51 protein-coding genes, 2 tRNA genes and 1 other RNA gene (2 of these 54 running past the window's edge) are annotated in these 57,671 nt (G+C 57.9%); 23 read left to right on the forward strand and 31 right to left on the reverse strand.

The annotated features are described in order from the left end of the window. The 9 genes from KVY02_RS07650 to betI form a co-directional block, all read right to left on the reverse strand. On the reverse strand, positions 1–262 hold the 5' portion of the coding sequence (locus KVY02_RS07650; RefSeq protein WP_039178296.1) for a DUF2160 domain-containing protein. Its footprint begins 11 nt before the window's first position; the window shows 262 of its 273 coding nt (coding positions 1–262); it begins with the start codon at positions 260–262; its stop codon lies beyond the left edge, outside the window. A 13-nt stretch (positions 263–275) separates the two neighbouring features. Next, the gene (locus KVY02_RS07655; RefSeq protein WP_039178294.1) at positions 276–1,169 is read right to left on the reverse strand and encodes a carbohydrate ABC transporter permease; all 894 of its coding nucleotides are present in this window, start codon (positions 1,167–1,169) and stop codon (positions 276–278) included. 1 nt (position 1,170) lies between these two features. Beyond that, positions 1,171–2,058, reverse strand: a complete 888-nt coding sequence (locus KVY02_RS07660) for a carbohydrate ABC transporter permease (RefSeq protein WP_039178292.1) — start codon at positions 2,056–2,058, stop codon at positions 1,171–1,173. Next, the gene (locus KVY02_RS07665; protein WP_039178289.1) at positions 2,048–3,151 is read right to left on the reverse strand and encodes an ABC transporter ATP-binding protein; all 1,104 of its coding nucleotides are present in this window, start codon (positions 3,149–3,151) and stop codon (positions 2,048–2,050) included. Before KVY02_RS07665 ends, KVY02_RS07660 begins: the two co-directional genes overlap by 11 nt. Then, complete coding sequence (locus KVY02_RS07670) at positions 3,144–4,244, reverse strand: ABC transporter ATP-binding protein (protein WP_218314901.1); 1,101 nt, start codon at positions 4,242–4,244, stop codon at positions 3,144–3,146. The genes KVY02_RS07665 and KVY02_RS07670 overlap by 8 nt, the downstream gene beginning before the upstream one ends. Positions 4,245–4,694: 450 nt before the next feature. Further along, positions 4,695–7,181: an acyl-CoA dehydrogenase gene (locus KVY02_RS07675; protein ID WP_218314902.1), complete on the reverse strand. Its 2,487-nt coding sequence runs from the start codon at positions 7,179–7,181 to the stop codon at positions 4,695–4,697. Between the two features lie 196 nt (positions 7,182–7,377). Further along, the gene (gene betA, locus KVY02_RS07680) at positions 7,378–9,081 is read right to left on the reverse strand and encodes a choline dehydrogenase (RefSeq protein ID WP_218314903.1); all 1,704 of its coding nucleotides are present in this window, start codon (positions 9,079–9,081) and stop codon (positions 7,378–7,380) included. Positions 9,082–9,136: 55 nt separating this feature from the next. Next, positions 9,137–10,606, reverse strand: coding sequence for a betaine-aldehyde dehydrogenase (gene betB / locus KVY02_RS07685; RefSeq protein ID WP_218314904.1), 1,470 nt, complete (start codon positions 10,604–10,606; stop codon positions 9,137–9,139). Positions 10,607–10,616: 10 nt separating this feature from the next. Beyond that, entirely contained in the window at positions 10,617–11,240 is a 624-nt protein-coding gene (betI, locus tag KVY02_RS07690; RefSeq protein WP_198517409.1) for a transcriptional regulator BetI, read from the reverse strand. A 191-nt stretch (positions 11,241–11,431) separates the two neighbouring features. On the opposite strand from betI, the gene KVY02_RS07695 reads away from it, so the two are divergent. From KVY02_RS07695 to KVY02_RS07760, 14 genes are all read left to right on the forward strand, one after another. Further along, positions 11,432–11,505: transfer RNA gene (locus KVY02_RS07695), tRNA-Met, on the forward strand. 45 nt (positions 11,506–11,550) lie between these two features. Next, positions 11,551–11,647: signal recognition particle sRNA small type (gene ffs, locus KVY02_RS07700), an RNA gene on the forward strand. A 205-nt stretch (positions 11,648–11,852) separates the two neighbouring features. Continuing rightward, positions 11,853–12,455, forward strand: coding sequence for a DUF1819 family protein (locus KVY02_RS07705; protein WP_256357588.1), 603 nt, complete (start codon positions 11,853–11,855; stop codon positions 12,453–12,455). 94 nt (positions 12,456–12,549) lie between these two features. Further along, positions 12,550–13,242 (forward strand): DUF1788 domain-containing protein, encoded by a 693-nt coding sequence (locus tag KVY02_RS07710; RefSeq protein WP_256357589.1) that lies wholly within the window; start codon positions 12,550–12,552, stop codon positions 13,240–13,242. Between the two features lie 113 nt (positions 13,243–13,355). Beyond that, positions 13,356–17,039, forward strand: coding sequence for a BREX system P-loop protein BrxC (brxC, locus tag KVY02_RS07715; RefSeq protein WP_218314905.1), 3,684 nt, complete (start codon positions 13,356–13,358; stop codon positions 17,037–17,039). Positions 17,040–17,150: 111 nt separating this feature from the next. After that, a complete protein-coding gene (locus tag KVY02_RS07720) occupies positions 17,151–18,632 on the forward strand; it encodes an AlbA family DNA-binding domain-containing protein (protein ID WP_218314906.1) in 1,482 nt (493 codons plus the stop codon). After that, on the forward strand, positions 18,629–22,303 hold the full coding sequence (gene pglX, locus KVY02_RS07725; protein WP_218314907.1) for a BREX-1 system adenine-specific DNA-methyltransferase PglX: 3,675 nt from the start codon (positions 18,629–18,631) through the stop codon (positions 22,301–22,303). Before KVY02_RS07720 ends, pglX begins: the two co-directional genes overlap by 4 nt. A gap of 3 nt (positions 22,304–22,306) precedes the next feature. Beyond that, on the forward strand, positions 22,307–22,531 hold the full coding sequence (locus KVY02_RS07730) for a hypothetical protein (RefSeq protein ID WP_074210654.1): 225 nt from the start codon (positions 22,307–22,309) through the stop codon (positions 22,529–22,531). A gap of 21 nt (positions 22,532–22,552) precedes the next feature. Further along, positions 22,553–22,873, forward strand: coding sequence for a hypothetical protein (locus tag KVY02_RS07735; protein ID WP_218314908.1), 321 nt, complete (start codon positions 22,553–22,555; stop codon positions 22,871–22,873). A 40-nt stretch (positions 22,874–22,913) separates the two neighbouring features. Then, on the forward strand, positions 22,914–24,098 hold the full coding sequence (locus KVY02_RS07740) for an AAA family ATPase (RefSeq protein ID WP_218314909.1): 1,185 nt from the start codon (positions 22,914–22,916) through the stop codon (positions 24,096–24,098). 49 nt (positions 24,099–24,147) lie between these two features. Continuing rightward, the gene (locus tag KVY02_RS07745) at positions 24,148–24,822 is read left to right on the forward strand and encodes a hypothetical protein (RefSeq protein WP_218314910.1); all 675 of its coding nucleotides are present in this window, start codon (positions 24,148–24,150) and stop codon (positions 24,820–24,822) included. Further along, a complete protein-coding gene (pglZ, locus tag KVY02_RS07750; protein ID WP_218314911.1) occupies positions 24,823–27,453 on the forward strand; it encodes a BREX-1 system phosphatase PglZ type A in 2,631 nt (876 codons plus the stop codon). Between the two features lie 72 nt (positions 27,454–27,525). Next, the gene (gene brxL / locus KVY02_RS07755; protein WP_218314912.1) at positions 27,526–29,610 is read left to right on the forward strand and encodes a protease Lon-related BREX system protein BrxL; all 2,085 of its coding nucleotides are present in this window, start codon (positions 27,526–27,528) and stop codon (positions 29,608–29,610) included. A gap of 82 nt (positions 29,611–29,692) precedes the next feature. Beyond that, complete coding sequence (locus KVY02_RS07760) at positions 29,693–30,478, forward strand: DUF3750 domain-containing protein (RefSeq protein WP_218314913.1); 786 nt, start codon at positions 29,693–29,695, stop codon at positions 30,476–30,478. On the opposite strand, the gene KVY02_RS07765 is transcribed toward KVY02_RS07760, so the two are convergent. From KVY02_RS07765 to mntR, 6 genes are all read right to left on the reverse strand, one after another. Beyond that, positions 30,479–31,219, reverse strand: a complete 741-nt coding sequence (locus KVY02_RS07765; RefSeq protein WP_237718583.1) for an aspartate/glutamate racemase family protein — start codon at positions 31,217–31,219, stop codon at positions 30,479–30,481. A 4-nt stretch (positions 31,220–31,223) separates the two neighbouring features. Next, positions 31,224–32,528, reverse strand: a complete 1,305-nt coding sequence (locus tag KVY02_RS07770) for a TRAP transporter large permease (protein WP_016913684.1) — start codon at positions 32,526–32,528, stop codon at positions 31,224–31,226. Then, the gene (locus KVY02_RS07775; RefSeq protein ID WP_100730578.1) at positions 32,525–33,097 is read right to left on the reverse strand and encodes a TRAP transporter small permease subunit; all 573 of its coding nucleotides are present in this window, start codon (positions 33,095–33,097) and stop codon (positions 32,525–32,527) included. Before KVY02_RS07775 ends, KVY02_RS07770 begins: the two co-directional genes overlap by 4 nt. A gap of 18 nt (positions 33,098–33,115) precedes the next feature. Further along, positions 33,116–34,153: a TRAP transporter substrate-binding protein gene (locus KVY02_RS07780; RefSeq protein ID WP_218314914.1), complete on the reverse strand. Its 1,038-nt coding sequence runs from the start codon at positions 34,151–34,153 to the stop codon at positions 33,116–33,118. Positions 34,154–34,442: 289 nt separating this feature from the next. After that, on the reverse strand, positions 34,443–35,291 hold the full coding sequence (locus KVY02_RS07785) for a MurR/RpiR family transcriptional regulator (RefSeq protein WP_218314915.1): 849 nt from the start codon (positions 35,289–35,291) through the stop codon (positions 34,443–34,445). 75 nt (positions 35,292–35,366) lie between these two features. Continuing rightward, entirely contained in the window at positions 35,367–35,843 is a 477-nt protein-coding gene (mntR, locus tag KVY02_RS07790) for a manganese-binding transcriptional regulator MntR (RefSeq protein ID WP_100730581.1), read from the reverse strand. Between the two features lie 173 nt (positions 35,844–36,016). On the opposite strand from mntR, the gene KVY02_RS07795 reads away from it, so the two are divergent. The 3 genes from KVY02_RS07795 to KVY02_RS07805 are packed head-to-tail and all read left to right on the forward strand — an operon-like array spanning position 36,017 to position 38,691. Next, entirely contained in the window at positions 36,017–36,916 is a 900-nt protein-coding gene (locus tag KVY02_RS07795; RefSeq protein WP_256357605.1) for a metal ABC transporter substrate-binding protein, read from the forward strand. 6 nt (positions 36,917–36,922) lie between these two features. Beyond that, positions 36,923–37,747, forward strand: a complete 825-nt coding sequence (locus tag KVY02_RS07800) for a metal ABC transporter ATP-binding protein (RefSeq protein ID WP_218314917.1) — start codon at positions 36,923–36,925, stop codon at positions 37,745–37,747. 14 nt (positions 37,748–37,761) lie between these two features. After that, positions 37,762–38,691 carry a metal ABC transporter permease gene (locus tag KVY02_RS07805; protein WP_305729928.1) on the forward strand — a complete coding sequence of 310 codons (930 nt, stop codon included), beginning with the start codon at positions 37,762–37,764 and terminating at the stop codon, positions 38,689–38,691. On the opposite strand, the gene KVY02_RS07810 is transcribed toward KVY02_RS07805, so the two are convergent. The 7 genes from KVY02_RS07810 to KVY02_RS07835 all read right to left on the reverse strand — a co-directional run bounded on the left by KVY02_RS07810 (position 38,688) and on the right by KVY02_RS07835 (position 43,891). Then, a complete protein-coding gene (locus KVY02_RS07810) occupies positions 38,688–39,095 on the reverse strand; it encodes a CBS domain-containing protein (protein WP_016913693.1) in 408 nt (135 codons plus the stop codon). The two genes, KVY02_RS07805 and KVY02_RS07810, sit on opposite strands and share 4 nt — an antisense overlap. 2 nt (positions 39,096–39,097) lie before the next feature. After that, positions 39,098–39,457, reverse strand: a complete 360-nt coding sequence (locus tag KVY02_RS07815) for a P-II family nitrogen regulator (protein WP_016913694.1) — start codon at positions 39,455–39,457, stop codon at positions 39,098–39,100. Further along, the gene (umpB, locus tag KVY02_RS07820) at positions 39,447–40,235 is read right to left on the reverse strand and encodes a Na,Li,K/H(+) antiporter subunit UmpB (RefSeq protein ID WP_081193337.1); all 789 of its coding nucleotides are present in this window, start codon (positions 40,233–40,235) and stop codon (positions 39,447–39,449) included. Before umpB ends, KVY02_RS07815 begins: the two co-directional genes overlap by 11 nt. Further along, positions 40,232–40,999: a DUF1538 family protein gene (locus tag KVY02_RS07825; protein WP_218314918.1), complete on the reverse strand. Its 768-nt coding sequence runs from the start codon at positions 40,997–40,999 to the stop codon at positions 40,232–40,234. The genes umpB and KVY02_RS07825 overlap by 4 nt, the downstream gene beginning before the upstream one ends. Before the next feature lie 103 nt (positions 41,000–41,102). After that, positions 41,103–41,231 carry a hypothetical protein gene (locus KVY02_RS18310; protein ID WP_256357590.1) on the reverse strand — a complete coding sequence of 43 codons (129 nt, stop codon included), beginning with the start codon at positions 41,229–41,231 and terminating at the stop codon, positions 41,103–41,105. Continuing rightward, positions 41,228–42,436, reverse strand: coding sequence for an MFS transporter (locus KVY02_RS07830; protein WP_218314919.1), 1,209 nt, complete (start codon positions 42,434–42,436; stop codon positions 41,228–41,230). Before KVY02_RS07830 ends, KVY02_RS18310 begins: the two co-directional genes overlap by 4 nt. A 63-nt stretch (positions 42,437–42,499) precedes the next feature. After that, positions 42,500–43,891 carry a GntP family permease gene (locus KVY02_RS07835; protein WP_218314920.1) on the reverse strand — a complete coding sequence of 464 codons (1,392 nt, stop codon included), beginning with the start codon at positions 43,889–43,891 and terminating at the stop codon, positions 42,500–42,502. Between the two features lie 309 nt (positions 43,892–44,200). Between KVY02_RS07835 and KVY02_RS07840 the strand changes: the two genes are divergently transcribed. Continuing rightward, a complete protein-coding gene (locus tag KVY02_RS07840; protein WP_218314921.1) occupies positions 44,201–45,547 on the forward strand; it encodes a Na+/H+ antiporter family protein in 1,347 nt (448 codons plus the stop codon). A 71-nt stretch (positions 45,548–45,618) separates the two neighbouring features. Here the strand turns inward: KVY02_RS07840 and KVY02_RS07845 are convergent, their stop codons facing one another. From KVY02_RS07845 to KVY02_RS07860, 4 genes are all read right to left on the reverse strand, one after another. Next, on the reverse strand, positions 45,619–46,353 hold the full coding sequence (locus KVY02_RS07845; RefSeq protein ID WP_016913701.1) for an RNA methyltransferase: 735 nt from the start codon (positions 46,351–46,353) through the stop codon (positions 45,619–45,621). A gap of 110 nt (positions 46,354–46,463) precedes the next feature. Then, positions 46,464–48,107, reverse strand: coding sequence for a chaperonin GroEL (groL, locus tag KVY02_RS07850; protein WP_016913702.1), 1,644 nt, complete (start codon positions 48,105–48,107; stop codon positions 46,464–46,466). 58 nt (positions 48,108–48,165) lie between these two features. After that, positions 48,166–48,459 (reverse strand): co-chaperone GroES, encoded by a 294-nt coding sequence (locus tag KVY02_RS07855; RefSeq protein ID WP_016913703.1) that lies wholly within the window; start codon positions 48,457–48,459, stop codon positions 48,166–48,168. 228 nt (positions 48,460–48,687) lie between these two features. Then, positions 48,688–49,170: an FxsA family protein gene (locus KVY02_RS07860; RefSeq protein ID WP_096923073.1), complete on the reverse strand. Its 483-nt coding sequence runs from the start codon at positions 49,168–49,170 to the stop codon at positions 48,688–48,690. 160 nt (positions 49,171–49,330) lie between these two features. Between KVY02_RS07860 and KVY02_RS07865 the strand changes: the two genes are divergently transcribed. Further along, on the forward strand, positions 49,331–50,092 hold the full coding sequence (locus KVY02_RS07865; protein ID WP_218314922.1) for an SDR family oxidoreductase: 762 nt from the start codon (positions 49,331–49,333) through the stop codon (positions 50,090–50,092). 56 nt (positions 50,093–50,148) lie between these two features. Here KVY02_RS07865 and KVY02_RS07870 read toward each other — a convergent pair whose 3' ends face one another. The 3 genes from KVY02_RS07870 to KVY02_RS07880 all read right to left on the reverse strand — a co-directional run bounded on the left by KVY02_RS07870 (position 50,149) and on the right by KVY02_RS07880 (position 51,796). After that, positions 50,149–51,117: a hypothetical protein gene (locus KVY02_RS07870; RefSeq protein ID WP_371317420.1), complete on the reverse strand. Its 969-nt coding sequence runs from the start codon at positions 51,115–51,117 to the stop codon at positions 50,149–50,151. Positions 51,118–51,172: 55 nt separating this feature from the next. Next, on the reverse strand, positions 51,173–51,562 hold the full coding sequence (locus tag KVY02_RS07875; RefSeq protein ID WP_218314924.1) for a hypothetical protein: 390 nt from the start codon (positions 51,560–51,562) through the stop codon (positions 51,173–51,175). Between the two features lie 149 nt (positions 51,563–51,711). Beyond that, positions 51,712–51,796: transfer RNA gene (locus KVY02_RS07880), tRNA-Leu, on the reverse strand. Between the two features lie 84 nt (positions 51,797–51,880). Between KVY02_RS07880 and KVY02_RS07885 the strand changes: the two genes are divergently transcribed. After that, a complete protein-coding gene (locus tag KVY02_RS07885) occupies positions 51,881–52,579 on the forward strand; it encodes a ComF family protein (RefSeq protein ID WP_256357591.1) in 699 nt (232 codons plus the stop codon). A 32-nt stretch (positions 52,580–52,611) separates the two neighbouring features. Further along, complete coding sequence (locus KVY02_RS07890) at positions 52,612–53,598, forward strand: serine/threonine protein kinase (RefSeq protein WP_218314925.1); 987 nt, start codon at positions 52,612–52,614, stop codon at positions 53,596–53,598. Between the two features lie 52 nt (positions 53,599–53,650). Here the strand turns inward: KVY02_RS07890 and KVY02_RS07895 are convergent, their stop codons facing one another. Beyond that, entirely contained in the window at positions 53,651–54,226 is a 576-nt protein-coding gene (locus tag KVY02_RS07895; protein ID WP_218314926.1) for a hypothetical protein, read from the reverse strand. 325 nt (positions 54,227–54,551) lie between these two features. Between KVY02_RS07895 and folE the strand changes: the two genes are divergently transcribed. Next, the gene (folE, locus tag KVY02_RS07900; RefSeq protein ID WP_016913712.1) at positions 54,552–55,103 is read left to right on the forward strand and encodes a GTP cyclohydrolase I FolE; all 552 of its coding nucleotides are present in this window, start codon (positions 54,552–54,554) and stop codon (positions 55,101–55,103) included. Between the two features lie 132 nt (positions 55,104–55,235). Further along, entirely contained in the window at positions 55,236–56,693 is a 1,458-nt protein-coding gene (locus KVY02_RS07905; protein ID WP_218314927.1) for an NAD-dependent succinate-semialdehyde dehydrogenase, read from the forward strand. 49 nt (positions 56,694–56,742) lie between these two features. Here KVY02_RS07905 and purH read toward each other — a convergent pair whose 3' ends face one another. Continuing rightward, positions 56,743–57,671, reverse strand: partial view of a bifunctional phosphoribosylaminoimidazolecarboxamide formyltransferase/IMP cyclohydrolase gene (purH, locus tag KVY02_RS07910; RefSeq protein WP_218314928.1) — the 3' portion only. 652 nt of this gene lie beyond the right edge of the window; the window shows 929 of its 1,581 coding nt (coding positions 653–1,581); its start codon lies off the right edge, out of view; its stop codon occupies positions 56,743–56,745.

Raw genomic sequence — 57,671 nt, forward strand, 5'->3', positions numbered from 1 at the left:
GCATCAACACCAGCAGCCAAACCGCTGATAGTGCCAGTGCAATCCAGATCGAGAGCGTGGTGAAGCCAATCACGCCCAGGTGAATGAACGCTGCCGACAGCAGGCCGATGAACAGCCGGTCGCCCCGCGTGGTGCTGATGGGGAGAAAGCCCTTGCGTTCGATGGTGGGCGAGAGAATCTCCCACAGGGTCATCCCCGCCAGCATGGCAGCGATCGATGAAAAGAAAATGGCAGTAGGGGTGGTCCATACCATCCAGGACATGGCCGTTGCTCCTTCAGGTGCGACCCAGGGCAAAGCCCTTGGCGATATGTTTACGGACGAAATAGACCACCAGAATGCCTGGCACGATGGTCAGCACGCCGGCCGCGGCCAGGGTGCCCCAATCGATGCCCGATGCGGTGGACGTACGAGTCATGATCATGCCGATTGGCTGAGCATCCGTGGCGGTCAAGGTGCGGGCCAGCAGCAGCTCTACCCAGGAGAACATGAACAGGAAAAACAGCGTCACGCCGATGCCCGAACGAATCATCGGCAGGAAAATGGTCACGAAGAAGCGCGGAAAACTGTAGCCATCAATGTAGGCCGTTTCGTCGATCTCCTTGGGGACGCTGCTCATGAAGCCTTCCAGAATCCAGATGGCCAGCGGGATGTTGAACAGACAGTGGGCCAGCGCGACGGCAATGTGGGTGTCGAACAGGCCTACCGAGTAGTAGAGCTGAAAATAGGGCAGCAAAAACACCGCGGGTGGTGCCATCAGGTTGGTAAGCAGCCAGAAGAACAGGTGCTTGTCACCGATGAAACGATAGCGGCTGAACGCGTAGGCGGCCGGTAGTGCCACGCAGATGGTTATCAGCATGTTCAGCGACACATAGGCCATCGAATTGACGTAGCCCATGTACCAGCTGGGATTGTTGAAAATCCGCAGGTAGTTATCGAACGTCAGATTCTGTGGCCACAGGGTCATCGAGCCGAGGATTTCGCTGTTGGTCTGCAGCGACATGTTGATCAGCCAGTAGATGGGCAGGATCATCAGGAACAGATACAGGCCCAGCAGCAGGCGCGAGCGCCAGCGGCTGCGAGCGTTGCGACGACGGCGCTGTGCCGGGGTGGTGCGGCTGAAGATGGTATTGAATTTCTCGCCCTGCTGGGCATTGTCCAGACGGTACATGTCATGCCCCCCCTTGGGTGTTCTTGTCTTTTTGCATGTGCATGATGGTGGTGTAGAACACCCAGCTCACCAGCAGGATCACCAGGAAGTAGATGATCGAAAAGGCCGCCGATGGTCCAAGGTCCTGCTGGCCAATGGCCATGGTGGCCAGCGACTGGCTCAGGAAGGTGGTCGAGCTGCCTGGGCCACCACCAGTCAGCACGAAGGGTTCGGCATAGATCATGAACGAATGCATGAAGCGCAGCAGCACCGCGATCACCAGCACGTTGGTCAATTTGGGCAGCTGGATATAGCGGAAGATGGCCCATTTGGAAGCGCGGTCGATACGGGCCGCCTGATAGTAGGCTTCCGGGATCGAGCGCAGGCCGCTGTAGCAGAGCATGGCCACCAGCGGTGTCCAGTGCCACACATCCATCAGAATGATGGTGGCCCAGGCATCACTGGCGTTGCGGGTAATGTTGTAGTTCAAGCCCAGCTCACGCAGGCCCCAGCCCATCAGGCCGATGTCGCCCCGGGTGAAGATCTGCCAGATGCTGCCCACCACGTTCCATGGGATCAGCAGCGGTAGCGTGATCAGTATCAGTACCGCCGACGCCTGCCAGCCGCGCTTGGGCATGATCAGCGCAATCCCGATGCCCAAGGGCACCTGAATGGCCAGGATGGTCAGAGAAAACAGAATCTGGCGCACGAAAGCTGCCCGCAGCGCCGAGTCGTTGAGGATGCTTTCAAACCATTCGGTGCCGGTGAAGAAGCGCGCATTGGGGCCCAGCACGTCCTGCACAGAATAGTTGACCACGGTCATCAGCGGGATGATGGCGGAAAACGCCACCAGCACCAGCATCGGCAACACCAGCAGCCAGGCACGGTTGTTATAGACTTTATTGTTCATGGCCGATCTCCACCCGGTATTCGTCTACGTACAGGCCCATATGCGCTTGAGGTAATAGCGCGTGTGCCTTGTCACCTGTCACGGCATGACCTTCGGGCAGCCGCGCCTTGAAGTGCTCGCCGTTGAGGGCAAAACTCAGCAGGGAGTAGGTGCCCAGGTCCTGAATGTTCAGCACGTCGATGGGCAGCGAGTTTGCGACCGGAGTGTTGCTGACACTGATGAACTCCGGCCGAATGCCCAGTTTGACGTTGCTGGAAGGGGCGGCTGCAATCTGCGCGCGAAGCGCGGGGCTCACCGGCATGACCTGCTCGCCAAACAGCACCTGATCGTTGTGGTGAGTCACCGACATGAAGTTCATGCCGGGGCTGCCGATGAAGTAGCCCACGAACGTATGGGCGGGCGTTTCGAACAGCTCCCGGGGCGTACCGAATTGAACCACCTGGCCGTCGTACATCACGGCGATCTTGTCGGCGAAGGTGGACGCCTCCAGCTGATCGTGGGTGACGTAGATCATGGTGATGTTGAAGCGCTCGTGGATTTCCTTGAGCTTGCGGCGCAGTTTCCACTTCAGCTGTGGGTCGATGACCGTGAGCGGTTCATCGAACAGAATCGCAGAGACGTCATCGCGTACCAGCCCGCGGCCCATGGAAACTTTCTGCTTTTCGTCAGCAGTGAGGTTTTTGGCCTTGCGGGACAGCAGCGGCGTCAGATCGAGAATATCGGCGACTTCTCGCACTTTGGGGTCTACCCGATATTCGGGGGTGTTCATGTTGCGTAGCGGAAAGGCCAGGTTGTCGTACACCGTCATGGTGTCGTAGATCACCGGGAACTGAAACACTTGGGCAATGTTGCGCTCTTCAGGAGGCAGCTCATTGACCCGTTGTCCATCGAACAGCACGGCACCTTCGGAAGGTTCCAGCAGCCCGGAAATGATGTTCAGCAGGGTGGACTTGCCACAGCCGGAAGGGCCAAGCAGGGCGTAAGCGCCCCCCTGGTGCCACACGTGATCCATCTGGCGTATGGCGTAATCCTCAGGGCCGGAAGGTTGTTTCGTATAGCTATGGGCGAGCCCCTGTAGCGTGATTTCAGCCATGGGTCACACCTCCCTGGGCCGATGCGGGAACGTGCACCGTATTGCCTTGCTTGTCGAAGGCATACAGCTGGTGGGTCGGGAAAAAGACCTGGATGGCGTCGTTGACATTGAACTCGTGAATGCCCGCCAGGTGCAGCACCAGAGGGAAGCGCTCGTGGTGAACGTGCAGGAAGGTTTCCGAACCGCTGATTTCGGCCACGTCCACACGAACGTCCAGCGCCAGATCGTTGGCCGAGCGCCGCTCCAGGGTAATGTGCGACGCGCGCACGCCGAAGTCGTAGTCGCCGGCGGGCAGCCGTTGCAGGTCTGGGTCGCAGGGAAAGTGCAGGGATTGATCGAAGGTGATATCGGCGCTGGTCAGCTTCCCGGGCACGATGTTGATGGGTGGCTCCGAGAACATCTCGGCAGTGTGACGGCCATTGGGCTGGCGATAGACCCGTTCGGTGGGGCCATACTGCAACAGTCGCCCTTCATGCATCACGGCGGTGTTGCCGCCCAGGGCCAGCGCTTCGTTGGGCTCGGTGGTGGCGTACACGGCAATGCAGTTGCGCGCCTTGAACAGCTCGCGCAGTTCGTCGCGCAGCTCTTCACGCAGCTTGTAGTCGAGGTTGACGAGTGGCTCGTCGAACAGGATCAGGTCGGCATCCTTGACCAGCGCACGGCCCATGGCGGTGCGCTGCTGCTGACCCCCGGAAAGCTCCTGAGGGTAGCGCTCCAGCAAATGCTCGATATGTAACATTTCCGCAATGCTTTCGACCCGCCGTTTGATCTCCTGGGAGGGCGTCTTGGCCAGCTTCAGCGGTGAGGCGATGTTGTCGCGCACCGTCAGGCTGGGGTAGTTGATGAACTGTTGGTACACCATGGAAACGTTGCGTTTGCGTACCGAAACGCCGGTGACATCCTTGCCATCCATGTAAATGCGCCCGCGGGTGGGTTGTTCCAGGCCGGCCATCAAGCGCATCAGCGTGGTCTTGCCTGCCAGGGTCCTGCCCAGCAGCACGTTGAAAGAGCCCGGTTCCAGCGCCAGATCGACCCCCGTGATATGAGGGTCACCGCCGACGACGTGGTCGATGTTTTGCAGATGTAAGGACATGCCGATCTCGTTAGCGTCGTTGTTATGGATATTGTTATGGATATTGCTATGGATATTGCTATGCGTGTTGTTATAGCTGTTGTCATGAACAGGTAGTGCGAAAACGAGTGTGTCTATCGCGCGGGTAGATCGGTCGAGCAGCTTGTTCTCTGTTTTTCTACTGTTCCAGGCCACCGACCAAGGCGATATTTTCATTAACGAAAGGCTAGTTGATCATTTTCGAACGTGCAACGCTTTTTTGGGGCTCATATATTCGCTTTTAGGCGTAGAGAGCCCATCACAATACATGCGCAGTGGGTGTGGGAAGGGAGAGGAGGGGGAGCAGAAGACGGGGCGGTGCCGAAGGAAAGCAAAGTGGCGCTGTGCGTTTCATTTTTGAACTCTGGAAGGCAATAAACGAAAAAACCGGCCTGTGTCAGGCCGGTTTCATTCACGCTCAAGCGTCGTTGTTTACTTGACGCTGGTTTCTGCTTGCGGCGTGGCCTTGGCAGGCGCCGCGTTGTGGTCGATCAGCGTCGCCTTGTCGTTGGCAAAGGCATCGTAGGCGAAGTCATCCACGGTGAGCATTTCGAGCACTTCGGCCTCGAACGTGCGCATGAACGTGGCGTCGTCCTCGTTGATCAGCCCTTTCTCCAGCGCGGCTTCCACGCGTGCTTCCGGGTGGAGCGCCGTTTGCGGCAGCTCGCCCTTGGCATAGGCCTTGTTCACCGTGCGGTAGATGGCTTCGGCGCGCTCGTACTCTTGCAGCAGGGCATTGTAGCGGGCCAGCGGATTGCGCTCGGCGCCGTCATCCTTGTCCCAGGTGTTGCTCAGCAGCTTGCTGCGCAGGGCACTCTGGGTAGAGACGCGATGAGCGATGTCGCGGGCCAGGTCGTCATGGGGCTTGTTCCAGCGGCGGCCCGTCGGCATGACGACCACTTTCAGCACCTTGCCCAGGGCGCGGTTGGGCAGGTTGTCGAAGATCTCGACAAACGCCTGTTCAGCGCGGTTGAGCAGGAACTGCAGGCTGTAGTGCAGCAGCGCTTCTTCGCCTTCTACCTTGTTGCCGGTGTGCCACTGCTTGAGCACCATGGACGCCAGATAGAGGTTGGAGAGAATGTCGCCCAGTCGTGCCGAGAGCATTTCGCGCTTCTTCAGCGTGGAGCCCAGGCTGGCCATGGCGGCGTCGGCGCAGAGGCCAAAGCCGGCTGACAGGCGCGCGATGTCCTGCGCGTAGCCAACGGCCGGGCCGCTGAACGGTACGCTGGGCTTGCCGAGGCCGAGGCCCTGCGTGAAGGCGCGGGCCGCGTTGCCGAAAATCAGGCCCGCATGACCAAAGAACGCCTTGTCGAATGCTTTTGCGTCGTTGGCATCCTTGGCGGCCAGCTCCTCAAGCACGTAGGGGTGGCAGCGGATGGCGCCCTGACCAAAGATCATCAGGTTGCGGGTCATGATGTTGGCCCCTTCCACGGTGATCGCGACGGGGTTGGCGCTATAGCCGATGCCCAGGTAGTTGCGTGGGCCGAGGGTCACGGCCTTGCCGCCGTGAACGTCCATGGCATCGCTGAGCAGCACGCGCTGGAACTCGGTCAGCTGGCTTTTCAGAATGGCCGAGGGGACGGCGGGCTTTTCGCCGTGGTCGATCAGGTTGGCGGTCTGGTATACCGTGGCGGCAGAGATGTAGGCCAGCGAGGCCATGCGAGCCAGCGGCTCCTGTACGCCTTCCATTTCGGCAACCGGCACGTTGAACTGACGACGTACCCGTGTAAAGCCGCCGCTCCAGCCCAGCGCATAGCGGGCGGTACCAGTAGCGCCCGAAGGCAGCGTGATGCAGCGGCCAATCGACAGGCACTCCACCAGCATCCGCCAGCCCTGACCGATCATGTCCGGGCCGCCGATGATGGTGTCCAGCGGTACGAACACGTCCTTGCCCTTGATCGGGCCATTCATGAAGGGGCTGCCGATGGGGTGGTGGCGGCGGCCAATCTCCATGCCCTGCGTGTCACGCGGGATCAAGGCCAGCGTAATGCCACGGTCTTCTTCGTCGCCCAGCAGCTTTTCCGGGTCGAACAGGCGGAATGCCAAGCCCACTACAGTGGCAATCGGCGCCAGGGTGATCCAGCGTTTCTCGAAATTGAGGCGCACCCCGACCACTTCCTGGCCATCGATGACCTGCTTGCAGACCACGCCGGTATCCGGCAGCGAGGTGGCGTCGGAGCCTGCGCGGGGGCCGGTCAGGCCAAAACAGGGGATTTCACGGCCATCGGCCAGGCGCGGCAGGTAGTGATCCTTCTGTGCCTGGGTGCCGTACTTGAGCAGCAGCTCGCCGGGGCCCAGGGAGTTGGGGACACCGACGGTCACCATCAGCGTTTCGTTGGCGGAAAGCTTCTGCAGTACCATGGATTGCGCCTTGGCAGAGAAGCCCAGACCACCATACTCCTTCGGGATGATCATGCCGAAGAAGCCTTCCTTCTTCAGGTAATCCCACAGTTGCTGGGGCAGGTCGGCACGCTCCTTGGCGATGTCCCAGGCGTTGCACATGCCTGCCGCCTTGGCGCACTGCACATCCAGAAAGGCCTGCTCTTCTTCGCTCAGGCCGTCATCCTTGAAATTCAGCAGCGACTGCCACTGGGGCTTGCCGGAAAACAGCTCTCCATCCCAGGAGACGCTGCCCGCTTCCAGCGCGGTGCGCTCGGTGGCAGACACCTTGGGGGCCACTTTCTTGAAGGTGGCAAAGATGCGTGGGGTCAACCAGAGGCGACGCAGGGCGGGCAAACCGGCCACGGCCACGGCCAATGCGCCGATCAGCAGCAGAGTGCCCGTTACGGGGGCGCCCAGCACGATGCCGACCAGGCCCAGTACGCCCAGCAGGGCCAGGGCAGGAGGTGCGCCTGCCTCGCGGCGCATCACCACCAGCAGGCCAGCCACGGCCAGCACGATGAGTAGTAGGGTGAGCATGGGATTCTCCATAGGTGGATGGTCTTGAAGGTATTTAAACGTATGTTTGAATATTCGCAGAATCGCTTGGCAGTGTGCAAGCGTTTCGGCCTTATACGTTCGCTTTATACCCTTCACTGTAGCTCAGTTGCGGCATAAAAAAACGCCATGGCGAATGCCATGGCGTTGGGTGCTGGAGCAGCGAGTGCAGGTTGGGTCAGGCCTGTGTGGCAGGCGTTCCTTTAGCGGCCGTTCCTTTGGCAGGTGCCCCATTGGCAATGTAGTAATCGACCTGGGCGCGGGGCAGGGGCTCGCGGCCGCGAATGCGATCGGCGATCTTTTCGGCCAGCATGAGGGTGGGCGCATTCAGGTTACCGGTAGGAATCACCGGGAACAGCGAAGCATCCACGACTCGCAGCCCTTCCAGGCCGTGCACGCGGCCCTGGGCATCGGTGACGGCCATGGCGTCTTCGCCCATCCGGCAGCTACCGCAGGGGTGGTAGGCGGTTTCGGCGTGCTGCTTGACGAAGCTGTCCAGCTCGGCATCGCTTTGTACCTCGGGGCCGGGGGCAATTTCACGCCCACGGTAGGCGTCGAAGGCGGGCTGGGCGATGATCTCGCGGGTCAGGCGTATGGCATCGCGGAACTCCTGCCAGTCCTTCTCCTTGGCCATGTAGTTGAACAGGATGCTGGGCGCGGCGTGGGGGTCTTTGGAAGTCAGCCGGATGCGGCCACGGCTCTCGGAACGCATGGAACCGACGTGGGCCTGGAAGCCGTGGGCCTCTACCGCGCTTTTACCGTTGTAGCTGATGGCGATGGGCAGGAAATGGTATTGCAGGTTGGGCCACTCCTCCTCGTCGTTGGAGCGGATGAACCCGCAGGATTCGAACTGGTTGCTGGCCCCAATGCCGGTTCCCTTGAACAGCCACTCGGCACCAATCTTCGGCTGGTTGTACCATTTCAGCGCCGGGTAGAGGGAGATGGGCTCCTTGCACTCGTACTGAATGTACATCTCCAGATGGTCCTGGAGGTTTTCGCCGACGCCGGGCAGTTCATGCACCACGGGGATGCCCAGCTCTTTCAGCCACTCCGGGTTGCCCACCCCTGAACGCTGCAGAATCTGCGGCGAAGCAATGGCACCGCCACACAGCAGTACTTCACGACGTGCCCGGGCCTGCGTGGGTTGGCCCTTCCGTTCGTAGCGGACGCCCACGGCACGCTTGCCTTCGAACTCGATCACGTCCGTGACGGCATGGGTTTCGATGGTCAGGTTGCTGCGCTGTTTGGCGGTATCCAGGTAGCCACGGGCCGTGGACGCGCGCCGCCCCTTGGGCGTGACGAAGCGGTCCATGGGGCCAAACCCTTCCTGCTGATAGCCGTTGACGTCTTCGGTTTCCGGGTAGCCCGCCTGCTTGGCCGCTTCGATGAAGGTCCGGTACAGCGGGTTGTTATCCGCCCTGGGCGTGGTGATGCTCACCGGGCCACCGCTGCCATGATACTCATTGGCACCGATGTCACGGTTTTCGCACTTCTTGAAGTAGGGCAGGCAGCTCAGGTAATCCCACTCTTCGAGCCCGGGCTGCTTGGCCCAGTGGTCGTAATCGAGGGCATTGCCGCGAATGTAGCACATGCCGTTGATCAAGGAAGACCCGCCCAGCCCCTTGCCTCGGCCGCACTCCATGCGGCGGTTGTCCATATGCGGTTCTGGGTCGGTTTCGAACGCCCAGTTGTAGCGTTTACCCTGGAGTGGAAACGCCAGCGCGGCGGGCATCTGGGTGCGAAAATCGAAGCGGTAGTCCGGGCCACCTGCTTCCAGCAGCAGCACGCTGACATCGCTGTCTTCGGTCAGGCGCGTGGCCAGCACGTTGCCTGCTGAACCAGCGCCAATGACGATATAATCAAATTCACGTACTTGCGACATTCGTTTACCTTGGCAAAGACGACATGAAGAGCATCAAACGGTGGCGGTGGGCGCCTTAAAACACCGATTCAAACGGGCCCATCTCGATCTGTACGGACTTGGTCTGGGTGTAGTGATTGAGCGTCTCGACGCCGTTCTCGCGACCAATGCCCGACTCCTTGTAACCGCCCACCGGCATCTCCGACGGCGATTCTCCCCAGGTGTTGATCCAGCAGATGCCGGCTTCCAACTGGTGAATCACTCGGTGAGCGCGGTTGAGGCTCTCGGTGAACACCCCAGCGGCCAGCCCGTACAGAGTGTCGTTGGCGCGGCCAATCACCTCGTCTTCATCAGCGAAGGCCAGCACTGACATGACCGGGCCGAAAATCTCCTCTTTCACGATCCGCATGTCGTCGGTGCAGTCGGTGAACACCGTGGGGGCCGCCCATGCGCCGTTGGCCCATGGGCCGCTATTCCACTGTTCGCCACCGGCCAGTACGCGGGCTCCTTGCTCTTTGCCCAGGGCGATGTAGGAGAGCACTTTCTCCTGATGCTCGAAGCTGACCAGCGGGCCAAAATTGATGCTGGGGTCCATGGGGTCACCGGCCTTGATGCGCGCCACGCGCTCGACCAGCTTGGCTTCGAAGGCTTCCTTGACGCTGCGCTCGACGAAGACACGGGTGCCGTTGGTGCAGATTTGGCCACTCGAATAGAAGTTGGCCATCATGGCGGCATCGGCGGCGCGGTCCAGGTCGGCATCGGCAAACACGATCAGCGGCGATTTGCCGCCCAGCTCCATGGTCACGTCCTTGAGCGTGGAGCCACCGGCAGCGGCCATGACTTTCTTGCCGGTGCCCACTTCGCCAGTGAAGGATATCTTGGCAATGCCGGGGTGCTCGGTGAGCATGGCGCCGACTTTTCCGTCACCTTGAACGACGTTGAAGACGCCATCTGGTAGGCCTGCCTCGGTGAAGATTTCGGCGAGTTTCATCACCGTCAGCGGCGTGACTTCGCTGGGCTTGAAGACCACGGCGTTACCCGCTGCCAGCGCAGGGGCGGCTTTCCAGCAGGCAATCTGAATGGGGTAGTTCCAGGCGCCGATGGCACCGATCACACCCAGCGGTTCCCGGCGGGTATAAACGAACGAGCTTTCGCGCAGCGGTATCTGGCTGCCCTCGATGGTGGGGGCCAGGCCCGCGTAATACTCCAGCGCATCGGCGCCGGTGACGATATCGACGCTGGCCGTTTCGCTGATGGGCTTGCCGGTGTTGCGGGTTTCCAGCTCGGCAAGCTCGTCGTTGCGTTCGCGTAGCAGTGCCACCGCGCGCAGCAGAATGCGTGAGCGTTCCATGCCGGTCATGGCCGCCCAGACACGCTGGCCTTGCTGCGCGGTGCGCACGGCCTCGTCGAGATCGCCCTGGCTTGCCTGGCCAACGGTGGCGAGCAGTGAGCCATCGTAGGGGTTGGTGACGGTGAAGGTGTCACCTGACGTCGCCGCGACCGTGCGGCCATTGATATATAGAGGAAGTACGTCCTGATGGGCCATGGGGTTCTCCTTAATATGATGCGTCAGCGGTGGAGTGCTTCAGGCAGCCGTGGTGGGCCAGCAGTTGATCCAGATAGGCGTGAGCCAGTTGCCGTGCTTCCTGCGCATCCAGCCCTTCCGGCGCCAGGGCGCCGCGTAGCCAAAGACCATCGATCATGGCAGCCAGCCCGCGCGCGGCGTTGCGCGCATCGCGATGCGGCATGACGCGCCGGAACTGATGACACAGGTTGGCATATAGCCGACGGTCGTTGACGTGCTGTAGACGTTGCAGTACAGGCTTGTGCATGCTGCTGGCCCAAAAAGCGAGCCAGGTCTTGGCGGCAGGGCCGGTCACCTGGGAGCGGTCGAAGTTTCCTTCGATGATGGCGCCAATATGAGCGCGGGGCGAGTCGTCGTCCAGCGCCTGGCGGCGCGCCGCAACGGCATCGGTCAGGTCGGTCAGTATCTGGCGCATGGTGGCTTCGAGCAGGCCATCCTTGCCGCCGAAATAGTGGCTGATGATGCCTGCCGAGACTCCGGCATGCCGTGCAATGCGCATGACCGTCGCTTCCGCCAGGCCCACTTCGTCGATGGCGGCCATGGTGGCCTTGATCAACTGCTGACGACGTATTGGTTCCATTCCCACCTTAGGCACGGCGATCTCCTGAACACTCTTCGAGGATGATGAAAATTATCATGGCACTTTTTTATTGAACGTTCAATCAATAAAAGGCAATTGACGGTACTTGCGGGCTGTCTTGTTCATTGGGAAATGAAATACCTGCGGCGATTGACTTGCCTTTTGCCAACGAGATTGGCATACTCTGCACCCGCTGATGTCGGAAAGGCTACGTAGCTCAGCTGGTTAGAGCACATCACTCATAATGATGGGGTCCCCTGTTCAAATCAGGGCGTAGCCACCGGTCAGCCAGGTACGCTTCTCTTGTGTGCCGTCATGGTGGCCCCTTAGGTCCTCCCGCAACGCTAAACTGCGAACCCCGCCAGGCCCGGAAGGGAGCAACGGTAGTGGTGGCTGCGTGTGCCGGGATGTGGCTTTTGGGGCCGCCTCCATTTCTGGTCTACTATTATTTCCAGCTATTGCCGCTGAGTATGCCGAATACTACTTGCAAGTTGGCTCTATATTCCCCTCAAGCGCCCCTTTGACTCACTGATTCCTGGCGATCATGCATCCATACGATGATGCTGTTTATTGAGCTGCGCCCTAATAGGAATAGGACGCTACACGAACGGTATAGGTGAATACTCAGTGACTGGTTCTTTCAGCTACAATTCTGACTTGATCGGCGGTGGGCTGATGGTGCGCGAGAGCCGCGCCGTTGCCGATTTGCTGCTGTCTGATGCCGATGAAGAGCAGTGGCATCAAGCAATCATCGTTGATAACCGCCTTCAGAAGAACCGTCCCGCCACTGCCAGGCGTACAGGGCAGGCGATTCGCAAGCGTCTGGAGAAGCTGGAGCCACCGTTTTGGCAAGCGCTGCGCGATGGCGACGATCAGCTCGCCAGGCAGGTGTCCTTCTGTGCGGCCATGGCACGTAATCTGCTGCTCGTTGAATTCCTCGAAAGTGTCGTCGCTGATGCATTTTTAACGCAGGCGGAAACGCTTCAGGCCTACCAATGGGCTGACTTTGTAGCCGAGCGTACTCATCGCGATAAAGCAATCGCAGGGTGGGCGGAGAGCTCCAGACGTAAAATGGGTCAGGTGGTATATCGTATGCTGACGGAAGTTGGCGCATTGGAATCCAGCCGATCGCGCAAATTACAGCCACTGTTGCTTCGGCCAGAGATAAAAATCCTGCTTGAGACCTACCAGCACATTCGCTTAAACGCATGTTGTCGCTTGCTGAGATAGGTACTCATATCACAGGTCTGCTTGTCAAAAAGCCGTGGCTTCGTCAAAACGCGGCTAAGTAGATCTTGCAAGCTGTGTCGCTGGCGGCATAGTCTTGCTTAATCAGCCGTTTGGATTAGACAACCTCTCGCATCACACATGCCTGACACAGGGACGCATCCGCATGTCACAGAGCGCTCATTACTCAGACCTTGGTGGTTTCAAATACCCCGAGGATGACCTTCTTCGGGCACGGTTGAACCAGGTGGCTGAAAAAATCTCTCAGCCCGACTTTCTAGCAGGTCAGGGTTTGGGTAATGAAATTGGCTTCTGGATTTTTGATTACGCGCCCGAACATGAGCTGCAGGTGCGTGCCTATCTGAATTTCCTCCCCTCGTTAATGGCACGGCAGCACCCTGATATCAAAATGGCACAGGTCAACCTGCTGGAAGTCCTAAAGGATTACCTGGCCGAGCGCGGCTTCCTGGATAAAGCCATTGCCATGCAAAAAAGCAAAGGCGATGCAGCACTGCTCAAGGCGCTGCGTGGGCCACTGCACATGGATAAGTTTGCTCCCTATCTGCTCCAACACTCCTTGTCGCATGACCCCAATATCGTACTGCTTACCGGTGTTGGCAGCCTATGGCCCATGGTGCGTGCGCACAGCTTGCTAAATGCACTACACGGGCCACTCGGTCATAAGCCGTTGGTGCTGTTCTATCCAGGCCGTTACGATGGGCAGACGATGTCGCTGTTCAAGCGAATGGAAAGCAATAACTACTACCGTGCGTTTGCGCTTGTGCCCTAGCGCAACGGGTGGCGGAATTCGGTGTGTTGTGTTCGCTCGCTGAGGAGTGGCCTTCAAAACTCCGAGACCTCTTGGCTTGAAACATCCAAGGTTGAAACATTTACAGGACTGATATGCACATTCAAGAGCTCTTCCTCAAACCGCTTAGCCGGTCAATCAACGGCGTGGTCAAGGCCGACCAGCGTGACCAGGAAACCATCTACCAGGAGCTGGATGAGTATGTCGTCACCAACGAGTTAGAAAAGCACTTTCGTGCTTTTTTTGAGTCCTACACCACCCCCTTGAATGACCCGTCCATCGCCAACCGCGTGGGCGTTTGGGTGAGTGGCTTCTTCGGGTCGGGTAAATCACACTTTTTGAAAACGCTTTCTTACCTGCTCGCTAACACGGAAGCGTTTGATCCCAACGGCCAGGCCAAACGGGCCGCTGATTTTTTTGACGAGCAGAAGCTGGTCGATAGCTCTATTCGGGCTGACATCGCCAAGGCCGTTCGTGAGCCGGCCCACGTGGTGCTGTTCAATATCGACAGCAAGGCTAGCTCGAACGACGATGGCAACCCCATCCTGAACGTCTTCTTGCGGGTATTTAACGAGCACCAGGGCTTTAGCTCTGATTACCCGCACATTGCTCACATGGAGCGCCACCTGGAAAAGCGTGGCGTGTATGAGCGTTTCAAGCAGGCCTTCAACGAGGCCAGCGGCGTGGTGTGGGAAGACGAGCGGGACGGCTATCAGTTCTACCAGGATGATATCGAGCAAGCGATTGGAGCCGCGCTCGATCTCTCTCCTGAAGCGGCGCATAAATGGTTTGAGGAATCTGAAACCAACTTCAGCGTCTCGGTAGAGAACTTCTGCCACTGGGTGAAAGAGTTTTTGGAGTCGCAGTCAGCCACCCAGCGCATGGTGTTCATGGTGGATGAAGTTGGCCAGTTTATTGGCAGCGACACACGCTTAATGTTGACTCTGCAAACGCTCACCGAAAACCTGGGCACCATTTGCGGGGGCCGCGCCTGGATCGTGGTCACCTCCCAGGCGGATATGGATGCCGTGCTAGGCGAAATGACCGCCTCAAAAGCCAACGATTTTTCCAAAATCGCCGGACGCTTTAAAACCCGCTTATCGCTCTCAAGCTCCAACTCTGACGAAGTGATCCGTAAGCGTCTGTTGGTGAAGACCGACCCGGCACGCGCGGAACTGGAAGGCGTGTTTGAGGCCAAAGGCTCCATTCTGCGTAACCAGCTGACCTTTGACCGCTCCGGCCCCACGCTGAAAAATATCGAAGGCGTCGAGAGCTTTATCGCCAATTACCCCTTTGTGCCGTACCACTTCCAGTTGGTGCAAAAAGTCTTTGAAGAGATCCGCAAGGTAGGAGCCACGGGTGCCCACCTGGCCTATGGCGAGCGCTCCATGCTCGATGCGTTTCACATGGCTGCCAAAGCCGTGCAAGAGAAGACGATTGGCGCGCTGGTACCGATGCACTGCTTCTACACGGCGATAGAAGGGTTCCTCGATACGGCGGTGAAGCGCACCATCGATCAGGCCAGCGAGAACCCCGTATTAGAAGCGTTTGATGTCGAAACCCTACGCACGCTGTTTATGATCCGCTATGTGGACTTGGTGAAGGGTACGGTCGACAACCTGGTCACGCTTTCGCTGACCCAAATCGACGATGACCGTATTGCCATTCGTGAGCAGCTGGAAGCGACCCTGGCACGACTGGAAAAAGAGAGCCTGATTACCCGCAACGGCGATGAGTACCAGTTCCTCACCAATGAAGAGCGCGACATCACCCGCAAGATCAAAGCTACCGAAGTCACCAGCAGCGACGAGAACAAAGAGCTTTCCAGCCTGATCTTCAAAGACCTGCTGCGCGACCGCGCCAAGTACCGCTATCCGGTCAACAAAACCGACTACAGCATAGGACGTTACCTGGATGGCCACACCCTGGATGGCCGCTACCAGAGCCAGCTAAGGGTAGAGGTGGTCTCACCGCTGGATGTGGAGTACGTACAGCTAAGCGAAGCAGGCTGCATTCACAAAAGCGGCGATAACGGCGGGCAGGTGCTGATTAAGCTGCCCGACGATAAGCGCTTTACCGATGAACTGCGTACCCTGCTGAAAACCGATAAGTTTATTCGCCTGAACCTATCGGCCAACGACCACAGCGTAGAGCGCATTCTGGCCGACCGTGGCCGGGAAAACCTGGCGCGTAAAAAACGCCTGCGGGTGCGTTTGGAAGAGATGCTGCTGGATGCGGACGTTTACGCGCTTGGCCAGAAGCTCGATCTCAGTCGAGGCCAGCTCAACACCCGTTTGGATGAAGCCTGCCGCTACCTGCTGGAAAACACCTACAACAAGCTGAGCCAGCTCACGGCGCTTAGCCCGGAGCCGATGCGAGAGCTGCAGGCCGTATTAACCGCCGATGACCTGGGCACCCAGAACCTCAACCTGGATGGTGAAGAGGGCAACGCTCAAGCGGTGAAAGAGGTAGAGCAGTATATCTCGCTGCATGGCGGCGAACCGGTGCCACTGAACCCGCTGATTGAGCGCTTCAGCAATCGACCTTTCGGCTGGCCGGAAGGCGAAACGCTGCTGATTCTGGGCCGCCTGCATGCCGCTGGGCGCTTAACCTTCCACACCGCTGGCCCCGCGCTCAGCGGTAAAGAAGCCTTTGAGCTACTCAACAACGCCCGCCGCCGCAGTGAAGTCCGCCTCCAGAAAAAGCGCCAAACCGAAGATGCGGTGCTCAACAAAGCCCGTAACCTCACCAAAGAGCTGTTTGGCCAGCTAGGCCCCACCAGTGAAAAAGAGCTGTTTACCTATTACGTAGACCGCTTATCCCACTGGCGGCGGGAGCTAGAAGCGTATAAAAGCAAAACCGACGTGGGCAACTTCCCCGGTCGCAATGCCATTGACAACTCACTGCGGGAAGTGGAGCGTCTGCTGCGCCTGGACGACAGCTTCGACTTCTTCAAAACCGTCGCCAGCCAGCAAGACACGCTGCTCGATGTTGAAGAAGACTACCGTGATCTCAACGATTTCTTTACCAAGCAGCTCACCACCTGGCAGCAGCTAGAACAAGCGCTCAATCGGTTTGCGGTGAACCGCCTGGAGCTTGAGAAAAACACCCAGGCCCAGCAAGTATTGGCGGAGTGTGAGCGCATTTACCGCGCCGATGCCCCCTACGCCATGCTCAACAAGGTGGATGGCTTGGTACGCACGCTGGATGACATTAACAGCGGCCTGGTGGAGGAAAAACGCCAGCACGCCATTGCCCGTATCGACACGCGCATCGCCAAAGTAAGCGCAGAAATAGCCAAAAGCGGCATAGGTACCGCCGAGCTCAGCAACCGCTTGCTGCACCCGCTGCAGCAGCTCAAAGCCTCGGTCAACCACTCGGTCAGCGTCGCGCAGATCTACCAGCTGCAAACTGAAGCCGCTGTCGAGTTAGAAGAAGAAAGTTTGGATGCGCTTCACCACGCCCAGGCTGAAGCGGCCAAGCGGCAGCCGCCTACGCTTGCGGGTAACACCACAACACCGGCTCCAACATCAGAGAACCCCAAGCCAGCCCCACAAACGGCACCAGGTGATAAAGCGTACGACCCGCACACCGCAACAGCACCAGCGGCGGTACATGCCCCCAAACCCGTGGCAAGAGTGCGTGTAAGCGACGTACTCAGCCGCGTGCATAGCGGGGTGTACCTGGAAAGCCAAGCGGAAGTCGATGCGTTTATGGATGAGCTGAGAAAAGAACTGGAAGGGTCACTTTCAGCAGGTAAACGGGTACAGGTGCGTTAGTGTTCGAACGATTTTTGTTGACACGGCCAATATGCCTGGTCACTGCCGTCCCGTGCCCTAGGACGCGGGACAGCGAAGCGGAAAGAAACATGAAAAGTCAACGAGACACCTATGACCACCGCGACCATTGAACAGCGCCTAAGCGAGCCAGAAGGCAAGCAGCTTGAGTTCAAGCGCGACCTATCATCGCCCAAGCCGCTGATGAAAACACTGGTCGCTTTTGCCAACACGGCTGGTGGCCAACTGATTATTGGTGTTGACGATGATGGCACCGTGCTAGGCGTGGATGATCCGCTGGATATAGAAGAGCGCCTGACCAGCATGATCGCGGATGCCATTCACCCCCGGCTACTGCCTAATATTGAACTGGTGAGCGTGGGCGAACATACCCTGGTGTGTATTGAGGTGTTTTTGAGTAGCGCACGCCCACACTTTTTCAAAGCGCTTGGCGAAGAAAACGGTGTGCTGGTGCGGCTCGGTTCCAGCAATCGGCAGGCCGGTCTGGCCCTTATTCAAGAAATGCAGCGCCAAGCGAGCGGAACCACCTTTGATGTTCAGCCCATGCCCGAGCTGAGCCGTGACGACCTTGACCAAAACGCCATACAGCAAGCCTTTCGCAGCGAACAGCTGCTTGATGACAATAAGCTTCGCACGTTACGGCTACTTGTCTCGTATCAAGGTCGCCTAGTACCCAGCGTGGGCGGAATTTTGCTGTTTGGCCGCGAGCGCCAATGGCACTTTGAAGATGCCTGGATTCAGTGTGGGCGCTTTCGCGGCACCGATAAGGTCGAGATTTTCGACCAGACAGATATTCACGCGCCGTTACCCCAAGCGGTTGATGACATCGAGCTGTTTCTTAAAAAACATGCCTTCAAGCAGGCAGAGTTTGGCGCCATGCGTCGCCGCGATGTGTGGAGTATCCCGCTGACCATCCTGCGTGAAGCGATTATTAATGCCTTGGTACACAGCGACTACTCCCAACGGGGCAGCCCTATACGCATTGCGTTTTTTGATGACCGTATCGAGATTGAAAGCCCAGGACTACTGATGCCCGGCATGACCATTGAAGACATGAAACGCGGCGTCTCCATGATTCGCAACCCAGTGATTGCTCGCGTGTTTCGTGAGCTTGGGCTGATAGAGCAGTGGGGCAGCGGTGTGAAGCGTATTTTCTCGGAAGCCCAAGTCCAAGGGCTGCCTGAACCGCATATTGAAGAAATTGCCAACCGCGTGCGTTTGAGTATTCGGCTGGCAACGCCGGTTTCTATCCAGCAGTCAGCTTTAGTGACCCAGGCTGAGTCAGTGCAGTCAGAGTCACGGCTAGAGTCACGGCTAGAGTCACGGCTAGAGTCAGCGCTGGCAGCCAGAGTGCTGTTGATACTGCAGCAGGAGCCGCTGGGTAAAGCTGCCATAGCGCGTGAGCTGGGTCACAAGGGCGTTTCCGGTGAGCTCAATAAACAAGTAGGCAATTTACGCCAGCAGCAGCTGATTGAAATGACGCTGCCCGAAAAGCCCAATAGCCGCCTTCAACAATACCGCTTAACGGCTAAAGGCCAGCGCTTTTTGCAAGACACTTTCAAGGATCTAACATGAACACCGGCAACATCAAAAAATACGCCCCCAAGGCCCGCGTCCGCTTTATCGACACCATGACGCGCCAGGCGGCCCGTGTGGGCATTAGCCCGGAGGGCAAAGGCGGTGTGGTGATTGCCCCCCTGGAGCTAAAGGGCGATGTGTTGGTGATGACTGCTCAGGATGGCCAAACCCACACCGTGCCCGCCCACCTAAAGCGCGCACGGGAAGCGCTGGCCGCGTGGGTGCAGCGCGATGGCTTTACCCAAGCGATAGAGCAGGCCGCCTATAGCTGGTTCAACCGCCTGTGCGCCATTCGCTATATGGAGATTCACGGCTACCTGGACCACGGCCGCCGCGTGCTGAGTGGGGCAGGGGGCGAAGCCGGGCAGTTCCAAATTCTGGAGGAGTGCTTAGAGGTAGACCTACCAGGGCTGGACACCGCCCGCGTGCGCGAACTGAAGCTCGACGGCACCCAGGATGAAACTCTCTACCGCGAGCTGCTGTTGGCCCAGTGCCACGCCCTACATGAGGCCATGCCATTCCTGTTCGAACCGCTGGACGACGCCAGCGAACTGCTGCTGCCCAACAACCTGACCAAAACCGACTCGCTGATCCGCGAGCTGGTCGAGGCGATTCCCGAAGCCGACTGGCAGGATGTAGAAGTGATCGGCTGGCTCTACCAGTTCTACATCAGTGAGAAAAAAGACCAAGTGATCGGTAAGGTGGTGAAAAGCGAAGACATCCCCGCCGCCACCCAGCTGTTCACCCCCAACTGGATCGTGCAATACCTGGTGCAGAACTCGGTAGGCCGCCAGTGGCTGCAAACCTACCCAGGCTCGCCACTCAAGGCCGAGATGCCGTACTACATCGAGCCCGCCGAGCAAGAGCCCGAGGTACAGGCCCAGCTGGATGCCATCACCCCGGCCAGCCTCGACCCTGAAACCATCAAGGTGCTCGACCCCGCCTGCGGCTCCGGCCATATTCTGGTGGAAGCCTACAACGTGCTGAAGGCGATCTACGAAGAGCGCGGTTACCGCACCCGCGATATCCCTAAGCTGATTCTGGAAAACAACCTGTTCGGCCTGGATATCGACGACCGCGCCGCCCAGCTGGCGGGCTTTGCGCTGTTGATGAAAGCCCGTGAAGACGACCGCCGCATTTTAACCCGCAGCGTGCGCCTGAACGTGCTGGCCATGCAAAGCAGCCAACACCTGGATGCCAATACCCTATGGCGCGACCTGAACCTCACCGGCGACTGGCACCAGGGCCAATCCCAAAGCCTGTTTGACAGCGAACAGCAAGACCTTTCCAGCAACGACGCCACTTACCAGCTAATTGCCGACTTGATTGAGCGCTTCCAGGATGCCAAAACCTTCGGCTCGCTGATTGAGATGCCCAATGAATGGGAAGTGCCGCTTAAAGCACTGTTGGAAGAACTAAGCGAACTCAACAACAGCGGCGATATGATGCAAAAAGCAGCCGCCCAGCGGTTGGTGCCGATGGTGCAGCAGGCTTGGGTATTGGCGCAGCGCTACAATGCGGTAGTGGCGAATCCGCCGTATATGGGCAGTAAGGGGATGAATAAGGCGCTGAAGGACTACGCCAAAAACGCCTACCCCAACAGCAAGTCGGATCTGTTCGCGATTTTTATGGAGCATGGGTTTAGCCTACTTAATGAAAACGCCTTCAATGCCATGGTCACCATGCAAAGTTGGATGTTCCTTTCCAGCTACGAAAAAATGCGTGAAGCGCTGCTAGAAAACAGCACCATAGAAACCATGGTGCATATGGGCAATGGCGTAATGAAAATTGCTTTTGGTACCAACGCCACTGTGTTCCGGAATCACCATATCGCAGGCATGAAAGGCTCATTCTCGTATGCGGAAGCTGGCGATATCAGCGAGAACGGAGAGCCATTCGAATTTCCCGTCAGAAACGAGCGGCTTAAAGTGATGGCGCCGGATGATTTCAAGAAGATTCCGGGGAGTCCGGTGGCTTATTGGACTAGTCTCGCAGACAGGCGAATATTTGAACACAACAGTACCCTTGCAGAGGTTGCTTATCCAAGGCAAGGCATGGCTACGACAAATAATGATCTATTTTTACGTCGGTGGTTTGAAGTCGAGATTTCCAAGGTTAAATTTGATGCAAGTAGTACAGATGAAGCTGTAAGATCTGGTGCAAAATGGTTTCCTTATAATAAAGGTGGGTCTTTCCGGCGCTGGTACGGAAACAATGAGTATCTCGTTAATTTTGAGAATAATGGTAAAACTGTTTGTGATTACATTGATAATGCTCCTGGCGTAAAAGTAGGCTCGAATGGGCGTGTTATTAATAGAGATTACTATTACAAACCAAGCGTTACATGGTCCTTTGTCAGCTCATCATATCTAGGTGTTAGACAATCGGATAAAGGTTTTATTTTTGATGTTGGAGGCTCATCAAGTTTCCCTCCCCTAGATCTTATCAATAATGTCACAGGATTCTTGTGCTCTAAGATATCTTTCCATCTTATGAAAGCTATGAATCCCACTCTCAATTTTCAAGTCGGGAATATTGCGCAGTTGCCTTTGTTTTCAGTTCCAGAGTGCGAGCCGATCGTAGAGGAGCTAGTTAGCTTAGCAAGAGATGATTGGGATTCATTTGAAACCTCTTGGAACTTTGAAAAGTTAGAGCTGGTTAGCAGCACAGAAAATTGGTCAAAATTGTTTCAAAACTACCAGGTAGTTCGAAAGTCTTGGAAAGATAAAACTATCGAAATGAAAGAGCTTGAAGAAGAGAATAACTGTCTCTTTATCGAAGCCTATGGCCTTCAAGGTGAACTAAAGCCAGTCGTGCCATGGGATGAAATTACGCTCACCTGCAACCCCCATTACCGCTACAGCGGCAACCGCTCCAAAGAAGAGCTGGAAACACTACTCCAGTGCGACACCCTCAAAGAGCTTGTCAGCTACGCTATCGGCTGCATGATGGGTCGCTACTCGCTCGACAAACCCGGCCTGATTCTCGCCAGCCAGGGCGAAACCGTCCGCGACTACTTCGCCCAGATCCCCGAGCCCAGCTTCGCCCCAGATGACAACGCCATCATCCCGCTCACCGATCAGGAATGGTTCCCCGACGACGCTACCAACCGCTTCCGCGATTTCGTGCGTGCTGTGTGGGGTGAGGAACATTTGCAAGAAAACCTCGATTTCGTCGCTGAAAGCCTCTGCCTGCACGCCATCAAACCCAAGAAAGGCGAAGCCGCGCTGGAAACTATCCGCCGCTACCTCAGCACTCAGTTCTTCAAAGACCACCTGCGCACCTACAAGAAACGCCCCATCTACTGGCTCTTCAGCTCCGGCAAGCAGAAAGCCTTCGAGTGCCTGGTCTACCTGCACCGCTACAACGAAAGCACCCTAGCCGAGATGCGCACCGACTACGTGATCCCGCTCACCACCAAGCTCGCCAGCTACGTGGAAAAGCTAGAGCAAGACAAAGAAGCCAGCACCTCAGCCGCCGAAGCGAAAAGCATCGAAAAAGAGCTAAGCAAGCTCTACAAACAGCAAGCCGAACTCAACACCTTCGACGAAAAACTCCGCCACTACGCCGACCAACGCATCTCACTGGATCTGGATGATGGGGTGAAGGTGAACTATGGGAAATTTGGGGATTTGTTGGCTGAGGTGAAGCAAGTGGTGGGGAAGTGATTTATGGAGCTTAAAAATATCGAAGAGCTGATTGATAACGAGGGTGAAATCACCATCGGAAGAATTGGGCCGGTGCGCTGTGGTGCTTCTGCAAGCGATGAAGCTAATTGCCTTGCGATGTTAGCTAGGCGACCTGGCGAGTCGTTTGAGGCGTTGCTTATACGCCTGGATTCCGCGATTGAGGATGCTATTGAGCATGATATCTTCGCAGATGAAATCAATCCATAAAGTGCAATGTAAGGAGCTTTGATGACGACTCCCATCGGCCGTTGGCGTATCACCTGGATGGAAACGTGGGATCAGGACTTTGTCGATTTGATTGAGCCGGGCCACTTCCGGTTTGATGATAATGGACTCGGCTATTTTATCTTCGGTGCTGTTGAAGGCCAGCTTGACTACCGCCTTTCAGAAGGCGGCAAGCGTATCGATTTCAGTTGGTCGGGCAATGATGAGGGCGATGAGAAATCTGGCCGTGGCTGGTTTAAGCTCTCATCCTCGCGTACCGCCAAAGGATGCTTTTTCATTCACTGTGGGGATGAGTCAGCGGTGGAAGTGGAGCTTCAAACCTAATGGGTGACAGCAGCGCAAATTGTATAGGGGTGACATCCAGATGATTCATCACATACGTATCGATAATTTCAAATCGTTGGTTGATTTTGAAATAGGCTTGTCGCGTTTTAGCTGCTTGGTGGGGCTTAACGGTGCGGGAAAATCGACCGTACTTCAGGCGTTGGATTTTATCTCGCAGCAGATGCGCGGTGATATTGATGGCTGGTTAGAACAGCGCCAATGGGAGCCGCGAGACCTGGGTTCGAAGCTGACGGCTAAGCAAAATGTCGATATTTCGGTTCAGGTTGAGACGGAAAAGCACGGTTTAATTGAGTGGTCAGCCAGCTTTAATCGACAGTCGTTGCGCTGCACAACGGAAGAGGCTTTCTGTGATGGTGTGCGGCTCTTGAAAGTAGAAGATGCTGAGTTCTGGATAGACCGCAGCGTGAAGCAGGGCAGTCTACGTGATGTAAGAAGCGAAATTATGTTCGAGTACCAAGGCTCGATTCTCTCGCAGCTAAAACGTAAACAGATAGGTGAGCCGCTGCAGGCGCTTAAAGAAGTACTAGCCAATATTCGCTCGCTGGATTTACTTTCGCCAGAGCACCTTCGCCAACGCACACGAGATTCAGCAGGGCATTTAGGCTTGGGCGGTCAAAAACTATCGGCGTATCTGCACGAGCAGGGTAGTGAGGTTCGTCAGCGGCTGTTGGAGAAACTGCAACATGCCTACCCTCAGCTGGCCAGTATTGATACCCGCTCGTTGCGCTCTGGTTGGAAGCATCTGGATATTGCCGAGCAGTTTAATGGCAAGGTACTGAACACGCCTGCGCGCCATGTTAACGATGGTTTACTACGCCTACTGGCGGTGCTCTCACAGTTAGCGTCTGATGAGCATTTTTTGTTATTCGATGAAATTGAAAACGGCATTAACCCAGAGCTTGTCGAGTTTTTGGTAGATGCACTGGTCAAGAGCGAGCACCAGGTGATGGTGACCACGCACAGCCCTGTCATTCTCAACTATCTGGAAGACGAGGTTGCCAAGCAGGGCGTTATTTATCTGTATAAAAATGCCAAAGGGGCCACCCAGTCAATACGTCTGTTTGAAATACCTTCACTGGCTGAGAAGCTGCAGTTTATGGGGCCAGGTGAGGCGTTTATCGATACTCAACTCACTGAGTTGGTGGCAGAAATTCAATCGCTTAGCGCTGAGGGGGGCAAGGATGCATCTGCTTCTAAGTGGTGAAGGCCCCAGTGACATAGGCGTGTGCTACCCAGCGGCAGAAGCCTGTCGCGTGGAAGCTTTTAAGCCGGGGCCAATGGCATGGCTGGTGGATCAGTGGGTTGAACGGGTGCAGGGCTATGAGTTCTCTCACCTTCAAGCCGGACTTGTTAACTTTGTGAGTAAGCAGCACCTGGTTGCGACAAGGCCATCCGCCGTTAAGAAGCCTAGCCGTTTGCCTGGTAAAAAACGTGCAAAAGAAACAGGCTATTACTTTAATAATGCGCGTGCATTAGCGCAGTGTGCAAAAGAACTAGCAGCTGAGATTGGTGACGACGTGATTGCGGTGCTGTTTCGCGATAGTGACGGTACGGCATCTGCTGGGCGTGGCGATTGGCAAACGAAATATAACTCCGTGCTGCAAGGCTTTGAGGCGGAAGGTTTTCCACATGGCGTAGCGATGATTCCTATGCCTAAATCCGAAGCTTGGTTGTTATGTGCATTGAAGCCAGAGTCTCCTTACCAACATTGCGCTGCGCTGGAGGAAGCCTCGGGCAATGATGATAGCCCCCATGCGCTCAAAAATCAGCTTGATGCGGCGCTCCAGGGGCAAACCTCGGCAGATGAGTTATCTGAAACTGCCAAAGACGGAAATATACATTGGGAGAATATCGATATGCCTTCTCTAAATGCTTTTAAACACCGGTTGGAAGCAGTTGTGAACTTGATTATTCGGCAGGGAAGTTAGATGCAGCTCGACCAACTCCAGCAGGGCTTACAACACGCCTTCTTCACCGACCGCCACCGGATTGTGTTCTGGTACGACGCCCCTGGCCACTTTGCGGATTCGCTGAATGAGCTTGCGCTGGAAGGCGTTCAGGTGATCAATATGGCGGGGGAGTCCACCCTGGGCGTGAAGCTACGCTTGGAGCTGGAAGAGGCTGAGACGCCTACGCTGCTCTACTTTCCCTCTGCCGAGCCAGCCCCAGAAGAGGACTGGCTGTTGGATATCAAGCTGTACTCTGGTCGCTTCTACGCCGACCGCGTTTCGATGATTTTCAACGAGCTGGGCCTAACCCGCCATGTACTGCGCGAGCACTTGGCGCAGCGGCAGGCGTTTTTAGCCAGCCGTAAGCGTATTGATGCCCTGAAGCGTTTGGTCACGCCTTCTCTTAGTGAAGATGAGCTGGATCTGGCGATGCTGGCCGTGGTGGTGGGGGCCACGTCTCTTGACGTGGCCACGCTGCTGTTCCACTTGGCTGAAGAAGCGGTGGCCAATGAGCTGGGGTTAGAGACGAACCCAGCGGCGTTGGTCGAAGCCGAGAAGTACGCCTTGGTGCCTGCGCTGGTGCGTGCTCTGCAGGCCGAGGTGGGTTACCCCGCTAGCCAAGCAGAGCTTAGCGGTGAAGCGCCGCTAAACTTCGGCCAACTGATGCTGCGGTTATTGATTACTGGCTACTGCGAGAGCATTTCTGATATTCCTGACTGGGCGCGTCAGGTGGCCATTCCCTCTGTTAATGCGCGTGCATCTTCGCGGGCGCTGCTCACCCGCTGGCGAGATAGCTCACGCTTTTACCCCGCGTTTGATGTGATCTCCGGGTGGGTGGCAGATGCCCAGCGCATTGATGACAAGCTGCAGGATGTGCCGTTAGAACAGCTAAGCCATGTGGCGACGTTTGAGGTGGTGGAGAAGCAGATCATTGTCGATCTCTGCCAGGCGATACCCACAGCGGATGCCCGCGACCTGAAACTGTTCGACAGCATCATTGTGGCGCGCCTGGACGGTTATTGGGCATCGCGGCATAAAAACGATGCCCGCCGCGAGCGCTACCGGCAGCTATATGCCGCGCTTACCGCGTCGATTGCGCTGTTTAGCCTGCGTCATCAGCATGCCAAAGGCTTCCATTACGAGAGTGTTGAGGCGCTCTACCACGCTTACCAAACGGATCTCTACCGTTTTGATACCGCCTATCGTCATTACGCGGTGGCATCGGATGCCACTGGCGTTGAGCTGCTAAAAAATCTGGATGCCGCCGTTGAGCGTTGTTATGACGAGTGGTTCCTGGGCCAGCTCACCCGTAACTGGAGCGAGCGCGTGGAAGCCGAGCAGCGGCTCACTCACTGGAAGCTGCCCAAGATCCCCAGCCAGCAACACTTCTACCGCGACTGGGTGCAGCCCCAGCTAGCCGCTAGCCGCCAAAAGCGTGTGGTGGTGGTGATTAGTGATGCCTTCCGCTATGAAGCGGCGGAAGAGCTGCGTGAGCGCATTAATGCCAAGCGCTATAGCGAAGCGACGTTAAAAAGCCAGTTAGGTGTGGTGCCTAGCTACACCACGCTGGGGATGGCCTCGCTGTTACCGCACCGAGAGCTCAGCTATCAGCCGGGCAGCGATACGGTGCTGGTGAATGGCCAATCCACCCAAGGCACGGCGAACCGCAGCAAGTTACTCAAAGCCACGCTAGGCGGCGAGGCGTTAGCCGTCACCGCCGAGGACGTAAAAGGCTGGAGCCGTGAAGAAGGGCGCGAAAAGATCAAAGGCGTGCAGCTGATGTACGTCTACCACAACGTGGTGGATGCCCGTGGGGATGCCGCTAACACTGAAAGCGAGACGTTTGCAGCGGTGGAGGATGCCATTGATGAACTGGATCAGCTGACCCGTAAAATTCTCATGCACCTGAATACCAGCACGGTGCTGGTCACCGCCGACCACGGTTTCCTGTTCCAGCGCAGCGCGTTGGATGCTACCGACCGCACGGCGCTGTCAGACAAGCCAACGTCGGCCTTCAAAAGCAAAAAGCGTTATGTGCTGGGCGAGTCGCTGCCCGATAACCCCAGTGTGTGGCACGGCCACACCCGCGATACGGCAGGCACCACCTGCGATACCCAGTTCTGGATACCCAAAGGCGCACACCGTTTTCACTTTGTCGGCGGGGCGCGCTTTGTACACGGGGGCATTATGCCCCAGGAAATCGTGGTGCCGGTGCTCACCGTTCAGCAGCTGCGGGGCGAGAAGGTAGAAAAGCGCACCAGCCGCAAGGTGGAGGTGATCTCACCCAAGGCATCGCTGAAAATGGTCAATAACATTCAGCGCTTCGATCTGCTGCAAACTGAAGCGGTGAGCGAGCGCCTCCGCCCGGTCACGCTGTCGGTGGCGATTTACGCGGGCAGCGAGGTGGTCTCCAGTGAAGAGGTCGTGACCTTCGATAGCGCAAGCGACAATATGAACGAGCGCATGAAGTCGGTGCGCCTCTCGCTATCGGGCACGTCATTTGACCGTAAGAATGACTACTTCCTGGTGCTGCGCGATAAAGACCTGGGCACCGAGCGGGAGCGCTACCGGGTGGTGATCGATCTCGCGTTTACGGATGATTTTTTCTAAGCCCGTCATCAGCGGGGAAGCTTTTATGTTTGTGCATTGTGCTTTTTTCGTCGTTCAGGAGTGACCGCCCACATGGATTTTGACTCATCTTCCGCCACGCACGTGACCGATGCCCTTCAGGACGCCGATCTGGATACGCTGCTCAACACGCACTTTGCGGGCCGCGTGGTGCGTAAGGATCTCACCCAGCGCGTGAAAGAGGGCGCTAATGTGCCCGTGTATGTGCTGGAGTACCTGTTGGGTATGTACTGCGCCTCTGATGATACTGAGGTGATCGCTACGGGACTGGAAAACGTCAAAGCGATTCTGACGGATAACTACGTGCGGCCGGATGAAGCGGAGAAAGTGAAATCCATCGTGCGTGAGCGCGGCAGTTTCAAGGTGATTGATCGTGTCACGGTGCGTCTGAATGAGAAGAAAGATCGCTATGAAGCGGCGTTCAGTAACCTGGGCATTAAGGATGCCGAAATCTCTGCAGGTATTGTTAAAGAGCACGAGAAGCTGCTGGTAGGCGGTATTTGGGTGATCGCCACGCTCAGCTACTTTCATGAAGAAGGGCAAACAAGCTCGCCGTTTGGTGTCAGCCTGCTCAAGCCGATTCAGATGCCTCACATGAATATGGACGAGCTGTTTGAAGGGCGGCGTGGGTTTACCAATGCTCAATGGCGTGAAGTGCTGGTTCGCTCGATTGGTATGGAACCTGCCGAGCTGGATGAGGGCGTGCAATGGCACCTGCTGGCCAGGATGATTCCGTTTGTCGAGAACAACTACAACGTCTGCGAACTAGGGCCACGGGGCACTGGCAAAAGCCATATCTACAAAGAGTGCTCGCCCAACAGCATTTTGGTCTCCGGCGGGCAAACCACGGTGGCTAACCTGTTCTACAACATGAGCTCGCGGCGCATTGGCCTGGTGGGTATGTGGGACTTGGTGGCGTTCGATGAAGTGGCCGGTATCTCGTTCAAGGATAAGGACGGGGTGCAGATCATGAAGGATTACATGGCCTCTGGTTCTTTTGCCCGTGGGCGCGAACAAATGGAAGCTTCAGCCTCGATGGTGTTTGTTGGCAACATCAACCAAAGCGTGGAGTCGCTGGTGAAAACCAGCCACCTATTGACGCCATTCCCTGATGCCATGATTGATGCCGCGTTCTTTGATCGCTTCCATGCCTATATTCCCGGCTGGGAAATCCCCAAGATGCGGCCCTCGTTCTTCACTCAGCGCTATGGGTTTATCGTCGATTACCTAGCCGAATTCTTCCGTGAAATGCGCAAGCGCAGCTTCGCCGATGCCATTGATCGCTACTTCTCGTTGGGTGATAACCTCAACCAGCGTGACGTAATCGCGGTACGTAAAACGGTGTCGGGCCTGCTGAAGCTGATGTTTCCCCATGGCGGCGGTTCACAAGGGCTGATGAAAGACGATGTACGCGATTGCCTGGAATACGCCATGCAGGTACGCCGCCGCGTGAAGGAGCAGCTGAAAAAGATTGGTGGCATGGAGTTCTACGATGTTCATTTCAGCTACATCGACAAAGAGACCTTGGAAGAGCACTTTGTGTCGGTGAAAGAGCAGGGCGGTGGCGGACTGATTCCAGAAGGCCAGGGCAAGCCAGGCGTGGTGCATACCATTGGTCTCAGCGATAAAGGCATGCCGGGGGTTTATCGCATCGAAATGCAGGTAACTGCAGGCAGCGGCAAGCTGGCCATGTCAGGGCTCTGGAACTCCACCGCCGCCAAAGAGCAGGTCAAAATGGCGTTTGATTACTTCAAGGCCAACGCCAGCCGTATCAGTGGTGCCCGTAAAGTGTTGGAGCATGATTTCCACCTCCATGTGGTCGACTTGCAAAATAGCGGCGTTTTGCGCGATCTCTCGCTCGCCAGCCTGGTCGCTTTCTCTTCTGGCTTGGTAGGTAAACCTACCCAAAGCCAAATGGTCGTGCTGGGCGATATGAGCCTGGGAGGAAGCCTAAAACCCGTCGAAAGCTTAGCGGAATGCCTGCAGGTTGCCTTCGACGCCGGTGGCAAGCGCGTCACCCTACCCATGAGCAGCGCCATGGATATTCCTACCATCCCTGGCGAACTGTTCACCAAGTTTCAAACCAGTTTCTATGCCGAACCAATTGATGCAGTGGTCAAAGCGCTTGGGGTGGATTAAGACAGGCAAATTAAAAATTTATCCATTAAGGATCAGTGTTTTAGAGGCGCTGTGTCTATATTGAAAACTCCACGGAAAGCTCATGAAAACTCTACTGCGTTGGATAGCGGGCGTGGTGGTGCTGCTGGCACTGCTGTTGGCGGGGCCCGCCTGGATGTTGGCCAGTAACCAGGTGGTTACCGATGGCCACTGGTCGAATCTGGACCGCTCATCGGCGGGGTTGGCCCCAGACCCGGACGCCCATCCCGAGGCGGTGGTGCAAGTGTACGCTGCACGGGCGTATCACTGGCGGGGCGCGTTTGGGGTGCATATCTGGGTGGCTACCAAAGCTGACAATGCCAGCGACTACCGCCTGCACCAGGTGCTCAGTTGGCGTCGGCCCACCGTGGTGTCGAGCACCGATACGCCGGATCGGGCGTGGTTTGGCTATGCGCCCGAACTGCTGGCCGATTATCGCGGCGATGAAGCGGGGCAGTTGATTGCCCAGATAGAAGAGGCGATTGGCCGTTACCCTCAGGCCGATTTATACCGGGTGTGGCCCGGCCCCAACAGCAACAGTTTCATCGCATGGCTTACCCGCGAAGTGGAGGGCCTGGCGGTGGCATTGCCGGTCACCGCCGTGGGCAAGGATTTCCTGTTCGATAGCGTAGTAGCCCCTGTGCCCAGCGGCACCGGGTATCAGTTTTCGCTGGGCGGGGTGTTGGGGTTGATGCTGGCGCTGGAAGAGGGCGTGGAGCTCAACGTGCTGGGCACGAGCCTGGGCGTCGATATTCTCAGGCCGGCCTTGAAGCTGCCTGGCGTGGGCCGGGTGGGCCTGCCTGCTCGGGTGCTGGGGAATGCTGCCGAGCAGGCAGAGCCGCAGGGGTGATTAACCTGCTGGAGCCTCGGAGCTCAACGTTAGTAAAGGAGTGTGCACGTAGCGGATGGCGTCGCTTAGCCCGTCCGTAATATCGATGCCATACCGCTCACTCAGCAGAGCCGCTCGTCCCACGAAGGCGCCGGAGCCCAGCACGATGGCATTGGTACCCTGTTCGAGCGAACTCACGATGGCGTCATGCAAGCGCTGTTCGGCCTGCGGCGTGCGGGCCGCAGTTTCCGACACCCCCATGCCAGTGGCCACGATCCGGCAGCGCACGTCCAGGCCATAGCCACGGCTCAGCGCGCGGATGGTTTCCACGGCGCCCTCGAACGTGGTGATGACGGTGAAGGGGCGGTCATGCTGGCCAGCGGCACGCATGCCTGCCTCGGCTAGGCTCACCACTGGGCGCTGTGTTGCATCGCGCAGTTCTTGAACCGCCAGATCATCGAAGCAGGCCATGATGTAGCCAACGTCGTCGGCGGACTGGCGCTGTTGGATCAGCGCCATGACCTCCCGAGTGGCGGTGGCCTTGTGCGCTGCATTTTCGATGGCGATAGGCCCCGCCAGTGGATTGGTGACCTCCATTTGAACCCCTTCAGGCGAGCACTGCCGTACCAGGCGGCGTATTTCCCGGGTGACCTGGGGATTGGTATTGGGGTTGATGACCAGAATGCGCGGGGTATCGGTTCGCGACGCTTGGCACATGCTGCCGATGGGGGCTGTATGGCTGGGTCCAGTCTTGTTCGTCATTGCCTCAACGCCCCGCCAGAAGGTCGGGTAGCCACATGACGATGTCTGGCCAAATCATGATGGCAAAGGTGAACAACACCATGATGCCCACGAAGGGAATCGACCCCATGATCACGTCGTTGAAGCTGCCGCCATCCTTGCGCACGCCCTGAACCACGAACAGGTTCATGCCCACCGGTGGTGTGATGAGGGCGATCTCGCACATCAGCACGATGAAGATCCCAAACCAGGTGGGGTCGATCCCCACCGCCATGACCATGGGCACGGTAATGGGTACGGTCAGTACCAGCATCGACATGGCGTCCATGAAGGTGCCCAGAATCACGTAAAACACGAACAGCACCAGCAGCAGCGTCACTGCCGTCAGGCCGAAGGAGGCGACCCACTGGGTAAGTGCTTGGGTAACTCCCAGCATCGAGATGGTGACGTTGAGCAGCAGGGCGCACATCAAGACGATGATCACCATGCCCGATGTTTTGGCCGCCTGCAGCGAGCAGTGAATCAACAGGTCCAGCGTCAGCTTGCCACCAACGGCGATGAAGCCAAGGGCGATGACCACGCCAATGGCGGCGGATTCGGTGGGGGTGGCCAGGCCGCCGTAGATGCTGCCCATGACCACGCCAAAGATGACCACGGGAGGAATCAGGTGCTTCGACAGCGACAGCTTGTCCTGAAGCGAGACATTGACCTCGACCAGCGATGCCTTGCCCGCCTTGCCGTGGGCGAGCCACAGGTAGAGTGAGAACAGCAGCGCCAGGGCAATGCCCGGTATCAACCCGGCAGCAAAGAGCTGGCTGACGGAGGTATTGGCCAGTTGGCCATACACCAGCAGGTTGATGCTGGGGGGAATGAGAATCCCCAGCGTGCCGCCCGCTGCCAGCGAGCCCAGCGAAGGACGAATGGGGTAGCGATACTGCTGGAGCGCCGGCAGGGCGATGGTGCCTACGGTGGCCGCGGTGGCCACCGAGGAGCCGGAGGTGGCGGAGAACAGCGTGCAGGTAGCGATATTGGTATGCAGCAAACCACCCGGCAGGCGATTGAACCACACCGCCAGCGCGGCATACATGCGGTCCGCGATGCCGCCGCGTAACAGCAGCTCCCCCAGCAGCATGAAGAGTGGAATGGCGAGCATCGACGGGCTGTTCAGGCTGCTCCAGACGACGCCGCCCATCATGTTCACCAGCGGGGCGCCGTACATCAGATAGCCGCCCGCCACGCCCACCAGCAAAATCGACACCGCCACTGGCAGGCTGAGCAGCATCAGGGCCAGCATAACCATGAACGCCCCTGCAATGACCGGAATACTCATGGCAGTGCTCCTTTTTCACGCTGCTCGAGGTCGGCCAGTTCGGCTTCGAGTTCTTCACTGGCTGAAGCAGGGCCGAAGCGCTGGTTCAGTGCGGGCCAGTCTCGCCGGATCAGCAGGCGCAGGGCTTGCAGGGCCAGCAGGGCCGCGCTCGCCGCAAAGATGCCCATGGCCACCAGCCAGACCGCTTGAGGGTAGATCAGCGGCGTGGCCCAGGGGGTCTGGGCGATGGAGCGGTAGTTATGCGTGTCGAGTACGGTCTGCACGGTAAAGTACAGCAGAAAGGCCGCCAGCAGCCCCAACGAGAGGGCTGCCAGGGCATTGAGGATCGCTTTGACGGTGGTGGGCAGGCGCATGTGCAGCAGATTGATGCGAATATGCGACTGCTCGATCATGGCGACGCCGAAGGCCAGAGGCGCCGCCACCGCAATGGCGTAGCCTCCCAACTCATCGACGCCACCAAACGACAGCGAAAAGAATTTGCGAATCAGGGTCTCTATCGTTATCAGCACGGCCAGCAGTAGCATGAACGTGCCGAACAGGATCCCCATCAGGCGAGCACAAAAAGTCATACGGGTCTCCTGGTAACGTTACAGGCCAAGCTGAGCGCCGACCGTTTCGCGCCAGGTGGCTTCGCAGTCGGCGGCCACGTTATTGCACTGGGTGGCCCACAGCGGCAGGGACACTTCCTCTACGGCGGCGGTGACGGCAGCCAGATCGGCGTCGGAAACGGCGACTTCGGTCAGCGCATACTGGTTGCCGAACTCGCAGGGCGACTCACCGGCGTTACAGCGCATGGCATCTTCGTAAAGCGCTTCCGAGTAGCTCCAGATGTCGTCGCTGAGCTCGGCAATGGCCGTTTCCAGCTGGGACTGCTGGGTCTCATCCAGGCGGTTCCAGGTGTCCAGGTTGATGGCGTAGCCATTGATGGCCAGCTGTAGAGCGATGGGCAACACGGTGGTCGTTGCCTCTGGCCAGCCGCCGGCGTTGGCCGAGGCAGGGCCGGTGATGCCGCAATCCACGACGCCCCGAGAGAGCGCTTGTTGCACGTCGCCGAAGGGCATCGAAATGCCGGTGGCGCCCAACTGGCCAATGAAGTTGGCTGCGCTCTGGTCACCCACCCGTACGCGCAGGCCTCTCAAGTCCTCCAGGCCGGAAATATCCTTGTTGCAGAAGATGACCTGGGGACCGGCAGGCCATACGCCCAATAACTTGGCGTTGAAGCGGGACTGCAGGCGTGAATCCACATAATCATAAAAAGCCATGACATTGTCCCGGCCAGTCTCGAAACTGGTGTTCAGGCCGATCAAGTCCATCCCAAGCACCGAGGGCTCGTCACGGCTGACCTGGGGGCCGCGCAGCGAGACGATGTCGAAAAGACCGGAGTTGAGGATGCGTAGCCCGTCCGTATCGGGAATGCCTGCCACATCTACCGGAATGTACTGAACCGTGGCTTCCAGGCCGCTGTGCTCGGCGAAATTTTCGAAGAAGGGGCGCTCCTTGTTCTGGGCAATCAGCCCCGAACCGGCAGGTTGGCCGAGCACTTTGAGAGACAGCGTATCGGCGTTGGCGGCGCTGCCGATCACAGCGGCGGAAAGGGCGGTCATGAGAAGAGTGCGCTTGAACATGGAGGCTTCCTGTTATCTGTAGTGGGTGCGATGTGGTACGCCAGGCTGGGCGTGTTGCTCACCGCGCATCCTGCGCAGCGTTTGTTAAGTAGATCCATATTTCATGCCACAAGAGCTATGAAATTTAAATTTCATATATAAAACAGGCAGAAACCACGCGTTGCCCGAAAAATGGGGTAACACGACATGGGGCGTGAGAGACAAAAATGCACCTTGAAAGTGCATGTTGATGGGGTGATGAACTAGAAGAGTGCTTCAGTAAAAGCAGGCGCTCGTCGAAATGGCTCGATTAAAGCTCTTCAAAGTGGTCGTTGAGGGTTTCGATGCGGCTCAAACGCTGTCGTGACGCGTCTCCGGCCAGCTCGATGGTGCGCATGATCAGCAGATGACAGAGGGTCATGACCGCAGTGTGATTGAACAGCGGCCCGGAAGCGTGCGTATGGCAGCGAAAATGCCAGGTAGCGGAAGGGTGGGGCTCCGTGCCTTCATCGGTGATATACACCAGCGAGGCCCCGCACTCCCTGGCGCTGCTCAGCAGCTGTTCGGTCGTCGCAACTCGGCGCCGCAACCCCAGCACGATGACGCTGTCTTCCGGGCCAATGTCGGCAAGGTGCTCGCCCAGGGTTTCGCCAGGGCCGGGAATGGCGGCGATATCTCCGGTCACTTGCAACAGCTGCCAGCGCAGGTAGTCGGCTAGCGGGCGGCTGGCGCGATAGCCAACGACCCAGATTTTACGTGCCGCCAGCCATGCATGGGCGACGGCGTCGATATCGGTCTGGGTGATGGCGGCAAAGGTTCTGTCCAGGTTGTCCTTGCTGAAGGTCAGCCCCTGGGCAAGCCAGGATTCGGATTGGCCGAGACGCTGAGCGGGGAGAAACAGGCGCGACCCCGTCGTCTGCTCTTCGCGGGCATGCCTGCGTGCGGCTTCGTAATTGTCATAACCCAAGCGCCTGACGAAACGCGATACCGTCGCCTTGGAAACTTTTGCAAAGCGTGCCAGCTCCTGGGCATTGTAGCTGGCCAACTCGCCGGGAAAGTCGCAGACGAATTCACCCAGCCGCCGCTCTGCCGGATGCAGGGAGGGCAGTGCATGGCGAACACGGGCAAGAAAGGAGCGTTCTTTCGAAGCGGGCGGCATGACAGTATCCTGAAACCACGATTTCTTGAATGATGCGGGTTATCAGGCGTCAGGACAAGATAGCTGCGCCAGCCGTCACTGCGGCTGCTGCTCGGTGAAGCGCTTCATAATGGCCAGGGTCGTATCACTCACGTGGTGCTCCATGCCTTCGGCATCGATGCGCGCGGTGCTGTCTTCGACGCCCAGAGCGCGCAGGAAATGCAGCACGATGTCGTGCCGGGCGCGGGAGGTTTCGGCCACTTTCTGGCCTTCTTCGGTCAGAAACAGCGATCGGTAAGGCTGGCTGGTGACGAGCCCCAGCTCGTTGAGTCGCCGAATCATCTTCGACACGGTGGCCTGGCTGACGGCCATGCGATTGGCGATGTCTGCTGCTCGGGCCTCACCGCGGTGTCGCAACAGATCACCGATCAGCTCCACGTAATCTTCGATGAGCTCGGTTTCATGAGCGTTGCGCACGGTTTCATACTGCTGAGCGTGCTGCTCCACTGGCGGTAGGGCGTCACCGCTTTTCTCACATGAGGCAGGAGCGTGCCGCGGGTCGTGATCACTCATTGGCAATATTTATCAAGGTTAGTGGCATCGTTGATTGGTGATGGTAGCGCATTTGGACGGATAATTGTTAGCCAAGGCTAAACTATTTGCACTTGGCTTTTTCTTTGAGCTACAGTGATATCATATGTGAGTTTACACGGGGGCAGCTGGCGATGGCGAAATCTTACGGATGGATGTTGATGGGGGCCTCTTTGGCCTTCGGTGCGAGCACGTCCTCGGCGTATGCCAATGAGCTGTTGCATCCGCCCATCAACGTGGCCGTCACTTTTTCGGTGCTGGGCGATCTGGTGCAGCGGGTAGCGGGTGACGATGCCGAAGTGACCGTGCTGACGCCCATCAACGCTGAAGTGCATGAGTGGGAGCTGACGCCGGATAATTTTGCGGCCCTCGAGAATGCCGATATGGTCTTCTACAACGGTTACCAGCTGGAGCAGTGGATGCGCCAGGTGGAAGCCACGGTATCGCAGGGCGTGCCCGTGCTAGCGGTGGCCGAGGCATCCGGCTATCCCACTCAATCGATTGCGATTGGTGAAATGGAAGGGGACATTGACCCGCATCTGTGGATGGACCCGCGGGCCGCCAGCGCCTACGTGCAGGCCATCGCCAACGCCCTGGAAGAGCGCTTGCCGCAGCAGGCCGAAGAGATTCACCAGCGTGCCAGCGCGCTGGAAGACGAGCTGCACGCACTGTATGTCGAGCTGCAGGAGACCCTGGAGGTGATTCCCGACGATCGGCGCCTGCTGCTGACTAGCGAGGCAGCGTTTCTTTACTTTGCCGATGCCTTTCACTTCAAGCACGACGGTATCTGGGGCACCAATGCCGAAACCGAAGGCTCTCCACGCCAGCTGATGCGCATTATCGATTTGATCAACGAGCGCCAGCCCGCCGCACTGTTCTGGGAAAGCACCATTTCTGACCGTCATGTGACCAGTATTGCCCGAGATACGGGACTGCCGGTGGCAGGGCCACTTTACGTGGACTCGCTCAGCGAGCCGGACGGTGTGGCGGGTGACTACTTTGCCATGCAGCGCCACAATGCCGAACTGCTGCGCCGTTATCTGGGCGTCGAGTAGGCCAACATGAACAGTGCTTCGTCACTACCTCCGGCGGCCATTGAGGTATCGGGGGTCTATGCCGCCTATCAGCGCCAGCCGGTGCTCGAAAACATTCAGCTGAGCTTGCCGGCGGGGCGTTGGACGGCTATCGTCGGGCCGAACGGGGCTGGCAAGTCGACGCTGTTTCATGTGCTGACCGGTAGCATGAAGCCGCTGCGTGGCCAGGTGATGGCGTTCGGAGAGCCCATTCAGCGGCGCCGCAAAGCTGGCGGTATCGCCTATATGGCGCAACGTGAAGCGATCGAGTGGGACTTTCCTATCTCGGTGTGGGACACGGTGATGACGGCGCGCTACGGCCACATGCGCCATGACCCTCTATGGCGGCGTCTGCTGCCGGGGCGTTGGCAGGCCCCTGTTCACCGTGACGTCGTGAGCAAGGCGCTACAGGACGTGAATATGTTGGACATGGCCGAGCGTCCCATTGGGGCGCTGTCGGGCGGCCAGAAAAAACGTGTGCTGTTGGCCAGGGCGCTGGCCCAGCAGGCCAGTATCCTGCTGTTGGACGAACCGCTGGCGGGCGTCGACCCGCCCAGCGAGCAGCTGATTCTGGATGTGCTCAAGCGGGAGCGAGAAGCGGGTAGAACCATTGTCATGGTGACCCATGACATGCCGGGAGCGCGCCGCTATGTGGACCATGTGGTGCTGATCAACCGCTTCATCCGCGGGGCGGGGCCCCCGGATGAAATGCTCAGCGACCGCAGGCTGGCCGAACTGGCGGTGAGCGCCCAGCCAGCCCCCGATTCCTTTACCTTGCAACAGACCAGTGCTCCTGCTTTGATGCCTCAATAACGGTCAATTTCATCATGTTAGATACACTGGATAGCATGGCCAGCGCGCTGATCGCTGGCCTGCTGGCGGCGCTGATGGTGCCCATCAATCTGTTACCCGATGCCATCTCCGATGCGTTTCAGTACGCCTTCATGCAGCGTGCGCTGCTGACCTCGATGCTGGTGGGCGCCATTTGCGGTCTGCTCTCCTGCTACGTGGTGCTCAAGCGCTGGTCGCTGCTGGGGGATGCGATTTCCCACGCGGTCTTGCCTGGCGTGGCGATTGCCTACCTGTTGGGGCTGCCGTTTTTCATTGGCGCTTTCGTGACGGGGGCACTGACGTCGTTGGGCATCGGTGCCATCGAGCGCCATACCCGCATCAAGTCGGACGCGGCCATGGGTATCATGTTCACTGGCGCTTTTGCGCTGGGTATCGTGTTGATCAGCAAAATGGCCTCCAGTACGCACCTGATGCATATCCTGTTTGGTAACGTGCTGGGCGTACAGCAGTCGGCGCTGATGCTCACGCTGGCCGCCAGCGTCGTGGCGCTGCTGGTGATATGGCTCGCCTTCAGGCCGCTGATGCTCTACGCCTTCGACCCCACGCAGGCCCAGGCGCTGGGGTTCAATACCAGCGTCATTCATTACGGCCTGATTCTGCTGCTGACCCTGACCATCGTGGCAAGCCTGGAAACCGTAGGCATCATTCTGGTCGTTGCCATGCTGATCACCCCTGGCGCCACCGCCCACCTGCTGACCGACCGCTTTAAAACGATGCTGTTGATTTCCACCGGTGTCGGTGTGGGCTCGGCGGTACTGGGGCTATGGCTCTCTTATGCCTTCGATGTGGCTTCGGGAGGCACCATCGTCCTGGTCGCCACCAGCTGCTTCTTCCTTGCGCTGCTGTTTTCGCCCCAGCATGGCGTGCTGATGCGGCGCTGGCGGCATCGCCAACTAGGACGTTAAGAGGATGCCCACCCGGTCACGATACAAGAGTAATCCACTATGCCAAGGACCTGGTGTTGCTGATTAGTGACCGGGGCTAGCGAAAGGCCAAATTGACCAAATAGCCGAGCACAGTTACGTATGCTCATTTCGGGGCGGACGCTGATGACCGGCTTGGTCATGATTTCGTACAGGCTGACGCGTTCTGTCGAGCGATTCGCCGCCAGTACCTTTTTGGCAATGTCCGTTGCGAGCACTATTCCATGCTCATCGGTTGCGTCACGTGGTTGTATGATCAAGACGTTAACGTTGTGTTTGCGCATCACGTCGATGCCTTCTGCAACCGTCAACAGGCCATCGACCAGCCTGTATTGTGAGTGCATGATCGTTTCTGCCGTTGGTATGGCACTTTGATGCTCTAACATGCTCACTCCCTGTCTGCTGGCTGACCAAGCACCTCGGTCAGTGATTTGATTTGATGCTGTACGCCCACGGCATCTTCAACGTCTATCTGAAACGCGATGCCAGTGCCTGGTGTCTCATCGAACTGACCTACCTCCGCGATGGACTCCAGAATGAGTCGGCTAATATGCTCTTCGGTCAGGAACAGGAGCACGTCCCGCTGAGCGGTGATTTCCATGCCAAAGATGCCGCGTGCTTTTTTGAGTCCTTCGCCCCTGGCATTATTGATGACGGTCGCTCCCGTTGCGCCCGCATCACGAGCCGCCTTGAGGACATCATCGGTCAAGTCGTCTTCAACCAGTGCTACGATGAGTTTAAAGCGCATTACGTTTTCCTTCGTTGGTTAACCTTACGCTGAGTCTGCGGTCTCTCCATTGAGCGATTTGGGCATAGCCCATCACCGTGATGATGGGAAACAGGCAGGCCAGCGCAATCATCCCAAAGCCATCCATGAGTGCGCTTCGCCCTGGAATAGAGGAAGCCAGGCCAAGCCCCAGAGCGGCGATAATAGGAACTGTTATCGTAGAAGTCGTCACGCCGCCGGAATCAAACGCGAGCGGAATGATGCTTTTTGGCGAGCGCAACGTTTGCAAGATCACCAACGTGTAGGCACCCAATACAAACCACTGTAGTGGCCAGCCCATGACAATACGCCAGGCCCCTAGCGTGATGCCGAAGGCCATGCCAAGTGCGACGGCGAGGCGCAATGTAAACGGTCGAATGGTGCCGCCGGATATTTCTCCAGCTTTGATAGACACTGCAATCAGCGAGGGTTCAGCGATGGTGGTGCTGGCGCCAATGGTAAAGGCAAAGATGTATACCCAGTAATAGTCGCTCCAGTGGCGCTGGGCGCCATCGGCGAGCCCGGGGAGAAAGTCAGCATTGGTCAGCTGGCCGGCCATGAGCTCTCCCATCGGAAACAGCGCTTGTTCCAGACCCACTAGAAAAAGTGATAATCCTACCCAAACCATGACAAAACCCACGATGACTTGCGGCAGGCGTTTCACACGTTTGCGGATGACAAGATATTGAAAACCAAAAATAATCGCGGCGATAGGAAAGATATCGAGTAGCGTACTCCAGAGCGTAATAAGCAAATTCATGGGTTGATCCCCTTGACCAAATCGAGTCCAAAAATGCCAAAGAGCAACACAAAAATAATCGGCATGACGGAGGCGAAGGCAATCAAGCCAAAACCATCCAGCATGGGGTTGCGGCCCTTGATACTCGAGGCGAGACCGACTCCCAGGGCCGTTACCAGCGGCACAGTAATCGTCGATGTTGTGACGCCCCCAGAGTCGTATGCAATACCGACGAGTTCGCTGGGTGCAAAAAGGGTCAGCAGCATGACCAGCGCGTAGCCGCCAATAATCATCAAATGCAGCGGCCAGCCCTTGAAGATGCGCAATACGCCAAGCATGACGGCGGTGCCTACCGAGCAGGCAACAACCATTCGTAGCGTGAAAGCAAACGAGGCTTGTGACTCACCGGTGTTGGCAATCAGGCCCCCTGCAGCAACCACCTCGCCTGCACGAGCAGCCACTGCAATCAATGCTGGTTCAGCCACGGTGGAGCCAAACCCCAGAGCAAATGCGAACAGCAGTAGCCAGGCGATCGAGCCCTTGGCGACAAAGGCTCGAGCGAGGTTTTCTCCTAAAGGAAAAAGGCCAAGCTCCAGCCCTTTGATGAATAGTGTCAGGCCTACCACTACAAACAACAAGCCTATGATCAAGTCCAGGAAAGCCAGGCTTGCGGGTAGCGGCTGACCGATCACGACCAGCTGAAAAAAGGCCATGACGACCACGACGGGCAGCAAATCCCGGAGGCTGTCTTTAAATTGATGAAGCAGTGAAGTGACGATATTCATGAAGTCTGGGGAAGTCCGTAAACATCAGGGCAATGACTTGATATTAATCAAATGATCATGAAGCAGGCCTGATATGGCGCAAGCTTTGGGTCGAAAATACCGTTCAACACAAACGACTGCCCATCAACAGCAGGCCAGCATCCAGCGAGTGCCACCCCCACCAGGCAAGGGCAGTTCCCCCGGCGATGATCAGTACCGTCAGCAGCGCTAGCGAAAGAGTCTGTGGTGTCATGGTGTCACCTGCGTGGGAGTGGTGCGTGCCAGCGGTTTTTCGCTGATGAACCAGTGCAAGGCGGCGGCCACCACGGAGAGCACGATGGCGATTTGCCAGACGGTATCGTAGTGACCGGTCATGTCATAAAGGTAGCCGCCTAGCCAGACGCCCATGAACGACCCCAACTGGTGGAACAGAAACACGATGCCGCCCAGCATGGAGAGGTGTTTGACGCCAAACACCGACGCCACGATGCCGTTGGTCAGCGGCACGGTCGAGAGCCACAGCAAGCCCATGGCGACACCAAACGCGTAAGCACTGTAAGCGCTCAGTGGCGCGACCAGAAACGCGGTGATGACCACGCCTCGAATCAGGTATAGCCAGCTGAGCAAGCGCGGCTTGGACCAGATTCCTCCCATCCAGCCTGCCGTATAGGTGCCCACGATGTTGAACAGCCCCACCAGGGCCAGAACGGTGGTACCCACTTGCACGGCAAGCCCGTTATCGAACAGGTAGCCCGGCAAGTGCACGGCAATGAACACCACCTGAAACCCGCACACGAAAAAGCCCAGGCAGAGCAGCCAGAAGCCTTTTTGCCCGGCGGCTTCGTTGAGCGCGTCGCGCAGGCTCAGGTCGCCTAGCGCATGGGGGCGTGGGCGATCCTTGAGCATGGCGCCCAGCGGAATCATCACGGCGGCAATCATGCCCATGGCCAGCAGGGCCGCCGACCAGCCCAGCCACTCGATCAGCCCCAGCGTGCCCGGCAGCATGGCGAACTGGCCAAACGAGCCCGCCGCACTGACGATTCCCATGGCCATGCTGCGCTTTTCGGCAGGCACCGCCCGCCCAACAGCGCCCAGGATCACCGAGAAGGTCGTGCCAGAGAGGCCGATCCCGATCAGCAGGCCAGCGCTCAGGGTCATGCCCAGCGCGCTGGTGGAAAGACTCATGAAGCACAGCCCCAGCACGTAGAGCACGCCCCCGGCCACGATGATTCTGGCCGCGCCGAAGCGGTCTGCCAGCGCGCCGGTGAAAGGCTGTGCCAGGCCCCACATCAAATTCTGAATGGCCAGTGCCAGGGCAAAGACCCCGCGCCCCCAGCCAAGCTCACTGCTCATGGGTTCGAGGAACAACCCGAAACCGTGGCGCAGCCCCATCGCCGTAGAGATGATGAGGCTGGCCAGAAGAATCAGCAGCAGGGAAGAGTGTCGTGTAAGGGCCATGACGGGTCTCGTTGTTGTTCGCTAGTTAACACGTTAACCAACTATCGCATGGCTTACGCGGCTTTAGAAGCTTCCAAACAGCGTGCCCAGCGTAATCACGCTGATCAACGCAAAAATCGGCAGCACGATAGTGACCATGGCCACGTTGGCATAGGACTGGCGGTGCGTCAGCCCGCAAATGGCCAGCAGCGTGATCACTGCCCCGGAGTGGGGAAGCGTATCCATGCCACCCGCGGCCAGGGTGGCGACACGGTGCATCAGTTCAGGATTGATGCCTGCCTGCTGTGCCATGGCCAGGTATTCATCACCCAGGGTTTGCAAGGCAATCGACAGGCCGCCCGATGAGGAGCCGGTAATCCCCGCCAGCACGCTCATGGCCAAGGCTTCGGAAATCAGCGGGTTGCCGGAAACGTTGAGCACGGCATCACGGATGATCATGAAGCCTGCCAGGCTGGCAATCACTGCCCCATAGCCCACTTCGGAGGCGGTATTGAAAATCGGCAGCAGCGAGCCAAAGCAGCCCTGGTTGATGGTGTTTTTCAGATCCTTCCAATGGTTCCAGCGGGTAATGATCAGCCATGCCGAGGCGCTCAGCAGCGAGATCAGGATCGCCCACAGGCCAGTCTGGCGGCTGGGGGTGATGTTCTCGAAGGCGTCGCTGATATAGCTCAGATCCATGGCGGGGAAAACGCCATAGGTAAACAGCGCGTTCAGGCCGATGACCATGATCAGAGGAATCAAGGCTACTGCCAAGGGGAGCGTGGGGGCGGGCGTGTCGTCCTGCTGGGGGTCGACTTCACGCTCGGTGTGCGTGCCGTAGCCTTCGCCGTTGGCGGCTGCCTTGCGAACCCTGGACTGCAGATAGTAGGTGCCCAGGCCCAGCATGATAAGCCCGGCAATGATGCCCAATCCGGGAGCCGCAAAGCTGTTGGTGCCAAAGTAAGGAATGGGAATGGCATTCTGAATGGCTGGGGTGCCTGGCAGGGCCGTCATGGTAAAGGTAAAGGAGCCCAGCGCGATGGACGCAGGTATGAGCCGCTTAGGCACATTGGCCTGACGGAAGAGCTCACGGCTGATGGGATAGATGGCAAAGGCCACCACGAACAGTGACACGCCACCGTAGGTCAGTACGGCACAGGCCATGACCACGGTCAGCACCACGTGATGCGTGCCCAGCCGCTTGACGATACCGTTGGAAATGGACTGCGCGGCACCGGAGTCGGCCATCAGTTGGCCGAACAGGGCGCCCAGCAGGAACAGCGGAAAGAACTGAGTGACGTAGTTACCCAGCGCCCGCATGAAGGTGTCGGTGTAAATGGGCAGCAGCAGGCCGCCATCACCGGAAAGCAGGACTGCCAGCGACGCCATGAGCGGTGCCAACAGCAGCACTGAGATGCCTCTGTAAGCCAGTAACATCAGCAGTATCAGGGAAATGAGAATGGCGAAAATGTCCATGCAGGCTCCTAAGACATTGTTAAATTAGCAGTGCCGGTCATCAATGAAGGTCCCGATACTAGGAGGATTGTTGCATAGCAGCAAGAGCGCTGTGACTAAAGTCTTAGCCGCTGTGCCAGCGTACTCGGGGATCAGATAAGCCTGATGAAGGGCGCGCTATCTGCTAAAATCCGCCGCCTGGTTTTAAAGGCATGGTTTAAAACCCTGGTTTTAAGTGCCTGGTTTCAAGAACTTGGTTTTAAGAACTTGGTTTCAAGAACCCGGTGAAGACTTCGTATCAAAGAACTTCCATTAGCTCTGGATATTTCCATGAATGCAGTCATTCTTGCAGTGCTCGTGATGGTGACGCTGTCACTTCTTCGTGTGTCGGTGGTGTTTGCCCTGGTGGTAGGGGCCCTGGTAGGAGGGCTGGCGGGTGGACTGTCGCTGGATGACACGCTCAGCGCTTTCAATGATGGTGTGGGAGGCGGTGCCCAGGTGGCGTTGGCCTACGCCACGCTGGGGGCCTTTGCGGTCGCTATTTCTCGCTCTGGCCTGCCGGACTTGCTGGCCACGCGGTTGATCAAGCTGCTGGGTAAAGAGGCGACGGCAGCGCATCAGGCGCGGGTGAAAATGCTGCTGCTGGGCGCCGTGCTGCTGGTGGCGATTTCTTCTCAAAACGCCATCCCGGTGCATATTGCGTTCATTCCCGTCCTGATTCCGCCGCTGCTGGTGGTCATGAACCGCTTGCAGCTGGACCGCCGCGCGGTTGCCTGTGCGCTGACCTTTGGTCTGACGGCACCCTACATGCTTCTGCCAGTGGGCTTCGGGGCCATCTTCCTGAACGACATATTGTTGGCCAATCTGAACAGCGCAGGCGCGGCGGCGGGACTCGACATCACTCGGAGCATGGTGCCCATGGCCATGGCCATCCCCGTGGGCGGAATGGCCATCGGGCTGGTCGTCGCCCTGCTGTTCAGCTATCGCGGTCAGCGCCACTACGCCGCCAAGCCGCTGGCCGCTCCTGCGGGTGAGCAGGCGCATACGCCTGCCGAGCCTCATCTGCTGGGGTTGGTCATGTCGGGGGTCGCCATCGTGGCTGCGCTGGGCCTGCAGCTGTATACCGGTTCCATGATCGTGGGCGGCCTGGTGGGCATTGGCCTGCTGTCATTGGGGGGGATTTTCAAATGGCGTGAGGCCGATGATCTGTTCACCAGCGGCATGCGCATGATGGCACTCATCGGTTTCATCATGATTTCAGCGGCAGGCTTTGCCGAAGTGATGAAAGCCACGGGGGATATCGAGGCTCTGGTGGCGGGCGCCTTCGAGCTGTTTGGTGACAATCGCGGCCTGGCTGCGCTGGTCATGCTGCTGGTGGGGCTGTTCATCACGCTGGGCATTGGTTCATCGTTTTCTACTATTCCGATCATTGCCGCCATTTTCGTCCCATTGGCGATTCAGTTCGGGTTTTCGCCCATGGCCACCGTGGCCTTGGTGGGCACCGCGGCGGCATTGGGCGATGCGGGCTCACCGGCATCGGACTCCACTTTGGGGCCCACTGCCGGCCTGAACGTGGACGGCCAGCATGACCATATGTGGGATAGCGTCGTGCCGACCTTCCTGCACTATAACCTTCCGCTGATTGCGTTTGGTTGGCTGGCGGCCATGTCGCTTTGATCTGCGCATCATCCGAAAAAGGCCGCCAAATGGCGGGCGGCCTTTTTTGTCTGGCGGTTGGCGTGCGCTGCTTACTGTTTGGGCAGGTGTGCCTCGAAGGCGCTCAGTAGTCCACGGAGTAGCGATAATTCCTTGCGGCTTGGCTGGGCACGTGAGAACAGTGCCTGCAACTGCTCTTCGGTGCGTGCGTGGGGCTGGGTCAAAAAACCGCTCTCGTGCATGAGCCGACCCAGGTGCTCCTGGAAGTAGCCAAACTGTTCGCGACTGGGCGGCGCCGCTTCCAGGGGCCGTTGATAGACGAAATCACTGTCGTCGCGCCGTCGCCAGGCGCGATGCACTTCATAGGCAAGAATCTGCACGGCTTGCGAGAGATTCAAAATGCCGTAATCCGGATTGGCCGGTATGCTGACCTGGTGGGTGCAGCAGCGGATCTCGTCATTGGTCAATCCGGAGCGCTCGCGGCCAAACACCAGCGCCACAGGGGCTTGATGGGCATTGACGATGACCTGACGTGCCATGTCATCCGGTTCGTCGAAGTGGGGGAGCGGCATGCTGCGTAATCGGGCACTGGCCCCGACCACTTGAACGCAGTCCTGCAGGGCGTCTTCCAGGGTGCTGACGCAGCGTGCGTTGTCCAGCACATCGGTAGCGCCCGCCGCCAGTCGAGTGGCCTCTTCGTCAGGAAAAGCACGTGGGTTGACCAGCACCAGCTGGGTCAGGCCCATGGTTTTCATGGCGCGGGCGGTGGCGCCAATATTGCCGGGATGAAAGGTGTGTACCAGCACGATACGAATATTGGAAAGCACGGGACGTCGAACCTGAAAGCTGCCAAGAAGAAAGGGGATGGTAACACGCAAAGAACCCCGCCGAAGCGGGGTTCTGAAGGACGTTTTACGTCAGAGCGAGGTGGTGGGGCTCACATCATGCCGCCCATGCCACCCATTCCGCCCATGCCACCCATGTCCGGGGCAGCTTCTTTCTCTTCCGGGTCGTCGGCGATCATGCACTCGGTGGTGATCATCAGGCCCGCAACGGAACCGGCAGACTGCAGCGCAGTACGGGTCACTTTCGCAGGGTCGAGTACACCCATTTCGAACAGGTCGCCGTATTCGCCGGTCTGTGCGTTGTAGCCGAAGTTGCCTTCGCCATCTTTCACACGGTTGATGACCACCGCAGACTCTTCACCGGCGTTGGTGACGATCTGACGCAGCGGCGCCTGCATGGCACGCAGGGCCATGTTGATGCCGTGGTTCTGGTCTTCGTTGTCACCGGTCAGGCCTTGTACCTTGGCCATGACGCGTACCAGCGCCGTGCCGCCACCAGGTACCACGCCTTCTTCGACGGCAGCGCGAGTAGAGTGCAGCGCGTCTTCGACACGTGCTTTCTTCTCTTTCATTTCGACTTCGGTAGCTGCGCCTACGCGGATAACGGCAACGCCGCCTGCCAGCTTGGCAACGCGCTCTTGCAGCTTCTCTTTGTCGTAGTCGGAGGAGGTGTCTTCGATTTGCGCGCGGATCTGATTGACGCGTGCTTCGATGTCACCTTCTGCACCAGCACCGTCGATGATGGTGGTGTTCTCTTTGGTCATGGTGATGCGTTTGGCAGTACCCAGGTGATCCAGGTTTGCCTGCTCGAGGGTCAGACCGACTTCCTCGGAGATGACCGTGCCGTTGGTCAGGATGGCGATATCCTGCAGCATGGCCTTGCGACGATCACCAAAGCCGGGTGCTTTGGCAGCCGCTACCTTGACGATGCCGCGCATGTTGTTGACTACCAGCGTGGCAAGCGCTTCGCCTTCGATGTCTTCGGCGATGATGGCCAGCGGCTTGCCTTGCTTGGCAACACCTTCCAGCACCGGCAGCAGCTCGCGGATGTTGGAGATTTTCTTGTCGACCAGCAGGATGTAGGGGTCTTCCAGCTCGACCGCCATGGTGTCCTGATTGGTGACGAAGTAGGGAGAGAGGTAGCCACGGTCGAACTGCATGCCTTCGACGACTTCCAGCTCGTCTTCGAAGCCGCGACCTTCGTCAACGGTGATGACGCCTTCTTTACCTACTTTCTCCATCGCTTCGGCAATGATCTCGCCAATGCGCTTGTCGCCGTTGGCAGAGATGGTGCCTACCTGAGCGATGGATTTGGTGTCGGTGCAGGGCACGGACATGGCCTGAATTTCCTTGACGGCAGCGGTGACCGCTTGGTCGATGCCGCGCTTCAGGTCCATCGGGTTCATGCCAGCCGTCACGCCTTTCAAGCCTTCTGCAACGATGGCTTGAGCCAGCACGGTAGCGGTAGTGGTACCGTCACCTGCGGCATCAGACGTCTTGGAAGCCACTTCCTTGACCATCTGAGCACCCATGTTCTCGAACTTGTCTTTCAGTTCGATCTCTTTGGCGACGGAAACACCGTCTTTGGTGACGGTCGGGGCGCCGAAGGACTTGTCCAGTACCACGTTGCGGCCTTTTGGGCCCAGCGTGACCTTGACGGCGTTTGCCAGGATATCTACACCACGCGCCATGCGTTTACGAGCGTCATCAGAGAACTTAACTTGCTTAGCAGCCATGTTCGTTACTTCCTAAATTGAAATTGAACGATGAACGTAAATGGGTAGCCGAGGCGTCTTAGCCTTCAACGACCGCCAGGATATCGGCTTCACTCATGATCAGAACTTCTTCGCCGTCGATCTTCTGCTTCTCGACGCCGTAGCCGTCCTTGAAAATCACCGTGTCACCCACTTTGACATCCAGCGGGCGAACGTCGCCGCTTTCAAGAATGCGACCATTACCAACTGCCAGGATTTCGCCACGCGTGGGCTTTTCCTGTGCATTGCCCGGAAGCACGATGCCGCCAGCGGTTTTCTGCTCTTCTTCCACGCGACGGATCACAACGCGATCGTGCAAAGGACGGATATTCATGCTCACGTTCTCCTGAGTAGTGTCAAAGCCCCTTGGGGCCATTAGCTTGAAGGAATTTCCGTGGGCAGCACCCGCGGAAAGCGAAGGCCTGTTGCCTTCATGTCAATGGTAAGCCATCAGGCATTACCGAAGTTGTGTGCTGACTCAAAAGTGGGGGCTGGTCACTGCCTTTCAAGGGGGCGCTATAAAAAAAATTGCGGATTATCTGTGCGCCTGATCCGTTGCTGCTCAATGCCTGCGAGAAGACTCATCCTTGCTGATGAAGTCTCCTTCCAGCGGACTCTCCGAGGAGGTCGAGCCAGGCTCGTGCTGATGGGGTGGCTCACGCTCTGGGGCTGGGCCTTGACGGGTGACCAGCGAGGCCTTTACGCCTAGCCAGGCCATCAGCTTCAACAGCAGCTGCCGCGCGCTGGGAAGCAGGCACGCAATACCCAGTGCATCCGAGAGAAAGCCGGGCGCCAACAACAGGGCGCCACCAAAAATCAGGGCCGCACCTGTAAGCACTTCCTGGGACGGGATTTCTCCCATCTGCATACGCTGGCGAGCACGCGCCAGGCTGGAAACTCCTTCCTTGCGAATCAAGTGCAGCCCGATAAACCCCGTGCCTAGCACCAGTGCCAGCGTCGCCAGAAGCCCGATCCGGCTTCCCACGGTAAAAAGAAGCACAAAGTCCAGTAGCGTGAACAGGGAAATAAAGAGAAGAATGGGCATGACCGACTCCAGAACAGGCGTAATGAGTCAATATGGTGTCAGAATTATAAAAAATAATCTGCATTGCCTGCAGCGAGCGCAAGCGTTGGCCAAGTCGATTTTTTGCTGACGGCTATCTATGCTGCAATGCACAATCCCTGATTTCGAAAAGGAGAGACGCATGCAGTTGAATGAGCAAGTGGTGGCGATTAGCGGAGGTGCCCGCGGGTTGGGGTTTGCCATGGCAAAACATCTGGGCGCACAAGGGGCGCGTCTTGCCCTTCTCGACATGAGCAGCGAAGCGTTGGACGAGGCTGTCTCGAACTTGGCGGCGGCCGGTGTTGAAGCGCAGGCGTTCGTGACCAACGTGGCAGATGAAGCCTCGGTGCAGCAGTCTTTCGCCGACATTGCCAAGCGTATGGGCGCGGTGAGTGGTTGTGTCAACAACGCCGGTATTACCGATGACAGCCTGCTGGTGAAAGCCAAAGAGGGGGTAGTGGAAAAGCGCATGTCGCTGTCTTCCTGGCAGCGAGTGCTGGATGTCAACCTGACAGGCGTTTTCTTGTGTGGCCGAGAAGCGGTCACCCAGATGATCGAGGCCGGTCAGCCGGGTGTTATCGTCAATATTTCGAGCATTTCACGTGCGGGCAACATGGGGCAGAGCAACTATGCGGCTGCCAAGGCGGGCGTACACGCACTGACGGTGACCTGGGGCAAGGAGCTGGCCCGCTATGGTATTCGTACCGGTACCGTAGCACCGGGTTTCATCGAGACCGATATGACGGCCTCCATGCGACCCGACATGCTGGAACGCATTGCCAGCAGCGTGCCGTTGAAGCAGCTGGGGCAGCCCGAACATATCGCGCGCAGCGTCGCGTTCATTTTCGAAAATGACTACTTCACGGCCCGGATCATCGAGTGCGATGGGGGGTTGAGGCTTTAGAGCGAGGCGCTCGGGGTGGTGGCGGGTGTGGCCATCGCCCCTGAGCCTGCAAAACGCTAGAAGTGGAAATAGTTGCGATGTATTTCACGCTGAAAATACATCTCGAGGCGCAGTGTCATGGCCCAGCGAGGGTCGTAACTGTCTTCTCGCTGGAAGTGCAGTTCCGGTATGACATCGCCAAACAGGATGCCCTTGTGAATGTCTCGACGGTAACGCGTCTGCAGATAGTAGTTGGTCATGCGCGGATTGGAGGCGCTTTCGCCTATCGCCAGGGCCGAGTAGCGAAGTGCGCTGCGCCGGTTGAGGCGCTGATTCAGTTCAGCAACTTCACTGAATTCCAGCGTATCTTCCTCTTCCCGCCACTGCAGCGTGCTGATGAAACGCAGGTGGAGATCGTCTGCCAGGGGGCGGCCAATGTCCCAGGAGGTACGTGCTGAGTAGCCTTCATTATTGAACCAGGAAACGCGGTTGTAGGACTCAAGCTGCCAAGGCCCGTCGCCTATATCCCACAGCCGTTCACTGGTGAATCGGACGTAGGGATCCAGTGGCACGCGCAGCCTAATACCTGCCCCCACCCGGTTGCTCCAGTTTTCGCGTTTGTCACGGCGTTCCAGCCAATCAAACCCAAAGGTGGAGGTGCTGCGATCACGCTGGTCGTTATACAGACGGCCTGATCCCTGGTCTGCCAGAGTGCCTTGAGACTCTTCAGGATCACTCTCGATGATCAGTCGCAAGCGATCTTCCGTGGTCGGCAGGTCAATCCGGTAGCGCAGGCTGATGTCGCCACTGGTGCCGTCACCCTCCATCCAGTCCAGCTCTTGCCCCAGTCGTAAGTAAGAGTCGTTGTGCGCCGTAGCTGAGTCGTTGCCACCAAAAAAGGCATCGATGTTGCGAGAGGTGTTATCTACCCAGTTCCCAACGCGGGCACGAAAGGGTTCAACCCGCTCTTCGGCCCACTCGGGCAAATCGCTGTTCGTTTCATCAGCAAGCAGACAAGTGGCCGTAAGCATCACGCTCAAGCACATGGTGGTAACGGCGAATCTCATCATCGGCTTCCCTGTTCATTATCGATCGAGTGCCTCATTGCGCTTTGTGCAGCTCAATCTCTTTTGCCCACTCTACAACGCGTTGACGGTCACGGCGACTGTTCATGTGCTGCGTATCCAGGTGAAGCGGCACCAACTGACGTGTTGGCTCTGCCTGGAGCGAGAGGTGGGCGCGTCGGGCAGCCCCTACTGGCATATCCTCCGAGCCATAAATGGCGATGACGCGTATCTCCAACGTCAGCGTCTGCTCGCGCAGTAATGCGTCATCCAATTTCCAGTAGCGCGTCAGTTGCTGGGCGATCGAGCCAAACGTTTGAATATGCAGGTAGTCGCCAGAGGGCAAGGGGCCTTGATGGGTGCGGTAGCAAGCTTCGTTTTCCTCGCCACTTTGCTGCTGGTACTCGACGATCTCAATTGCCATCATGGGTCAACTGCAAAGATAGCGGAAGATGAACTGCATGCCAGCAGCAATCAATAATAGAGGGCTAGAAACAAAAAAATTCGGTTAGCATGGCGCTACCGAATTCTTGATCTTGCGCTAGTGGTAAAGAGTACCACACGACAAGTTGTAATTGGTGCGGATGGGGAGACTCGAACTCCCACACCTTGCGGCACTAGAACCTAAATCTAGCGTGTCTACCAATTCCACCACATCCGCAGAAGACGCTGCGTATACTACCAATAAACGTATGAATGTCAATGCAATCATCCTGTTTTAAACCAGTTGGCAGAGGAGGTGGCTATGCGAATGGTTCAGTACGTGAACCAGTGGTTGTCGCGCCAATTACCGGGCTACTGTGCGTTTTGCCTGTCGGCGGATTGCGGTGAGCAGGGGTGGTGCGCGCAGTGCTTTCGGGAGCTGCCTTGGAACACGCCGGCATGCCCGCAATGTGCCGAACCCTTGCCCGCTGGTGGGGGTGGACGCTGTGGCCACTGCCTGGTAGCGCCCCCTGCCTTTACGCATACAACGGCGGCGCTACGCTACCTGGAGGGCGTGGCAGAACTGGTGCATGACTTCAAATTCCATGGTTCCGCGCGAGCGGGAACGCTGTTGGTCGAATTGATGCTCTGCAAGCCTCCGGTGCAACTGGGGGGCGCGTTGTTGCCGGTGCCCATGCACCCTTCCAGGGCGCGCGAGCGAGGCTTCAACCAGGCCCAGTGGTTGGCCAGACAATTGGGAAAGCGGCTACACCTTCCGGTGCTGGAGGCTGAGTGCCACAAGCGGCTACCCTCGCAACGGTCGCTGAATCGAGCCGAGCGTCAGCGTAACCTCGCAGGAGCCTACCGCGTGGCGGGGCCACTGCCAGAATGGGTCATCATCATCGATGACGTGGTCACGACGGGTGCCACGGGGCATGCGCTGGCGTTGGCGGCTCAGGCGGCGGGTGCCACGCGCGTGGACGTGTGGGCGGCGTCTCGCACGCCGCTGGAGAAGAGTTGATATACTGGCTGGCCCAATGAAAGGAGTGATCCATGGCGCACCCGTTTAGCAGCCTGTCGCCCGACCTGGTGATGTCGGCCATCGAGTCGGTGGGTATCTGGCCCGCAGGCGAGCCCTTTGCCTTGAACAGTTATGAAAATCGCGTGCTGATGTTTCGCGATGAAGAGGGCGAGCGCTGGGTGGTCAAGTTTTATCGCCCCGGACGTTGGGCGGATGCCGCGATTCAGGAGGAGCATGACTTCTTGAAGGAGCTGGCGCTGGCCGGTGTCCCTGTGATCGCGCCATGGTGCTCAGCTGATGGCGTTTCATTGCATCACTTCCAGACTTTCCGCTTTGCGCTTTTCCCCCAATGTGTAGGCCAGGCGCCAGAGCTCGATAACCCGGCACACCTGTTTGCCCTGGGAAATGTCTTGGGGCGCTTGCATGATGTTGCCGCTCGCCAGCGGTTTCAGCATCGGGAGAGTTTGTCGCTCACGGATGGCGTTACCGATGCTGCGCAGCGAGTCCTGGCAAGCCCTCATTTGGACAAGTACCAGTCCCGGGCATACCAGGCCGTGGTGGAAAAGTTGATGGGGCACCTGGAGCACGTGCAGCTAAGCCCCGACGCCTATCTGCGGGCTCATGGTGACTGCCATCTGGGTAATATCCTGGGGCGGGATGATGACTTTACGCTGGTGGATTTCGATGACTGCCTGATGGCGCCCGCCATCCAGGATGTCTGGATGCTGCTGCCTGTAGACGACCCTGAGCTGTGGCGTGGGCAGCTGGGTGAGTTGATCGAAGGATATGAAGAGGTAAGGGCATTCCCTGAGCATGAGTTGGCGTTGATCGAGCCATTGCGCGCCTATCGCTTGATTCGTCACGCGGCCTGGCTGGTATCGCGCTGGGATGATCCGGCTTTTCCTGCTGCTTTTCCCTGGGTGACAGAGCGAGGGTACTGGGATCAGCACATTCGTCTGCTCGAACAGCAGGGCCTGCAGCTGGAATCGCCTTTGTGGCTTGCCGGAGGCAACCGATAAGCTGACCTGTCATTGTCAGGCCAGCTTGTTCAGGCAGCGGCTGGCGCCAGGCTTATTGATTGCCTGCGGGTGCCTGGTCTGGGTCGGGGCGTTCGCTGGGAATAGGGTTGGCGACGCCATCTCCATTGGCCTGCCGACGCGTTGCATTGATCTCGGCGGAGGGGTTGTCCTGCGCATCAATGCTTACACTCTCGTCCAGCGTCAGTAAAAAGCGCTGGCCGGGAGTAAGCTCGCAGTTACCCGACGGGCACTCTATCCCGTATTGCCCATCCATCGCGTAGGCGCTGGCGGCAAACGCTCCTGAATAGATAGCGCTTTCACTGCCTTCGGTCTCGATGCAAGTAGCATCTTGCGTGGTGATACGTATCCGCTCGCCGCTCAGTTGGGCATTGGCCACCATCAGGCAATACTCTGGCAGCTCGTGTGAGCTACCCTCGGCCTGGGCAGGGTGAAGGAGAATGTCGTTGTGACGAGCGTGCTGGCTATCGAAGCGCAGGGATTCGACCACCTCTACGCCCACGCTGGCACCACTGGGCAGCGTCAGTTTGGGTTCTGCTGCAAGCACGGGGGTGATGATCGCTGTGCCCATCAAGGCCGTTAGCCAATAGGCTGATGATTTAAATGACATAATTGGATCTCAAATAGTGCACCCGCCTATTTGGCAGGAAAATTGTGCCTTTATAATAGCACAGCACCGATAAGCACGAAGGGGGGTGCGTGTCACTCTGCCACAGCCACTTCATGTGCGTTAGAATAGGCAGTTGCATTACTGCGTTGTACATAATTTATTTTAAGGTATATTTTCTGTATAAGTTTTTGCTCGCGGCGGGTAAGGCAGTCATAGGGCTGACCCATGAAAGGGCTTTGATGTCTGTGCCGAGCCATTCGTGGCGAGACAGATTCCCCAAGGCGATCCAGTAAAAGCGAACACGCACCGAATGAAGAGGCCTAACATGACCGACGAAATCGCCCAGCATTACCGTCAAATTATTACTGCCCTGGGAGAGAATCCTGATCGCGAGGGGTTGCGTGATACACCCAAGCGCGCTGCCAAGGCCATGCAGTTTTTGAATGCGGGTTACCAGCAGTCGTTGGAAGAGCTGGTCAATGGCGCTGTCTTCGCGTCGCAAACCGATGAAATGGTGCTGGTGAAAGATATCGAGCTCTACTCCATGTGTGAGCACCATCTGCTGCCTTTCATTGGCAAATGTCACATCGCCTATCTGCCGAGCGGTAAGGTGCTGGGGCTGTCCAAGTTTGCACGTATCGTGGATATGTATGCACGTCGCATGCAAATCCAGGAAAATCTGACCCGTGAAATTGCCGAAGCGGTGCAGCAGGTCACTCAGGCCAAAGGGGTGGCCGTCGTGGTCGAAGCTCGCCATCTGTGCATGATGATGCGTGGCGTCGAGAAGCAGAATTCGAGCATGACGTCGTCGGTCATGCTGGGGGGCTTCCGCACCAACCAGGCAACACGGCAAGAGTTTTTGACGCTCATCAGCTAAGGTCGATACGCACTCAGTTAAGGTACGATACGTACAAGGATTCCTGACGAGAACTTGGTCAAGAGTGCCATTTCGTCTTAGCATGAAGAGGTCAATGAGCCTGCAAGGCCATCCTCTGGTCAGGAGTTTGTCATGGAAGCGCTGAGAGAAACACAGCTTTACTGCCCGTTTGCCTATATTGACGGCAGTTGGGTAGCCGCCGACAGCGGCGAGCAAATCAAGGTGGTGAACCCCGCTACGGGTGAGCTCGTAGGGGATATGCCCAAGCTGGGCAAGGCAGAAACCGAGCGTGCCATCGATGCTGCGTACGCTGCACTGCCTGCCTGGCGCGGAATGACGGCGCAAGAGCGTGCCGACGTGTTGATGAAGTGGCACGACCTGATGATGGAGCATCAGCAGGATCTCGCCATGTTGATGACCCATGAGCAGGGTAAACCGCTCAAGGAAGCCGCCGGCGAGATTGCCTATGCGGCCAGTTTTTTACGCTGGTTCGCCGAAGAAGCGCGTCGAATCTACGGCGAAACCATTCCTGCAGCCAAAGCCAATCAGCGTATCGTGGTGACCAAGCAGCCTGTAGGGGTCGTGGGGGCCATTACGCCATGGAACTTCCCGGCGGCGATGATTACCCGTAAAGCCGGTGCTGCCTTGGCAGCGGGCTGTACCATCGTTGTAAAGCCTGCCAGCCAGACGCCGTTCTCGGCGACGGCCTTGGCACTGTTGGCCGAGCGGGCGGGCGTGCCGCGTGGTGTGTTCAACGTCGTGCCCGGGCGTGCGGCAGATATTGCCGAAGCGCTCACTCACTCCTCTAAAGTGCGCAAGATCACCTTTACAGGCTCGACCGAGGTAGGCAGCCAGTTGATGGCCCAAGCCGCTGAGCACGTTCAGAAGATTTCGCTGGAATTAGGCGGCAACGCGCCCTTTATCGTGTTCGAAGACGCCGATCTGGACGCTGCCGTCGAAGGCGCCATGGCCGCCAAGTTCCGTAATGCGGGGCAGACGTGTGTCTGTACCAACCGCTTCCTGGTGCAGTCCAGCGTCATCAATGCGTTCTGTGAAAAACTCGCTGTGGCCATGAACAGCGAGCTGAAAGTCGGTGACGGAACGCGAGAAGGGGTCAACATTGGCCCGCTGATCGATGAAAATGGCGTCAAAAAAGTCAGTGAGCACGTTCAGGACGCCATCGACAAGGGCGCCGAGCTGTTGCTAGGGGGCCACCCGCATCCATTGGGGGGGAATTTCTTCACGCCCACGTTGGTCAGCTTTGCCAGCGACAGCATGAAAGTGGCCCAGGAAGAGACGTTCGGCCCCTTGGCAGCGGTGTTCCCCTTCGATGAAGAGGAGACGGCGGTCGAGATGGCCAACGATACCCAGTATGGTCTGGCCGCATATTTTTATTCGCGTGATCTGGCCAGGGTGTGGCGCGTGGCCGAAGCGCTCGAGTATGGCATGGTGGGGATCAACACCGGACTGATTTCAAACGCGGCCGCACCCTTTGGCGGTGTCAAGGCATCCGGCTTGGGGCGTGAAGGGGGGCATCAGGGGCTGGAGGAGTACCTGGAAACCAAGTACCTGTGCATCGATCTGGGGTGACCCTCAAAAAAACCCCCTGCGAAGTGCTTCGCAGGGGGTTTTTAAAGGCTTAGTGGCGGAAGTGGCGCATGCCGGTGAAGACCATGGCAATGCCCGCTTCGTTGGCCGCATCGATAACCTCTTGGTCACGCATTGACCCACCAGGCTGAATCACCGCAGTGATGCCAGCCGCCGCGGCGGCATCGATGCCATCGCGGAACGGGAAAAAGGCATCTGACGCCATGACGGAGCCAGGCACCGTGAGCCCTTCATCGGCAGCCTTGATACCCGCAATTTTGGCGGAGTAGACGCGGCTCATCTGACCTGCGCCCACGCCAATCGTCTGGCCAGCCTTGGCATACACGATCGCGTTGGACTTGACGAACTTGGCCACGCGCCAGGCAAACGCCAGATCACGCAACTCTTGCTCGGTGGGCGCACGCTCGCTGACCACCGTCAGCTCCGCTTCACTGACCATACCCTCGTCGCGCTCCTGGACCAACAACCCGCCATTGACGCGCTTGAAGTCGTAGGCAGCCTGCGGTTGGCCTGGCCAATGTGCGCTGACATCCAGTAGGCGAACGTTCTGTTTTTCAGCCACGATAGCGGCCGCTTCATCGCTTACCCCGGGGGCAATGATGACTTCCACGAACTGACGATCAACGATGGCGCGGGCGGTGGCGGCATCCAGGGCGACGTTGAAGGCGATAATACCGCCAAAGGCGCTGGTAGGATCGGTGGCAAACGCTTTGTCGTACGCTTCCAGAGCGCTGGCGCCCACCGCTACTCCGCAGGGGTTGGCGTGCTTGACGATGACGCAGGCGGTGTCATCGAAAGCCTTGACGCACTCGAAGGCGGCATCGGTATCGGCCACGTTGTTGAAGGAGAGCGGCTTGCCTTGCAGCATGCGAGCGGTAGACACGCTGGGCTCGCTGGCCTCGGGGTCGACGTAGAAAGCTGCCTGCTGGTGCGGGTTTTCACCGTAGCGCATGTCCTGCT

Origin of the sequence: Halomonas sp. 18071143 (assembly GCF_019211725.1) — a bacterium.
Lineage (GTDB): Bacteria > Pseudomonadota > Gammaproteobacteria > Pseudomonadales > Halomonadaceae > Vreelandella > Vreelandella stevensii.

Coding starts and splice junctions, on each gene's coding strand:
- KVY02_RS07655 (WP_039178294.1), bottom strand. CDS start 1,169: ATGTACCGTCTGGACAATGCCCAGCAGGGCGAGAAATTCAATACCATC.
- KVY02_RS07660 (WP_039178292.1), bottom strand. CDS start 2,058: ATGAACAATAAAGTCTATAACAACCGTGCCTGGCTGCTGGTGTTGCCG.
- KVY02_RS07665 (WP_039178289.1), bottom strand. CDS start 3,151: ATGGCTGAAATCACGCTACAGGGGCTCGCCCATAGCTATACGAAACAA.
- KVY02_RS07670 (WP_218314901.1), bottom strand. CDS start 4,244: ATGTCCTTACATCTGCAAAACATCGACCACGTCGTCGGCGGTGACCCT.
- KVY02_RS07675 (WP_218314902.1), bottom strand. CDS start 7,181: ATGCTCACCCTACTACTCATCGTGCTGGCCGTGGCTGGCCTGCTGGTG.
- betA (WP_218314903.1), bottom strand. CDS start 9,081: ATGTCGCAAGTACGTGAATTTGATTATATCGTCATTGGCGCTGGTTCA.
- betB (WP_218314904.1), bottom strand. CDS start 10,606: ATGGCCCATCAGGACGTACTTCCTCTATATATCAATGGCCGCACGGTC.
- brxC (WP_218314905.1), top strand. CDS start 13,356: ATGCACATTCAAGAGCTCTTCCTCAAACCGCTTAGCCGGTCAATCAAC.
- KVY02_RS07720 (WP_218314906.1), top strand. CDS start 17,151: ATGACCACCGCGACCATTGAACAGCGCCTAAGCGAGCCAGAAGGCAAG.
- pglX (WP_218314907.1), top strand. CDS start 18,629: ATGAACACCGGCAACATCAAAAAATACGCCCCCAAGGCCCGCGTCCGC.
- KVY02_RS07730 (WP_074210654.1), top strand. CDS start 22,307: ATGGAGCTTAAAAATATCGAAGAGCTGATTGATAACGAGGGTGAAATC.
- KVY02_RS07735 (WP_218314908.1), top strand. CDS start 22,553: ATGACGACTCCCATCGGCCGTTGGCGTATCACCTGGATGGAAACGTGG.
- KVY02_RS07740 (WP_218314909.1), top strand. CDS start 22,914: ATGATTCATCACATACGTATCGATAATTTCAAATCGTTGGTTGATTTT.
- pglZ (WP_218314911.1), top strand. CDS start 24,823: ATGCAGCTCGACCAACTCCAGCAGGGCTTACAACACGCCTTCTTCACC.
- brxL (WP_218314912.1), top strand. CDS start 27,526: ATGGATTTTGACTCATCTTCCGCCACGCACGTGACCGATGCCCTTCAG.
- KVY02_RS07760 (WP_218314913.1), top strand. CDS start 29,693: ATGAAAACTCTACTGCGTTGGATAGCGGGCGTGGTGGTGCTGCTGGCA.
- KVY02_RS07765 (WP_237718583.1), bottom strand. CDS start 31,219: ATGACGAACAAGACTGGACCCAGCCATACAGCCCCCATCGGCAGCATG.
- KVY02_RS07770 (WP_016913684.1), bottom strand. CDS start 32,528: ATGAGTATTCCGGTCATTGCAGGGGCGTTCATGGTTATGCTGGCCCTG.
- KVY02_RS07775 (WP_100730578.1), bottom strand. CDS start 33,097: ATGACTTTTTGTGCTCGCCTGATGGGGATCCTGTTCGGCACGTTCATG.
- KVY02_RS07780 (WP_218314914.1), bottom strand. CDS start 34,153: ATGTTCAAGCGCACTCTTCTCATGACCGCCCTTTCCGCCGCTGTGATC.
- KVY02_RS07785 (WP_218314915.1), bottom strand. CDS start 35,291: ATGCCGCCCGCTTCGAAAGAACGCTCCTTTCTTGCCCGTGTTCGCCAT.
- mntR (WP_100730581.1), bottom strand. CDS start 35,843: ATGAGTGATCACGACCCGCGGCACGCTCCTGCCTCATGTGAGAAAAGC.
- KVY02_RS07795 (WP_256357605.1), top strand. CDS start 36,017: ATGTTGATGGGGGCCTCTTTGGCCTTCGGTGCGAGCACGTCCTCGGCG.
- KVY02_RS07800 (WP_218314917.1), top strand. CDS start 36,923: ATGAACAGTGCTTCGTCACTACCTCCGGCGGCCATTGAGGTATCGGGG.
- KVY02_RS07805 (WP_305729928.1), top strand. CDS start 37,762: ATGTTAGATACACTGGATAGCATGGCCAGCGCGCTGATCGCTGGCCTG.
- KVY02_RS07810 (WP_016913693.1), bottom strand. CDS start 39,095: ATGTTAGAGCATCAAAGTGCCATACCAACGGCAGAAACGATCATGCAC.
- KVY02_RS07815 (WP_016913694.1), bottom strand. CDS start 39,457: ATGCGCTTTAAACTCATCGTAGCACTGGTTGAAGACGACTTGACCGAT.
- umpB (WP_081193337.1), bottom strand. CDS start 40,235: ATGAATTTGCTTATTACGCTCTGGAGTACGCTACTCGATATCTTTCCT.
- KVY02_RS07825 (WP_218314918.1), bottom strand. CDS start 40,999: ATGAATATCGTCACTTCACTGCTTCATCAATTTAAAGACAGCCTCCGG.
- KVY02_RS18310 (WP_256357590.1), bottom strand. CDS start 41,231: ATGACACCACAGACTCTTTCGCTAGCGCTGCTGACGGTACTGATCATC.
- KVY02_RS07830 (WP_218314919.1), bottom strand. CDS start 42,436: ATGGCCCTTACACGACACTCTTCCCTGCTGCTGATTCTTCTGGCCAGC.
- KVY02_RS07835 (WP_218314920.1), bottom strand. CDS start 43,891: ATGGACATTTTCGCCATTCTCATTTCCCTGATACTGCTGATGTTACTG.
- KVY02_RS07840 (WP_218314921.1), top strand. CDS start 44,201: ATGAATGCAGTCATTCTTGCAGTGCTCGTGATGGTGACGCTGTCACTT.
- groL (WP_016913702.1), bottom strand. CDS start 48,107: ATGGCTGCTAAGCAAGTTAAGTTCTCTGATGACGCTCGTAAACGCATG.
- KVY02_RS07855 (WP_016913703.1), bottom strand. CDS start 48,459: ATGAATATCCGTCCTTTGCACGATCGCGTTGTGATCCGTCGCGTGGAA.
- KVY02_RS07860 (WP_096923073.1), bottom strand. CDS start 49,170: ATGCCCATTCTTCTCTTTATTTCCCTGTTCACGCTACTGGACTTTGTG.
- KVY02_RS07865 (WP_218314922.1), top strand. CDS start 49,331: ATGCAGTTGAATGAGCAAGTGGTGGCGATTAGCGGAGGTGCCCGCGGG.
- KVY02_RS07870 (WP_371317420.1), bottom strand. CDS start 51,117: ATGTGCTTGAGCGTGATGCTTACGGCCACTTGTCTGCTTGCTGATGAA.
- KVY02_RS07875 (WP_218314924.1), bottom strand. CDS start 51,562: ATGATGGCAATTGAGATCGTCGAGTACCAGCAGCAAAGTGGCGAGGAA.
- KVY02_RS07885 (WP_256357591.1), top strand. CDS start 51,881: ATGCGAATGGTTCAGTACGTGAACCAGTGGTTGTCGCGCCAATTACCG.
- KVY02_RS07890 (WP_218314925.1), top strand. CDS start 52,612: ATGGCGCACCCGTTTAGCAGCCTGTCGCCCGACCTGGTGATGTCGGCC.
- KVY02_RS07895 (WP_218314926.1), bottom strand. CDS start 54,226: ATGTCATTTAAATCATCAGCCTATTGGCTAACGGCCTTGATGGGCACA.
- folE (WP_016913712.1), top strand. CDS start 54,552: ATGACCGACGAAATCGCCCAGCATTACCGTCAAATTATTACTGCCCTG.
- KVY02_RS07905 (WP_218314927.1), top strand. CDS start 55,236: ATGGAAGCGCTGAGAGAAACACAGCTTTACTGCCCGTTTGCCTATATT.